We start from the raw sequence: 44,978 nt of genomic DNA, 5'->3' as shown, positions 1-44,978 counted from the left end.
CGTCATCGACGGTGGGCTGGCCGGCGATCACGGCCGAGAAGAGCTGGCCGACGGTCGTGCCGATCGACTGGAACTCCGGGATCGCCACGAACTGGCCACCGGTATAGGGCACCGGATCGACCGTTGGCTTGGTGATGTCGGCGGCGTTCATCGCGGCGAGCGTCGGCCCGGCAAAGGGCGCGGCTGCCTGATAGTCCGCGTTCTCGTAGAGCGAGGTGCGGGTGCCCGGAGGCGCGGCGGCCCAGCCTTGCTTCGAGGCGACAAGCTCGGAATAGTCCTTGGAGGTCGCCCATTCGATGAAGGTCTTGGCGGCTTCGGCGTTCTTGGACGAGGCCGGGATCGCGAGGTTCCAGGACCAGAGCCAGTTGCCGTGGTTGTCCACGCCTTCCTTGTTCGGGAACAGCGCGAAGCCGACCTTGTCGGCCACGGTCGAGGTCTTCGGGTCGGTCACCATGGAGGCGGCGACGGTGGCGTCCATCCACATGCCGCACTTGCCCTGCTGGAACAGCGTCAGGTTCTCGTTGAAGCCGTTCGACGAGGCGCCCGCGGGGCCGGCTTCCTTCATCAGGTCTGCGTAGAAGGTCAGGCTTTCCTTCCAGGTCGGCTGGTCGAACTGCGGCTTCCACGCCTCGTCGAACCACTTGCCGCCGAACGAGTTGTTGAGCGCCGTCAGGAACGCCATGTTCTCGCCCCAGCCCGCCTTGCCGCGCAGACAGATGCCGGCGATGCCCGCGTCCTTGTCGGTCATCTTGCGTGCGGCGTCGGCGATGAAGGTCCAGTCCGGGCTCTCCGGCATGGTCAGGCCGGCCTTCTCCATCAGATCGGTGCGATACATGATCATCGCGCTCTCGCCATAGAACGGCGCGGCATAGAGCTTGTCATCGACGCTGAGGCCGCCGCGGATCGCCGGCAGCAGGTCGTCGACATCGTAGCCGGCGTCGAACTGCAGCGCGTTCAGCCAGCCCTGCTTGGCCCAGATCGGCACTTCGTAGTTGCCGATGGTCATCACGTCGTACTGGCCGCCGCCGGTTGCGATGTCGGTGGTGACCCGCTCGCGCAACACGTTCTCCTCGAGCGTGACCCAGTTCACCGTTATGTCGGGATGCGCCTTGTTGAACTCGTCGGTGAGCCCCTGCATGCGGATCATGTCGGCGTTGTTCACGGTGGCGATGGTGACGGACTGGGCCTCGGCGACGGCGGCGATTGCAAAAGTCGACGCCGCTCCCAGAAGAAGCGTGAAGTGTCGCATGTTTTCTCCCCTTGGATACCCGGAGTGGGCGAGTCTTCTTGTTGTGGCGAGGATTGCACCGCGAGTGGCATCTGTCAACTGAAATGAGCAATCGCCCGCGTGTCGGGCAAATGTTCTATCATGCGTCGGCGAGGAGGGCCTCGGCGGTTGCCTCGTCGGTGATGAGGCCGTTGATCAGGCGGCCGCGGATGGCGGCGGCGATCGGGCGGAGCTTGCGCGGACCCTTGGCGAGGGCGATCACCGTGGCGCGGTGCCGGTCGGGGATCGGCGCGCTCGCCGTGCGGGCGTTCGAGCCGCCGGCGACCAGCGCGCCCGCGTCGTCGTAGACCCAGCCGCAGATCTCGCCGATCGCACCGGCGGCGCACATCTCGTTCAGCTGCCGCTGGTTGAGGAAGCCATCAAGGAACAGCGGTGCCTGGTCGTTGTCCATCTCGCCGATGCCGACGAAGGCGACATTGGCCGCGGCGGCCAATTCCAGCGTGCTGCGGATCAGGCCCTGTCCGTGCATCAGCTCGCGCTCGGCCGGTGAGGCGACGAAGACTGGCAGCGGCATGGGGAAATGCCGGGCATCGACCGCCTCGGCCATCGAGAAGATCACATTATAGTAGGCCGCCGACCCGTCCGGCCCGATATTGCCGGTCAGCGAGACGATCCGGTGCCGGGGGCAGGTGATCGGCGGCAGATGGTCGATCGCCGCCTTCAGCGTCCGGCCGGTCCCGACCGCCATCACGATCGGCATTTCCGACTTCAGCCAGCGCGTGATCTCGGCGGCGCCCGCCTCGGCGAGGCCGACGGTGCCGCCCTCGGCGCCGGGATCGGTCGGCACCACCTCGGCGTGGATCAGTCCGAACCGCTCGCGCAGGCGTGTCGCGAGATCGAGGCAATGCGCGATCGGATGCTCCATCCAGACACGGATCAGCCGCTCGCTCACCGCGAGCGAAACCAGCCGCTGCGCCGCCTGCCGCGAAATGCCCATATGCGCGGCGATCTCGTCCTGGGTCTTGCCGGCGATATAGTAGAGCCAGCCGGCACGGGCCGCGTCGTCGAGGCGGCTGCTGGATACCCGGGTTCGCGACATCTCTCCCCCGAGGCTCCTCTCAGGCACGCTGCACGCGAATATTCTATGCAATCGCCCCCGCCCGGCGCAAGTCGCGCGGCGAAGGGTGGTCCGCGTCGAGATCGCATTCGGCGCGGCGCCCATCCAGCGGCCGCGTCTTGCCGACCTGCCGGGGGATTGCTCCGACGCGCCGAACCGTGGCGGGTGTGCCCGGCTTGACCGTCGAAGGCTGACGTGCCCCGGCGGGACACGCCAGTCACGATCTCGCCGCCGGCTCCCCTCCGGCGCCGTCCGGCCGCCGCCTTGCAAACCCCGGGGGCCGGGGATAGTGTCCGCGCGAAATTCGAGCCGGGGTCCAAGGGGTGACGCGGGGCCGCCGCGCCGACAGGAAGGAATTTGCCCATGTTTGCAACGCCAGCCTTCGCGCAGGCCGCCGCCGCCGGAAGTACCGCGAGCACCCTGATCGGATTCGCGCCGATCGTGCTCGTCTTCGCCATCATGTACCTGCTCATGATCCGGCCCCAGCAGAAGAAGGTGAAGGAGCACCGCTCCATGATCGAGGCGCTGCGCCGCGGCGATCAGGTGGTGACCTCGGGCGGTCTCATCGGCAAGGTGGTGAAGGTCGGCGACACCGAGCTCGAGGTCGAACTGGCACCGAACGTCAAGGTTCGCGTCGTGCGCTCGACGGTCACCCAGGTGCTCAGCAAGACTGTTCCGGCCGAGGCCTGACGGTCGCGGGCGCCCGCTGGTCCGGCGCGCCCAGACGAGAGAAATCTCCAATGTCGCATTTTCCGCTCTGGAAGAAGCTGCTCGTCATCGCGATCTGCGCGATCGGCGTGCTGATCGCCTTGCCGAACATGTTCTACGACCGGGTCGAGCGGTCGAACGACGCGGTCACCGCGCTGGAGCGCGACGCCGCCGAGACGCCGGAGCTGGCCGCCGAGCGGGCGCTCTGGCCGCGCTGGCTGCCGAGCGATCTGGTCAATCTCGGCCTCGATCTGCGCGGCGGCGCGCATCTGCTGGTCGAGGTGCGTACCGAGGATGTGCATGCCGAGCGGCTGGAGGGGCTTTGGCCGCTGCTGCGCGACAAGCTTCGCGACCAGCGCGGTCAGGTGGGCAGCGTCCGCCGGCTCGACGGCACCAAGGACGAGTTGCGCATCCGGATCGGCGAGGCCGCCGGCATGGAGGCCGCGCTCCAGGCCGTGCACGACGCCTCGCAGCCGGTCTTCTCGCTGACCGCCGCCGGCGCCCGCGACTTTCAGGCGACGGCGGACGGCGACGTGCTGGTCGTCACCCTGACCGACGCGGAAAAGGCCGCGGTGGACGAGCGCACGATGCAACAGTCGCTCGAGATCATCCGCCGCCGCGTCGACGAGACCGGCACCCGCGAGCCCTCGATCCAGCGCCAGGGCGCCGACCGCGTGCTGATCCAGGTGCCGGGCATCGGTTCGGCCGAGGAACTGCTCGCGATCATCGGCAAGACCGCGCGCCTCTCCTTCCATCCGGTGGTCAGCCGCGCCAGCGATCCCAAGGCCGCGCCCGGCCTCGACAACATCATCTATCCGTCGATGAACGAGAAGGGTGTCTATTACATCCTCGAAAAGCGCGCCGTCGTCACCGGCGACCAGCTCGTCGACAGCCAGCCCGCCTTCGATCAGAACGGCCGGCCGGCGGTGAATTTCCGCTTCGACCCGGCCGGCGGCGCGGCCTTCGGCGCCTATACCGCCGCCAACATCGGCAAGCCCTTCGCCATCGTGCTCGACGGTCAGGTGATCTCCGCCCCGGTGATCCAGTCCCATATCGCCGGTGGCTCCGGCATCATCACCGGCAATTTCAGCGTCGAGGAATCGACCCAGCTCGCCATCCTCCTGCGCGCAGGCGCCCTGCCGGCCGAGATCACCGTGCTCGAACAGCGCACCGTCGGGCCGGAGCTCGGCCAGGATTCCGTCGATGCCGGCTTGCTCTCGGGCCTCGTCGCGCTCGGCGCGGTCGGTGTCTTCATGGTGCTGGTCTACGGCCTCTTCGGCCTTTTCGCCAATGTGGCCCTGCTGCTGAATATCGTGCTCATCTTCGCGCTCATGGACATGATCGGCGCGACGCTGACCATGCCCGGCATCGCCGGAATCGTCCTGACCATCGGTATGGCGGTCGATGCCAACGTTCTGGTATTCGAGCGCATCCGCGAGGAGCTGAAGACCGCGCGCGGCCCTTCGCGCGCCATCGGCCTTGGCTTCGAGCGGGCCTTCGCCACCATCATCGACGCCAATCTCACCACGCTGATCGTCGCGCTCGTGCTCTATCTCATGGGATCGGGTCCGGTACGCGGCTTCGCGGTGACGCTCGGGCTCGGCATCGCTTGCTCGGTCTTCACGGCGGTCTATGTCACGCAGCTGATCATCGGCGCCTGGTTTGACTGGCGCCGACCGAAGTCGATCACGGTCTGAGGAGGACGTCATGCGCCTGCGGCTGGTCCCGGACGTCACCAATATCAATTTCTTCCACTACACGAAATTCTGGCTCGGCGTCTCGATCCTCGGGATCCTGATCAGCTTCGGATCGCTGGCGGTCCGCGGCCTCAACTACGGCGTCGATTTCCGCGGCGGCACGCTGATCATGGCTTCGACGGCCGAGCCGCGCGACGTGGCCGAGTTCCGCCAGCTGCTCGACGGGCTCGAAATCGGCGAGGTCAATGTCACCTCGGCCTCCGATACGGAGGACCGGGCCGGCAACGTGGTGATGATGCGCATCGGCGTTACCGGGGACAGCCCCGACAGCCAGCGCGCGGTGATCGACAAGGTTCAGACGGCGCTCAACGCCGCCTTCCCCGGCATAAGCTATCTGCAGGTCGACAGCGTCGGCGCCAAGGTGTCGAGCGAGCTCGTCACCGACGGGATCCTCGCCGTGCTGCTCTCGGTGCTTGGCATCATGATCTACATCTGGCTGCGTTTCGAATGGCAGTTCGGCCTTGGCGCCGCCGCCTCGCTGCTGCACGACGCGATCGTCGTCGTCGGAATGTTCAGCCTGTTCCAGCTCGAATTCAACCTGACCATCGTCGCCGCCGTGCTGACGGTGATCGGCTATTCGATCAACGACACCGTGGTGGTCTTCGACCGCGTGCGCGAGGTGCTGCGCAAATACAAGAAGATGCCGCTTGTCGATGTCCTGAACCTCGCCTTCAACGAGACGCTGAGCCGCACGGTGATGACCGTCGCCACCACCATGATCGCGCTCCTCGCCATCTTCTTCTTCGGCGGGCCGACAGTCTCCGGCTTCGCCTTCGCGGTGATCTTCGGCATCGTGATCGGCTCCTATTCCTCGATCTATGTCGCCTCCGCCGTCGTGCTCTGGTTCGGCGTCAAGCGCGACTGGGGCGCCAAGCCGGCGGCCGGCGCCGGCACGACGTTCGGCACCGAGAAAAAGGCCTGACCCGGTGCGGGTGACCGAGGTCTACTATCCGGGCAGCCCGCCGGTGGAAGGCTATGGTCCCGGCTTCTTCCGCGTCGGCGGCGCGGTCCACACCGGCGCCGTCGCGCTTCTGCCCAAAGGTCCGGTCGGCTGGGCCGGTCTCGTCGATCCGGCGCCGATTCTGGAACAGGCGGCGGCGATCGACGTTCTCCTGATCGGAATGGGCGCCGAGATCCGGGCGCTGGACCGCGATCTGCGCGCGCTGCTCGAAGCGGCGGGGATCGGGGTCGAGATCATGGCGACGCCGCCGGCCTGCCGCACCTACAACGTGCTTCTCGGCGAGGGGCGCCGGGTCGCGGCGGCGCTGCTGCCCGTCTGACGGGGCGCGGCACCGTTCGGCGGACCGCCCTTTCCGGCGGAACGCATTCCGACTAGAACCGGGGCGGATGATCCGTCATCGAAAAAGCGAGGTGGACAAGATGGCTTTCGAACTTCCCGATCTTCCCTATCCGCACGACGCGCTCGCCGCGTCCGGCATGTCGAAGGAAACGCTCGAGTTTCATCACGACATCCATCACAAGGCCTATGTCGACAATGGCAACAAGCTGATCGCCGGGACCGAGTGGGAGGGCAAGCCGCTCGAGGAGATCGTCGCGGGCACCTACAAGTCCGGCGCGGTCGCCCAATCCGGCATCTTCAACAACGCGAGCCAGCACTGGAATCATGTCCAGTTCTGGACCTGGCTGTCGCCGACGGTCCAGAAGATTCCCGGCGCGCTGGAAACCGCGCTGACCGAATCCTTCGGCTCGGTCGACAAGTTCAAGGAAGAGTTCTCGGCCGCCGGCGCCGGCCAGTTCGGTTCGGGATGGGCCTGGCTCGTCAAGGACGCGGACGGTTCGCTCAAGGTGACCAAGACCGAGAACGGGGTGAATCCGCTCTGCTTCGGCCAGACCGCGCTGCTCGGCGTCGATGTGTGGGAGCATTCCTACTATATCGACTTCCGCAACAAGCGCCCGGCCTATCTCACCAACTTCCTCGACAAGCTTGCCAACTGGGAAGCCGCCGCCGCCAAGCTCTGACGGCCAGCACCAGGTCACCGCTCCGGCCGTTCGCGCCGGGGCGGTGACCTGACGGAATCCGGCCCCGAGGTTCGGGGTCGGGATTTCGAAAGCCTCTCCCCCCGCATTCGATCTTGTGACAGACGCGGCGGCCGCGATCTGCTAGAATGCTCGCGCTAGGGGTGTCTTTCGGCTCCGCTTGGCCGAGACGTGGACCCCGAGAAGCGGCGGGAGGCACGCGATGACCCAGACCATTGGCAACCCCCTCTCCTGGGGCGTCGACGCTGCGAGGGCGGCCGGTCACCACCTCGGCGCGGTGACCGACCGGATGACCAGCGAGGACGCATCCGTCGATCATATGCCCGAGGTTCGGCGCATCGGCGTCGCCGACCTGCGCGAGGCGCTGCGCCTGGGGCTCGACGATTTCGCCGCCTGCCGCTCGGACGTGGTGTTTCTCTGCCTGCTCTATCCGGTGATCGGCCTGGCACTGGCCTGGCTGGCGCTCGACCGCGACCTGCTGCCGCTGCTTTTCCCGGCGATCTCCGGCTTCGCGTTGCTCGGCCCCGTGGCCGGCGTCGGCCTCTACGAGATGAGCCGCCGCCGCGAGCAAGGCCTCGATCCGAGCTGGGCGGACGCCTTCGCCGTGCTCGCATCACCGTCCTTCGGCGCGATCCTGGCGCTCGGCCTCCTGCTCTTCACCATCTTTCTCGCCTGGCTGATCACCGCCGCCGGCCTCCACAACGTCATCCTCGGGCCGGAGCCGCCGGCCTCCGCCGCCGCCTTCCTGCGCGAGGTGCTGACCACCGGGCCGGGCTGGGCGCTGATCGTCGTCGGCTGCGCCGTCGGATTTTTCTTCGCGGCGCTGGTGCTGATGATCAGCGTCGTCTCCTTCCCGCTGCTGCTCGACCGCGACGTCGGCATCCCGGTCGCGATCGCCACCTCGATGCGGGTCGCCGCCGCCAATCCCGGTCCGATCGCCGTCTGGGGTCTGATCGTCGCCGCCGGCCTCGCTCTCGGATCGCTGCCGCTGTTTCTGGGGTTGATCGTCGTGCTGCCGATCCTGGGGCACGCGACGTGGCATCTCTACCGCGTGGCGGTGGTTCCGGGCTGAAGCCGCTGGCGCAGCGCGTCCATCAGCTCCGGCACCCCGTCGTGGACGGTGAGGAAGTCGAGAAACGACGGCTCGGCGAAGCCGCTCGCAACGATATGGTGGAGGAGATCGACGAGCGGCGTCCAGTAGCCCTTGGTATTGAGCAGCATCACCGGCTTGGCATGCAGGCCCAGCTGCCGCCAGGTCAGCACCTCGAAAAGCTCGTCGAGGCTGCCGGGACCACCCGGCAAGGTCACGATCGCGTCCGCGTTCATGAACATGACCTTCTTGCGCTCGTGCATCGTCTCGGTCACCACGAAGGTGGTCAGCGACCGCAGACCGACCTCGCGCCGCATCAGATGCTCGGGGATGACCCCGAAGGTCGCGCCGCCGGCCGACTGGGCCGCGCGCGCGACGATCCCCATCAGGCCGATGTCGCCCGCCCCGTAGACCAGCCGCGTTCCCGCGCCGGCGAGCGCGGTGCCGAGTTTCTCGGCGGCGGCGGCGAAGGCCGGATCGGTCCCGGAGCGCGAGCCGCAAAAGACGCAGACCGATTTCGCGCCATCGTCTTGCATGGACAGGCTCCCGACTTGTCTTTAGCTTGCGCGACAATGGCTTTGTCGCGGAACCTCCTGCTATCAGTTCGTCCTTGGCCGGGCCAGACCCCCCGCGTGGCCGAGAGGAGGCGCGCGGCATGACACCGGGCTCGACTCGCTCACTGCTGCAGGTCGGCATCGGCCTCGCCGCCTTCGCGGTTCTGGTCTTCGCGCTCGACCGCGCCCGCCCTCGCCCGGAGCCGGTGGCAGACGCCGGCCTTGTCCCCGCCGCCGCCGTTCCCGCGGCGCCCGGGATCACGGCCGCCGTCCCCGAGCCCGCGCCCGCCGCGATCCCGCCCAGCGTCGACGTGGTCCGCGTCGCCCCGGATGGCGCGGCGCTGGTCGCAGGGCGCGCGCAGCCGGGAGCGAACGTCACGCTCTATGCCGGTGACACCGAGATGGCCGAGGCGAAGGCCGACGCCGACGGCAATTTCGTCGCCATCTTCAAGGCCGAACCTTCGGCCGAACCGCGCACCCTGACCCTCGGCTCGGAAACCGCGGACGGCGCGCGCGCCGTTTCGGATCAGGTCGTCGTCCTGCTGCCCGAGGTCCCCGGCGTCTCGCACCATCTCGACCAGGCCGGGCCGGCCGCGGCGCCCGAACCCGTGGCGCCGGAACCCACGACCGAAGCCTCGGCGGCCGCTGCTCCCGCCGTCGCCGCCACCGCGATCCTTTCACCGGATTCCGTGGAACTCACCCCCCTCGCCCGGCCGACCGGCGCGGCGGCGGACCGGGTGTCGCTCGCCAGCATCTCCTACGCGGAAGCCGGCGAAATCTCCCTCGCCGGCTTCGGCCGCGCCGGCTCGAAGCTGCGCGCCTATGTCGACGACGCTTTCGCCCGTGAGGGCGAGGTGGCGGCGGACGGTCGCTGGAACCTCGCCCTCGGCGACGTCTCCGCCGGCGTCTACCGGCTGCGCATCGACCAGATCGGCGCCGACGGCGTGGTCCAGAGCCGGGTCGTCACCCCGTTCCAGCGCGACTATCCGCAGCCGCAGCCGCGACCGACGGCCGACGGCGCGGCGGCCCCGGTCTCGATCATCGTCCAGCCAGGCAACAACCTCTGGACCCTCGCCCGCCTGCACTATGGCTCGGGCGTGCTCTATACCCAGATCTTCACGGCCAACAGCGATCTGATCGGCGACCCGGACCTGATCTATCCGGGACAGATCTTCCGGCTGCCGGAGCAGGCAGCGAACCGGTAGCGGGCGTTCGGGCTTGGCACCCGTCCGACCGGGCGATATACCGCGCTCCTCAGCGCGCGGAGGACCGGCTTGGGCCAGACTGATTCCTTCATCGATGAAGTGAGCGAGGAGGTCCGCCGGGACCGGTTCTTTCGCTTTCTGCGGCGCTATGGCTGGCTGCTCGGCCTCGGTATCCTGTTGATCGTCGGCGCCGCCGCCGCGCTCGAATGGCGCAAGGCGAGCGGCCGGGCTTCGTCCCAGGCCACCGGCGACGCGCTGCGCGCGGCCTATCTTGAAACCGATCCGACCAAACGCGCCGCCGCCTTCGAAGCGGTGGCGGTTTCGGCGCCCGACGCGGCGGTCATGGCCCGGCTGGCGGAGGCCGGCGGCCTCGGCGAGGCCGGGGAGAACGACAAGGCGGCGACGCTCCTCGCCGAGGTCGCGGACGATCCGACGACGCCCGCGCTCTATCGCTCGCTCGCGGCGTTGCAGCGGGTCATGCTGCTCGGCGGCGCGATGGATCCGAACGAGCGGCGCGCGACGATCGAGAGCCTCGCCGCCGAGGGCGCGCCGTTCCAGCCTCTGGCGCTGGAACAACGGGCGCTGCTGATGCTGGAGACTGGCGACAAGGCCGCCGCGCTCGCCGATCTGGAAAGCATCCTCGCGCTGCCGAACGCGCCGGAACAGCTCGTTTCACGCGCGCGCCAGCTGATCGTCGCGGCCGGCGGCGCGCTGCCCGGCGCGGTTCCGGCGACCTCCGGCGTGGTTTCGGGCGGCTAGCCAGTCAATGAAGGATCGGACCAGGATGGCGCGTTTTCCGCTCGGCCGCCGCGCGGCGCTTCTCGTCGCGCTGGCGCTCGCCGCCTGCTCGAACGCCGACGCGCCGCTGCCTGGACAGCGCATCCCGGTGCGCCCCGAAGAGGCGCCGCTCGCCCAGACCGACGCCGCCGCGGTGCGCCCGGTCGGCATTCCGGCGCCGGCGCTCAACGCCGACTGGACCCATCGCAATGGCGCAGCCGGCGGGCGCCTCGTCAATCCCGCCTTCTCCGCCGCGCCACAGCTGCGCTGGTCGGTCAATATCGGCGAGGGCGACGCCAAGCGCCGCCGGATCCTGACCGGCCCGATCGTCGCCGGCGGCCTCGTCTATACCATCGACGCGGCGGGGCAGCTTTCGGCCGTGACGCGTTCCGGCCAGATCGCCTGGACCCAGTCGCTCGTGCCGCCGGAACAGGCCGGCGATTCCGGCCCCGGCGGCGGCTTTTCCTACGCGGGCGGCGTGCTCTATGTGACGACCGGCTTTGGCGAGGTGCGCGCCCTCGATCCCGCGACCGGCCGGATCCTCTGGTCCAAGGCGTTCGAAGGCCCGATCCGCGCCGCGCCGACGGTGGCGGACGGGCGCGTCTTCGTCGTCACCCGCAACGACGTCGCTTTCGCACTCGACGCCCGCTCCGGGCAAATCCTCTGGCAGGCGCAGGGCGTCGGCGGCGTCGGCCTGCTCGGCGGGGCGAGCCCGGCGGTCGACGGGCAACTCGCCGTGATCCCCTTCGCCTCGGGCGAGGTGCTGGGCCTCGTCGCGCGCAGCGGCCTGCAGGTCTGGGGCACCGCGATCACCGGCGGCCGTCGCGGCCTGGTGCGCAGCGGCATCAGCGACATCAGCGGCGATCCGGTGATCGATGGCGACACGGTCTATGCCTCGAACCAGGGCGGCCGCACCGTCTCGCTCGACCGTGCCACCGGCGAGCGGCGCTGGACGATGGGCGAGGGCGCCTATGGGCCGGCCTGGCCGGTCGGCGGGTCGCTGTTTCTCATGTCCGACGAGGGTGCGCTGGTGCGGGCCGACGCCGCGACCGGCCGACTGATCTGGACGACGCAACTGCCCTCGGACGGTCCTCCCAGCGGCATCTTCCGCCGTGGTCCGCCCGTCGCGGTGATTGCCCATTATGGTCCGGTGCTCGCCGGCGGACGGCTGTGGGTGGCGGGCGGCGACGGGCTGCTCCGCGCCTTCGACCCCTCGACCGGGGCGCCGCTCGGATCGGTGGCGCTGCCCGGCGGCGCGGGCGCGCCCCCGGCGGTGGCCGGCGGCGTGATGTATGTCGTGAACCGCGACGGCCAGCTTCTGGCTTTCCAATAGCGGCGTGAGCGGCTAAGGATCGCGCCGCGCCGCCTGAAGGCCGCGCGGAGCACCGATCGCCCATGTCCTTCACGCTTGCCATCGTCGGCCGCCCCAATGTCGGGAAATCGACGCTGTTCAACCGTCTGGTCGGTCGGCGCCTGGCGCTGGTCGACGACCAGCCCGGCGTGACCCGCGACCTGCGCGAGGGCGCGGGCCGGCTCGGGCCGCTGCGCTTTACCGTGATCGACACCGCCGGGCTCGAGGAGGCGACCGACGACAGCCTCGCCGGCCGCATGCGCGCCCTGACCGAGCGCGCGGTCGGCATGGCCGATGTCTGCCTCTTCATGATCGACGCGCGGGTCGGCGTCACCCCGATGGACCGCATCCTGGCCGAACTTCTGCGCAAGCGCGCGACGCGGGTCATCCTCTGCGCCAACAAGAGCGAGGGTCGCGCGGCGGAGCAGGGCTTCTACGACGCCTTCGAGCTCGGCCTCGGCGAGCCGGTCGCGCTGTCCGCGGAGCATGGGATCGGTCTCGACGACCTCCTGCGCGCGCTCGAGCCGGTGGCCGAGGCATTCGAGGACGCGGTGGCAATCGTCGATGTCGATGTGGATGACGTGGACGACGACGTCGATGAGGAGGGCGAGGGCGCGATCCTGCCGCCCGGCCGCGCGATCCAGATCGCCGTCGTCGGCCGCCCGAACGCCGGCAAATCGACGTTGGTCAATGCGATCCTCGGCGAGGATCGGCTGCTGACCGGGCCCGAGGCGGGGATCACCCGCGACGCGATCGCGGTGACGCTGGACTGGCAGGGGGTGCCGTTCCGCGTCTTCGACACGGCGGGCATGCGCAAGAAGGCGAAGGTCCAGGAGAAGCTCGAAAAACTCTCGGTCTCGGACGGCTTGCGCGCCGTCAAGTTCGCCGAGGTGGTCGTCGTGCTGCTCGACGTGCAGGTGCCGTTCGAGAGCCAGGACCTGCGCATCGCCGATCTTGCCGAGCGCGAGGGGCGGGCGGTCGTCGTCGCGGTGAACAAGTGGGATCTCGAGGACGAGAAGTCGCACAAGCTCAACGAGTTGCGCGAGGCGTTCGGCCGACTTCTGCCGCAGCTGCGCGGCGCGCCGATGGTGATGATCTCGGCGCTGACCGGCAAGGGGCTCGATCGCCTGCGCGAGGCGATCATCAAGGCGCACGCGGTCTGGAACACGCGGGTCTCGACCGCGCGATTGAACCGCTGGCTCGCGATCCAGATCGCCGACCATCCGCCGCCCGCGCCCGGCGGCCGGCGCATCCGATTGCGCTACATGACCCAGGTGAAGACCCGGCCACCGACGTTCGTGCTCTTCTGCTCGCATCCCGACGCGGTGCCGGAGGACTACAAGCGCTTCCTAGTCAATGGCCTGCGGCGGGATTTCGACATGCCGGGCACGCCGATACGCCTCTATCTGCGCGCCGGGGAGAACCCCTACAAGGACCGCAAGAAGCACAACGTCACCGCGCTCGACAAGCACAAGCCGCGGCGCCTGCAGGGCTGACGGTTCGGTCGGGCCGCGGGGTCACGCCGGCGGATCGCGCTCCTCCATTGCCACGCGGTAGGCGGCGCGGACGTCGTCCGCCTGGTGTTCGGCCTTGGCCAGGCTTTCCAGCGCCGAGGCGAGCTCGACCTCCAGATCGGACAGGCGTGCCTTGAAATCCGCCTCGACCTTGGAGAGGCGCTGCTCGGCGCGGCGGCGCGCCTCCTCGGCCGCTTCGAGGCGCTGCGCGAGGTCGGCGCTCGCCGCGAGGCCGCCCGCGCCAGGGCCCCCGATCCGCCCGAAAATCCAGCGCAGGATCCAGCCGAGCAGTACCGCGCCGATCAGCACGACCGCGATCACGGCGGTAAGCTCGCCCCGGTTCACCGCGGCCCCGAGCTCGCGTTGACGACCGCCGCTTCGGCGGGCGCGGGCGGCGCGATGAGGGTGAATTCGATCCGGCGGTTGCGCTTACGGCCTTCCTCGGTGCCATTGTCGGCGATCGGGCGCTCCGACCCATAACCCCGGGCGCTGAGTTCGATCAGCGGAGGCGCGGCCTTGCGCAGCGTTTCGGCCACCGCCGTCGCCCGCGCTTCGCTCAGCTTCTGGTTCGTCTCGGCCCCGCCTTGCGCGTCGGTATGACCGCCGATCTCGAACGCCGCGCGGGGGCAGCCGCGCAGCGCATCGGCGATTGCGAGGATCACGCCCTGGCTCGCCGGCTCGATCTCGGCCGAGCCGGGGGCGAACTGGATCGAGCCGGCGGCGAGAATCGCCGCGATCTCCTCGGCGCAGATCTCTGGCGCCGCGCGCGCGGCGAGGACGGCGGCCTTGGCGGCGACCGCGTCGTACTTCACATCGACCGTGGCCGCGCCACCGACCTTGGCGGCGAGCAGCGCCTCGACCCGCGCATTCGCCTCCGCGTCATTGCCTTCTCCGGTCAGCGACACCTCGTCCGGCGTCACTTCCAGCGCGCCTTGCCTCAGCTCGGCCAGCGCCGCGACCCCGACCAGAACCCGGCCGGGCCAACCCTCCGGCAGGTCGGGATCGATCACCGTGTCGTTGGTCACCCGATCGAGGCCGAAGAGCGCCGCGGCGTAGCTCTGCACCGCCTCGCGCGAGGTGGCGTTCTGCAGCGCGCCGGCCATCCGGACCTTGCCGTCGTCCGACAGTTCCGCGTTGAACCGCGGCGCATAGACCTGTTCGCCGCCGGCCTCGGTCGTCATCCGGCCCGGCGCGATCGTGCTCAGCGCGAACACGTCGGGCAGTTCGGCGTCGAGCCGGGCGCCGACGCGGCTCAGCGCCTCGGGCGACACTCCGGGGGGACCGGTCAGCACCGCCTCGACATCGCGCAGCGCGAAGCGACCGCCGCCGAGTTCGCGCAGCGCATCGAGCCCATGCGCGACCGCCGCCGCCCAGTCCGGCGAGGGCGCGCCGAGACCGACGCGGCAATCGGGCTCGCCCCGCAGCCCGACCTTCCGCGCCGCGACGCCGATCTCGACCACGTCCGCGACGCTTTCCGCCGCGCAGGTCGCGAATCGGCCGACGCCGTTCTCGAAAACATAGACGACGGCGAAGGGTGAGATCACCGGCCGGGGCGCGGAGATATTGAGCGCGAGCTGCACCGCCTCCGGCCGCTCGCCGCGCAGCCGCTTCTCGATCGTCGCCCGGTCCGCCTCGCTGTCGGCCACCGAGATCACGCCGATCTTGCCCGGCGCGACGCTGATCTTGGCCCGCGGCAGCTCGGCGAGGATCACGAGCCCGAATTCGAGGCTCTCGGTCCAGCCGGCCGGCACCGGATGCGCGGCGGTCTCCAGCATGTCGGTCACGCCCTGTGACAGCCCGGCGCGCGCCAGGCCGGCGCTGATCGTCCCGCGACCGTCGTCCTCGGGCACAAGGCCGATCAGCGAGATCTCGTCGTCGTTGCGGAGAAGTTCGAGGGCGAAGGCCGGGTCGGGGACGGGATTGGCCGTGCGCACGGACGTGAGATCCCGCACCCGCCGCTCATCGACCAGCTGCTTCACGACGGCGAGGGCGCGCAGCCGCGCCGTCTCGTCCGGCGCCTCGCCGGACAGCTCGACGATCAGCCCGTCCGTCCCGAGCCTTACCCAACTCGCCGAGGCGGCGCGCAGCGCCGCGTCGATCCGGGCGCCGGTATCCTGCTCGACGCGGCGCGCGGCCGCGTCGGCGAGGCCGAGCGCGGAGGCTCCGGCCGCGCCGAGCGCGATCACGGCGAACAGGATGGCGCGCAGCCGCATGCGGTCTCCGGAGAAATCGGTCCCGTCCGCTCTTAGGCCCTCGCCCGCCGCCGATCAAGAACGGCGGGTTTCACAGCCCTGTCATCGGCCCCCGTCAGAGGATCGCGGCGAGCGCCAGCCCCGCGCAGAGGATCAGGCCGGCGTCGCGATTGGTGCGAAAGAGCGCGAGGCAGCCGGCCGGGTCGTCGATGTCGAGCCGGCGCAGCTGCCAGACGAGATGCGCCCCGAACCCAGCGACGCCGGCGAGCGACGCGGCGAGGGCGGCGCCGGAGAGGCCGGCGGCGGCGACCGCGAGGGCGAGGCAGGCGACGGCGGCGACGAGAAAGCGGCGCAGCCAGCGGGCGGTGTCGGAGCCGAACAGCCGCGCCGTCGATTTGACGCCGATCAGGGCGTCGTCCTCGCGATCCTGATGCGCGTAGATCGTGTCATAGAACAGCGTCCAGGCGATGCCGCCGAGATAGAGCAGCAGGGGCGACCAGCCGAGCCCCGCGCCCTGCGCCGCCCAGCCGAGCAGGGCGCCCCAGTTGAAGGCGAGGCCGAGAAACACCTGCGGCCACCAGGTAAAGCGCTTGGCGAAGGGATAGACGCAGACGAGCGCCAGGGAGGCGACACCGAGCAGGATCGCGGGCGCCGGGAAGCTGAGCAGGATGAGCAAGGCGACCAGCGCCTGCGCCGTCATCCAGATCGCCGCCCGCCGCGGCGTCACCTGCCCCGAGGGCAGCGGCCGCGAGCGGGTCCGCGCGACGGCGGCGTCGAACTCGCGGTCGGCCAGGTCGTTCCAGGTACAGCCCGCGCCCCGCATCAGGACGGCGCCAAGGCCGCAGCCGACGAGGATCCAGAGATCGAACCGCGTCGGCCCCGCCGGCGAGGCCGCGACCGCGAGGCCGAGGCTCCACCAGCAGGGGATGAGCAAGAGCCAGGTTCCGATCGGACGGTCGGCGCGCGACAGTCGCAGATAGGGCCGCGACCAGGGTGGTGCGAGCCGGTCCACCCAGTTGCCGAGGGTGGCATCGGCCACCCTTCCCTCGGGGTGGGCGCTGGACGTAGATTGCTCGGTCATGGGGGGGAGTCTATGGCAGAAGTCGGCGGCAAGATCAGGCTTTTTGTGAGCGCCGACCTCGCGCTCGGCACCGAGGTCGCGCTCGATCGCGATCAGGCGCACTATCTCTTCAATGTCATGCGGCTCGCGGCCGGGGCGCCGGTCCTGATCTTCAACGGGCGCGACGGCGAATGGCGCGCCGAGGTGACGCGCGTCGGCCGGCAGGGAACGCTGACCGTGCGCGCCGCCGGCCAGCCGCAGCGGCGACCGCCTGACCTGACCCTCGCCTTCGCCCCGATCAAGAAGACGCGCACCGATTTCATCGTCGAGAAGGCGACCGAGCTCGGCTGCGCGCGGATCCAGCCAATGACGACGCGCCACACCAATTCCGAGCGGCTTCGGCTCGACCGGCTGCGCGCCCACGCCGTCGAGGCGGCCGAGCAATGCGGCGAGACCCATGTTCCCGCGGTGCTGGAGCCGGTGAAGCTCGCCGCGCTCCTCGACGGATGGGATCCGGCGCGGCGGCTGATGTTCTGCGACGAGGCCCGGGATGCCCGCCCCGCGACCGAGGTGCTCGGCGCCTTCGCCTCCGACGCGGGGCCGGGGCCCTGGGCGATCCTGATCGGCCCCGAAGGTGGCTTCGCGGCGGAAGAGGTGGAGCGGCTGCGCGGGCTGCCCTTCGTCGCGCGGGTGACACTCGGGCCGCGGGTGCTGCGCGCCGACACCGCCGCCGTCGCCGCGATCACGCTCTGGCAGGCGGCGCTGGGGGATTGGCGATGAGCTTCGTCCGGCCCGAACTCGCCGCCTGGCTGCACGTCTGGCGCGAGCCGCTGGTCTGGGGCGGCCTGGCAATCGCCGGGCTCTGGCTGATCTGGCGCGGCTACGCGGGGCTCGAGCCGCTGAGCTTCATCCTCGGCCTCGGCTGCTTCGGCGCCGGGCTCGGGCTGCTGCGCGACGCGGTGCGGAGAACGCGGCTCAGCCAGACCTCGCCGGCCGAGGGCGTCGTGCTGATCGACGAGGCGCGCATCGGCTATTTCGGGCCGCGCGATGGCGGCTTCATCGATCTGCCGGCGATCACGGCGGTCGAGATCGTCGCACGGCCGCACCTGCCGCCCGATTCGTCCCATGCCTGGGTGCTGACCGCCGACGACGGCGCGCGGCTGGTGATTCCGCTCGGCGCCGCCGGGGCGGAGCGGCTGTTCGACGCGCTGAGCCCACTGCCCGGCATCGATTTCGACGCGGGCGTCGCGGCGGTGCTCGGCCCCGGCGCACGGCGGGCGATCGTCTGGCGCAGGGCGGGCTGACGGCTCAAAAGCATCGGCGCCGGCGACCGGACAGGACTTTCCGGCCGCTTGCCATGGTTGGGGCCGTTCTCTAAGCCTGTCGCGGAACAAGAGGCGAGGGCCCCCAATGTCGATCCCCCAATCCGGTGGCGGCCTCATCGAGAGCCGGGCGCAGCTCGCCGAATATCTCGCCTCCGGCTGCAAGCCGGCCGAGGACTGGCGTATCGGCACCGAGCACGAGAAATTCGGCTATACCCTCGGCGATCATCTGCCGCTGCCCTACGAGGGCCGGGCCTCGATCTTCGCCATGCTGACCGGATTGCGCGACCGCTACGGCTGGAACCCGGTCGAGGAGGCCGGCAAGCTGATCGGGCTGGAGAAGGGCGGCGCCAATGTCAGCCTCGAGCCCGGCGGCCAGCTGGAGTTGAGCGGCGCCACGCTCCGCACGATCCACGAGACCTGCGACGAGGTGAACGCGCATCTTCGCGAGGTGAAGTCGATCGCCGACGAGATCGGCGCGGGCTTCATCGGCCTCGGCGCCGCGCCGGAATGGTCGGAAGCCCAGATGCCGGTAATGCCGAAGGGGCGCTATGCCCTGATGACCCGCTACATGGGTCAGGTCGGGACGACCGGCACCATGATGATGTACCGGACCTGCACCGTGCAGGTGAATCTCGATTTCGCCTCCGAGGCGGACATGGTCCGCAAGTTTCGCGTCGGCCTCGCCCTGCAGCCGGTCGCGACCGCGCTGTTTGCGAATTCCCCTTTCTTCGACGGCAGGGTCAATGGCTGGCAATCCTGGCGGGCGCGAATCTGGCGCGATCTCGATCCGGCGCGCACCGGCATGTTGCCCTTTGTCTTCGAGGAGGGCATGGGCTTCGAGCGCTATGCCGACTACGCGCTCGATGTGCCGATGTATTTCGTCTATCGCGACGGGAACTATGTCGATGCCCTGGGTCAGTCGTTCCGCGATTTTCTCGACGGGCGGCTGCCCGCCCTGCCGGGCGAAAAGCCGACGCTGAGCGACTGGGCCGATCATCTGACCACCATCTTCCCCGAGGTTCGGATCAAGAAATTCATGGAGATGCGCGGCGCCGATGGCGGGCCCTGGCGGCGGCTCTGCGCGCTGCCGGCCTTCTGGGTCGGGTTGCTCTATGATTCCGTCGCGCTCGACGCGGCCTGGGATCTGGTGAAGGGCTGGAGCGCCGAGGATCGCGACCACCTGCGGCACGACGCCGCCAAGGACGGGCTGCGCGCGGCGGCGCCGGGCGGCCGCGAGATGCGCGACCTTGCGCGAGACGTGCTGGCGATCGCGCAGGCGGGCCTTGCCCGGCGGGCGCGACCCGGCGCCGGCGGGCTGGTGCCGGACGAGACGCATTTTCTCAACGCGCTCCATGAGAGCATCGCCACCGGCCAGACGCCGGCTGACGAGCTGCTGGCGAAATATCGCGGCCCGTGGAAGGGTGATCTGAGCCGGATCTATGCCGAATACGGGTACTGAACGTCCGTTCGAAAACCCGGAGGGTCCGGTCCGGCGGGTCTTCCGGAGCACGATCCAACCAGACGGAATCGTCTGGTGGTCAAGATATTGCGCTGGATCAGGAATTCCTCGCCGGCCCTCCGCCGCCGGATTTCCAAACAGCCTCTGAGCTTCGTGGAAGCTCTCTGTCCGGGCTCGCCGGGCTCGTGCTGCGATCAAGGGCCGCGCGACGACGTTTTCTTGCGCGAGGCGTGGCTTTGGCAGTCCGATTCATCATCGCGTAACGATCGGCTCACGCGGCGCTCACGGGCGAGGGGCGAGCATGAGACATCCAACGAGGGAGTGTTGTCATGTCTCAGCCCAAAGCCGGCCGATCCAAAGCGATCCCGTCCAAACCGTCCCGCGTCAAAACCGCGACGGCTACCGCCAAGCGCGCCTCGAAGGATGAGGATGAGCTGGAATACGAGGAGGATTTGATGTCCGACGAGGAATATTTCGTCGCCGAGCTGCGCGGCGCGGTCGCGCGCGCGATGTCCTCGACGGTCGGGGGGCGTGATCTGCATGACGGACCCTGGGGTGGGGGATTCGACCGGCTGCAGATCGACCTCGCAGACTGAAACGCGAAACGGATCGGGCGCGGCGCGTCCGATCCCGGTCTCAAGGCCGCCGCGGGACCACGAGATTGGTCACCATCACCTGGGCCACCTCGTCGTTCTGGTTCAGCGTCTCGCAACGCATGGTGACCATGCCTCGCTCGGGACGCGAGCGCGAGGGTGCGACCTTTGCCACCACGCAATCGACGCGCAGCGTGTCGCCCGGACGGGTCGGGCGCGGCCAGCGCAAATCGAGCCCGCCGCCGATCAAGCCGCCGGCGACCGGTAGCCCGTCCCCCATCGCCCCGCCTCCCACCAGGAGGCGCATGGTCAGCGCCGCGGTGTGCCAGCCGCTGGCGGCGAGGCCCTGAAAGAAGGACGATTCCGCCGCCGCTTCGTCGAGATGGAAGGGCTGCGGATCGAATTCGGCCGCGAAGCCCTTGATCGCCGCGGCGTCGAGCGTCGCGCTCCCGGTCGAGAAGCGCTGACCCTCGTGAAAATCCTCGAGATAGAGCAACCGGCCCGGTCCGGTCGCCATCGGCGTCAGGCGACCGCGCGCGCCAGGGCGCACTGACGCCACAGCGCGCCGAGCGCGTCCACCAGCCGGTCGATATCGGCGTCGCTGTGCAGCGGCGAGGGCGTGATCCGCAGCCGTTCCGTCCCGCGGGCGACCGTCGGATAGTTGATCGGCTGCACATAGATGCCATGGTCACGCAGCAGGATGTCCGACAGCATCCGGCACTTCACCGGATCCTTGACCATCACGGGAACGATATGGCTCGGGTTGTGAAGATGCGGGATACCCGCCGCGTCGAGCCGGGCGCGCAGCCGGGCGACATTGGCCGCCTGCCGTTTGCGCTCGAACGGGCTCGCCTTCAGGTGCCGCGTGCTCGCCAGCGCGCCGGCGGCCACGGCGGGCGGCAGCGAGGTGGTGAAGATGAAGCCGCTGGCGAAGCTGCGGATGAAGTCGCAGAGCGCGGCCGATCCGGCGATATAGCCGCCAACGACGCCGAACGCCTTGCCGAGGGTGCCCTCGATCAGCGTGATCCGGTCCATCAGCCCTTCGCGCTCGGCGACGCCGCCGCCGCGCGGGCCGTACATGCCGACCGCGTGCACCTCGTCGATATAGGTCATGGCGCCGTGCCTTTCGGCGACCTCGACGATCTCGGCGATCGGCGCGATGTCGCCATCCATCGAATAGACGCTTTCGAAGGCGACGATCTTGGCCGCGTCCGGCGCGCATTGCGACAGCTGGCGGTCGAGATCGGCGGGATCGTTGTGCTTCCAGATGCGCTTGGCGCAGCGGGCATGGCGGATGCCCTCGATCATCGAGGCGTGGTTCAGCGCGTCCGACAGGATGACGGCGTTCGGCAGCCGCGCGCCGAGCGTCGAGAGCGCCGCCCAGTTCGAGACATAGCCCGAGGTGAAGAGCAGCGCGCTTTCCTTGCCGTGCAGGTCGGCGAGCTCTTCCTCGAGCAGCACGTGATAGTGGTTGGTGCCCGAGATGTTGCGCGTACCGCCGGCGCCCGCGCCACAGCGATCGATCGCCTCGTGCATGGCGGCGATCACCGCGGGATGCTGGCCCATGCCGAGATAGTCGTTCGAGCACCAGACGGTTACGTCGGTCGACTTGCCCTCGTCGTGCCACGTCGCGCGCGGAAAGTCCCCGCGATTCCGCTCCAGGTCGGCGAACACTCGATAGTTGCCTTCGGCGCGCAGCGCGTCGAGCTGCTGGGTGAAGAGGGCTTCATAGTCCATCGAACGATCCTTTGGCCGTGGCTGCTCGCGGGCCGCGAAACGGGAAATGCCGGATTCGGTGCCAATATGGAACCTTTTCCTGCTGGCTGCGACAGGATGCGGCGGCCCGGTCGCCCCGTCGAGTGGTCAGGCCGCGCTGGTTCCTGACAGATGCGTGAAATCCGATAACAATCCGTTCCCCCTTCGGCCCCTCATCCGGCCGTTATTCTTGCGTGCGCGAGTGTCGCAGGTCGGCGAGTCCCGATCCGGAGAGGCCAAGCCCGAGCACCCTTGTCGCATCGTTCCCACCCCTCATGCTTTGACCTAGCGCAACCCGCGTGACCTGATCGTTACCGAATCGCAAATCGCCGACGGACGGGGATCGGCGCCTTCAGCGCGGTTGCCGTTCGATTGTCCGGGCGCCGGGCGGCCCTGTCAAAACGCATGTCAAAGGGCGGTGCCCCGGAAGTAGTCCGGTCCCGCGCGACCGAGAAGTTCGGCCGCGAGCGCCGCGCCGATCGCTTCCGCCTCGGTGACGGGGCCGCTTTGCTCATGGGCGAGGCATTCCGAACCATCGGGCCGCAGGATCTCGCCCCGCAGCCGCAGGCCGCCTTCGACCAGTTCGGCGAGGCCGGCGATCGGCGTCTGGCAGGATCCATCGAGTCCGGCGAGGAACGCCCGCTCGGCCCGCAGCCGATGCCCGGTATCGGCGTCGTGAATCGCCGCCAGCAGCCGGGTCACCCGCGCGTCGTCCAGCCGCTGCTCGATGCCGATCGCGCCTTGCGCGACGGCGGGCAGCATTTCTTCCGGCGCGATCGGCGCCTTCGCCACTTCGGCGAGGCCAAGTCGGCGCAGGCCGGCCATGGCAAGGAACGTCGCCTCGGCCGCGCCCTCGCCGAGCTTCCTGAGTCGCGTCTGCACATTGCCGCGGAACTCGACCACCTTCAGGTCCGGCCGCCGGTAGAGAATCTGCGCTCGTCGACGGAGCGACGAGGTGCCAACGACCGCGCCCCCCGGCAACGCGGCGGCCGAGGTCGCGCCGAGGGAAACGAACGCGTCACGCGGGTCTTCCCGCGGCGGATAGCAGGTGATGCCCAGCCCCTCGGGCTGCAGCGTCGGCATGTCCTTCATGGAATGCACGGCGATGTCGATCTCGCCGGCCAGCAGCGCGTCCTCGATCTCGCGGGTGAAGAGGCCCTTGCCGCCGATCTCGCTCAGCGGGCGGTCCTGCACGCGGTCGCCGGTGGTCTTGATCGGCACGATCTCGAACGCACCTTCCGGCAGGCCGTGCGCGGCCATCAGCCGGACCTTGGTCTCATGCGCCTGGGCGAGCGCAAGCGGGCTGCCCCGAGTGCCGATGCGCAGGGGTTGTTCCGCGGAGGGCGCGTCGTCGGACATGGATGCCTTGGGTGTCTTTCCTTCCGGACCTTTATCTGTAAGGTCACGCCGAGACAATTACAAAGCGGGGGCAAGGGGATGGCCGTCGAAGGAAAGCGAATCCTGCGCGCCCTCCGCGGCGAGGCGCTGGCGACGCCGCCGGTCTGGCTGATGCGGCAGGCCGGGCGCTACCTGCCGGAATACCGGGCGATCCGCGCCAAAGCCGGCGGTTTCCTCGATCTTTGCTATACGCCCGACCTCGCCGTCGAGGTCAGCCTGCAGCCGATCCGGCGCTATGGCTTCGACGCGGCGATCCTGTTCGCCGACATCCTGCTGGTGCCGCAGGCGCTCGGGCTCGAGCTGCGTTTCGCGGAAGGCGAGGGGCCGCGGCTCTCGACGGTGACGAGCGCCGCCGATCTGGCGCGGCTGCGACCGGTCGAGGCGATCCACGAGACGCTGGCACCGGTCTACGAGACGGTGGCGCGGCTCCGCGCCGAACTGCCGGCCGAGACGGCGTTGATCGGCTTCGCCGGCGCGCCCTGGACGGTGGCGACCTACATGATCGCCGGGCGTGGCACGCCCGATCAGGCGCCGGCGCGGGCGCTGATGTATGGCGACCCGGCCACCTTCGCCGCGCTGATCGACCGGGTGACCGAGGCGACCATCGCCTATCTCGCGCGCCAGATCGCGGCGGGCGCCGAGGTGGTGAAGCTCTTCGACAGCTGGGCCGGCGCGCTGCCCGGGCCGCGGTTCGAGGAATTCTGCGTCGCCCCGGCCCGGCGCATCGTCGCGGCGCTGGGCGCGCTCGCGCCCGAGGTGCCGGTGATCGGCTTTCCGCGCGGCGCCGGCGGTGGCTACGCCGGCTTCATCGCCGGGACCGGGGTCGCGGGTTGCGCGCTCGACGCGTCCGTCGATCCGGCCTGGGCCGCGCGGACCCTGCCGGCGGGCGTGTGCCTGCAGGGCAATCTCGATCCGCTCTTGCTTGTCACCGGCGGCGCCGCGCTCGATCAGGCGACGCGCGCCTGTGTCGAGGCCTTCGCCGGCCGGCCGCATATCTTCAATCTCGGCCACGGCATCACGCCGGACGCCGATCCGGCCAATGTCGAGCGGATGCTGCGGGTGATCCGCGGCTGATCCGGTCAGTGCGCGCCGCGCTGCTGGCGGGCGACCCGGGCGGCGACGGCCTCCCAGAAGGTGCGCTCGGCCTCGGCCAGTCCCGGCTCGCGCCCGGCCCTCAGCGCCTCCGCCTCGGCCAGAAGGCCATGCGCCTCGATCAGGCAGACGGCCCGGTCGCGAATGGTCCGGCCGTAGTCGATGCGTTCCGCGAGCAATGGAGTCACGTTCAAAATCCCCGCTTGTCCCTGGGGGAAAGAAGTGAACTTTCGGCGAAGAAGAGGCAAGTTGAAGAATACCAATCGGTTAATCGAGGATGCCGCCGGGTTCAGTGGGTCAGCGTGCTCGAGAAGATATTGACGATCACCACGCCCGCGACGATCAGGGCGAGGCCGATCGCGGCGGGCAGGTCGAGGCGTTGACCGAAGCCGACCCAACCGACCGCCGCGATCAGCACGATCCCCGCGCCGGACCAGATCGCATAGACGATGCCCATCGGAATTTGCCGGAAGGTGATGGAAATTCCGAACAGCGCGGCGAAATAGAACACGAAGACCAGCGTCGTCGGAACGACCCGGGTGAAGTGATTGCTCGCGTGGAGCGCCGATGTGCCGGCGACCTCGCAGACAATCGCAATGCCCAGAATCAGATATGTCACGGTCAGAGACATCGGACTCTCGCTCGAATCGACGGAAATAATGTTCGTCGTATTCAAATCGAACGAAGCCTAGCACGTGTCGCGATTGCCTTCGAGCGAAGATTTCGCGCGCCCAAAAACCTACATTGCAAGGCGTGCGAGTTCGCCGGCGGGCATGAAGGGAAAGAAGACGCCGCTGGACCAGACTCCGAAATCGCCCGCGTGTTCGGTGCCGATCTCGACCAGGCGATAGAAGCTCTTGCGGTCGATCAGCGCCTCGAGACCGCGGCGAACGTGCACGTAGGGCGCGGGTTCGCCGGTTTCGGAGGCGAGGACGAGGCGGATCCGGTGGTCGGGGCCGGCGGTCACGCGATCCTCGACCTGGGTCTCGAAGGTCAGGCTCTGGTCGGGGCCGGTGCCTTCAGCGGTGAAATCCACCGCGACGAAGGGCGCGTCCTCGACAGTGATTCCGACCTTTTCCACCGGCGTCACCAGATAGTAGCGGTCGCCCTCGCGCTTCAGGATCGAGGAGAAGAGCCTGACGAGCGGTTTCCGTCCGATCGGCGTGCCGAGGTAGAACCAGGTCCCGTCCCGCGCGATCCGCATGTCGAGATCACCACAGAACGGCGGATTCCACAGATGTACCGGCGGCGGACCCTTGCGCGCGCCCTCGCGGGCCGCCTCGATGAGCCGGTCCGGCATTGGCCGGCTGTCCGGTTTGTGATCATGAATGGGCATTGTCGCGCGAGACCGCCACGTTATTCTGCGCCTAAGGTAGGAGTGGAGCGACGGGCAGGCAACAGCGCGAGCGCGGAAAGGCGGCTAGATGGACGATCCTCAGGACATGATGCGCGAGATCGAGGAAGCGGGGGCGCGGCTTGCGCGGGCCCGCGAAATGATCGGAAGGCGCATCATCGGCCAGGAGGAGGCGGTCGAGCAGGTGCTGATCGCGATTCTCTGCGGCGGCCACGGCCTGCTGGTCGGCGTTCCCGGCCTCGCCAAGACCCGGCTGGTCGAGACGCTCGGCACGGTGCTTGGACTCAACGCGCATCGCATCCAGTTCACCCCGGACCTGATGCCGGCCGACATTCTCGGCGCCGAGGTGCTGGAGACCGGCGCGGACGGCACACGGGCGTTCCGCTTCATCGACGGGCCGATCTTCTGCCAGCTCCTGATGGGCGACGAGATCAACCGCGCCAGTCCCCGCACCCAATCGGCGCTGTTGCAGGCGATGCAGGAGCAGGAGGTTTCGGTGGCGGGCCAGCGGCGGCGTCTGCCGCGGCCGTTCCATGTCCTCGCCACCCAGAACCCGATCGAGCAGGAGGGCACCTATCCGCTGCCGGAGGCGCAGCTCGACCGGTTCCTGCTGCAGATCGACCTCGACTATCCCGGGCGGGCGGAGGAGCGGGCGATCATCCTCGCCACCACCGGCACCGACGATGCCAGGGCCGAGCCGGTGTTCAACGCGGCGAGCCTCGTCGCAACGCAGAAGCTGATCCGGCGGCTGCCGGTCGGCGACATGGTGGTGGACCGCATCCTCGATCTGGTGCGGGCCGCGCGGCCCGGCACGGCCGACGCGCATCCGGCCGTCACCCAGGCGGTCAGCTGGGGTCCGGGGCCGCGCGCGGCGCAGGCCCTGATGCTGGCGATTCGGGCCCGCGCGCTGATCCGGGGTCGGCTGGTACCGGATCTCGACGACGTGGCGGCGCTGGCGCGGCCGGTGTTGATCCACCGCATGGCGCTCGGCTTCGCCGCGCGGGCCGAGGGACAGACGCTCGACGGCCTGATCTCGCGGCTGGTCGGCGACGTGATGGGCGTGGAGGCGGCGGCGTGAACCAACCCGTCCTCCGGGGACGGAACAAGCCGCAGGGACCGGTCGGGCTGCGCCGCGACGCCGAGAAGATCTCGGGCGCGCTGCCGCCGCTGCTCGCCGAGGCGGAAATTCTGGCGGCGACGGTGGCGATGGGCGTCCACGGGCGCAAGCGGTCCGGTCACGGTGAAAACTTCTGGCAATATCGGCAGGCCGTGCCCGGCGATGCGCGCTCGACGGTCGACTGGCGGCGCTCGGGGCGGTCGGATCACCAGTTCATCCGCGAAATGGAATGGGAGGCCGCGCAAACCGTCAGCCTCTGGGTCGATGACGCGCAATCGATGGACTATCGCTCGGAGGGGACCGAGCGCACCAAGGGCGAGCGGGCCTCGCTGCTGGCGCTGGCGCTGGCGCTGCTGCTGGTGCGAGGCGGCGAACGGGTCGCGCTGATGGGAACCGCCGCGGCCTTGGCGCGGGGCGGACGCACGCAGCTCAACCGCATGGCGATGGAGCTCGGTGGACCGCCGCGCGAGGATCGGCCCGACTATGGCGCGCCGCCGGCCGACTACATGGCCCGCGGCGGGCGCGCGGTCTTCTTCTCGGATTTCCTCGGCGATCCCGATGTGATGATCCCGGTCCTGTCGCACGCCGCCGAACGCGGGGTGCGCGGCTGTTTCGTCCAGGTGCTGGACGAGACCGAGGAGGTCTTTCCCTTCGACGGCCGCGTGGTGTTCCAGAGCATGGGCGGCGGCACCGAATTCGAGACCCACCGCGCCCGCGCCCTGCGCGACTCCTATGGCAAACGGCTGGCCGAGCGGCGGGCGCGGCTGGAGGAACTGGCGCGCGGGCTTGGCTGGCGGGTGCTGACGCACCGAACCTCGCAGGTTCCGCGCGGCGCGCTGTTGTGGCTCTACATGGCCGTGGGTGAACGCATTTGATCGGTTCGATCGCCTTCCTCTCACCCTGGCTTCTGGCCGCGCTGGCCCTGCTGCCCGTGCTCTGGTGGCTGCTCAGGGCGGTGCCGCCGGCGCCGGGGCGACGGGAATTTCCCGGCGTCCGCTTGCTGCTCGGGCTCGAGGATCCCGAAAAGATCCCGGAGCGTACGCCCTGGTGGCTGCTGCTTTTGCGCGTGACGGCGCTGGCCGCGGTGATCGTCGCCTTCGCGGGGCCGGTGCTCAATCCCCGGCCGCAGGCGGGCACGGGTCCGCTCGTCGTGCTGCTCGACGGCGGCTGGGGCGACGCGCCGGACTGGCCGGCGCGCATGGGCCGCGTCGCCGGGGCGCTGGAGGAGGCCGCGCGCGGCGGCCGACCGGTCGCGGTCCTGTCGCTGACCTCGCCCCCGCCGCCGGACGGCGCTCCGCCTTTGCGCGCGGCCGGCGACTGGTCGGAACGGCTGGTCGGCCTCGCGCCGAAGGGCTGGGCCCCGGCGCGCAAGGACTGGGCGGACTGGTTCGCCCGTCAGGACGGCGGTTTCGAGACCTTGTGGTTGAGCGATGCGATCGGCGACGGCGCGGAGGTGGAACTCGGCCGGGCGCTGGCGGCGCGCGGGCCGGTGACGCTCGTCCCCGCCGCGCGGCCGGCCCTGGCGTTGACCCCGCCCCGGCTCGAGGGCGGGGCGCTGGTCGCCGGGGCGCTGCGCGTCGCGTCCGACGCCGCCCAGCCGGTCGGCGTGATCGCGCTCGGTCCCGATCCGAACGGCGTGGATCGCGTGCTCGGCACCGGCGCCGCGACGTTCGAGCCGGAGGCGCGGGGCGTGGATCTCGCGCTCGACCTGCCGGTCGAGTTGCGAAATCGGGTGTCGCGCATCGCGCTGACCGAGGGACAGTCGGCGGCCGGCGTGGTTCTGGCCGACGATTCGGTCCGGCGGCGCAAGGTCGGGCTGATGGCCGGCGGCGCGGTCAGCGAGGCGCAGGATCTGGTCGATCCCTTGCACTACCTGCGCCGCGCGCTGGCGCCGTTCGCCGAGGTGATCGAGGCGCCGTTGAGCGAGATGCTGAACGCGGCGCCGGACGTGCTGATCCTCGCCGATGTCGGCGGCCTCAACGACGCCGAACGCACGGCGCTGACGGAATGGGTCGAGCGCGGCGGCCTGCTGGTGCGGTTCGCCGGTCCGCGGCTGGCGCAGTCCGGCGCCGGGCAGATCGAGGAGGATCCGCTGCTGCCGGTCCGGCTGCGCGCCGGCGGGCGCTCCGTCGGCGGCGCGATGTCCTGGGGCGCCCCGCGCCGGCTGCGGCCGTTCGCGGACGGCGGCGCCTTCGCCGGCCTGCCGGTGCCCGCCGAGGTCCAGATCTCGTCGCAGGTGATGGCCCAGCCCGATCCCGACCTGCCGAACCGGGTGATGGCGACGCTGGAGGATGGGACGCCGCTGGTCACCGGGCACGCGCTCGGCGACGGCCGGGTGGTGCTGTTCCATGTGACCGCCAACGCGGACTGGTCGAATCTGCCGCTCTCGGGACTCTTCGTGCAGATGCTGGAGCGCCTGACCCAGAGCGCCGGGGGCCTCTCCGAGGCTCCCGAGGCGCTGGCCGGCACCAGCTGGACGCCGCTGCAGGTGCTGAACGGCTTCGGCGATCTCGAGACGCCGACCCTCGTCGCCGGCGTCCCGGGCGACCGGCTGGTCGAGGATCGCCCCTCGGCCGAAATGCCGCCGGGTATCTACGCCAACGGCGACCGGCGGATCGCCGTCAATGTCATGCGCGCCGACGATACCCTGCGCCCGCTCGCGGCGATGCCGGCGGGTGTCACGGTCGAGGCGATGGAGCGGGCGGAGGAGACGCGGCTCGGCCCCTGGCTGATCGCGCTGGCGCTGCTTCTTCTCTCGGTCGATGTGATGGCGACGCTGCGGCTCTCGGGTCGTCTCGGCGGCGGGCGCGCGCATGGCGCGGTGGTCACGGCCGCCGCGTTGATCCTCGTCGCCGCGGTGGCCCTCGATCCGGGCCTGGCGCGGGCGCAGACGGCCCCGCGCCAGTCCCTCGCCGGACCGGGGACGGGACCGGACGCCGCGGCGATCTACGCGGCGAACGAGACGGTGCTCGCCTATGTGCGGACCGGCAACGACCGGGTCGACGAGATCAGCCGCGCGGGCCTGCGCGGTCTCGGCCACGCGCTGACCGAACGCACGGCGATCGAGCCGGCCGAGCCGGTGGCGGTCGATCTCGAACAGGATGAACTCGCGCTCTATCCCTTCCTCTACTGGCCGATCACCGAGGGGCAGGCGCAGCCCTCGGACGCGGCCTATGCGCGGCTCAACGACTATCTCCGCTTCGGCGGCATGATACTCTTCGATACGCGCGACGCCGATCTCGGCGCCACCATGGGCGGCACGACGCCGAACGGGCGCGTGCTGCGCCGCGTCGCAATGAAGCTCGACGTGCCGCCGCTTGAGCCGATCCCGCGGGACCACGTGCTGACCCGCACCTTCTATCTGCTGCGGGACTTCCCCGGCCGCTGGACCGGGCATGACCTCTGGGTCGAGGCCTCGCCGGAGGCGGAGCAGATCGAAGGCATGCCGTTCCGCAACCTCAACGACGGGGTGACGCCGGTGGTGATCGGCGGCAACGACTGGGCCTCGGCCTGGGCGCTGGGCGACAATGGGCAGGCGATGTTCCCGATCGGCCGCGGCATTTCGGGCGAGCGGCAGCGCGAGCTCGCCCTGCGCTTCGGGGTCAATCTCGTGATGTATGTGATGACCGGCAACTACAAATCCGACCAGGTGCATGTCCCGGCCCTGCTCGACCGGCTGGGCCAGTAGATGTTCCGGAGCGTCGCCTTCGATCCGCAACTGCCGCTCGCCGTCATCGGCGCGCTGGCGGCGATCGCGGTCCTCGTGCTCGGCCTGGCGCTCTGGCGCGGGCTCGCCGGCTGGTGGCTGCGCGCGCTCGCCGCGTTGGTGCTGCTCGCCGCGCTCGCCGGGCCGTCACTGCGCCAGGAGGATCGCGCCCGGGTGCCGAACATCGCGCTCGTCGTGGTCGATGACAGCGCCAGCAACCGGCTCGCCGCGCGCCCCGAACAGATCACCCAGGCGATCGAGGGGATCGAGGCCCGGCTCGACCGGCTCGGGCAATCCGCGCCGCTCGAAGTGCGCACGATCCATGTCGCGGACGCGGGCGCGGAGGGCACGCTGCTGCTCGGCGCGCTCGGCGAGGCGGTGGCGGAGCTGCCGGCCGACCGGATCGCCGGGGCGATCCTCGTCACCGACGGACAGATCCATGACCCCGAGGCGCTGAAGAGTTTCCCCGCGCCGGTCCAGGTTCTGCTGACCGGCCGCGCCGCCGACTGGGACCGGCGGGTGGTGATCGAGACCGCGCCCGCCTTCGCCATCGTCGACGAACCGGTAAGCCTGTCGCTGCGGATCGAGGATCTTGGCGCCGCGCCGGCCGCCGGTGGGACCGCGGCGCTCTTCATCGCGCTCGACGGGGCCGAGCCCCTGCGGTTCGACGTGCCGCTGAACCAGAGCGTGACGCTGCCGGTAACGCTGAAGCGCGGCGGTATGAACGTCTTGCAGATCTCGACGCCGGAGGTGCCGGGCGAACTGACCGACCGCAACAATTCGCAGATCGTCTCGGTCAATGGCGTGCGCGATCGCCTGCGGGTGCTGCTGGTCTCGGGCGAGCCCTATCCGGGCGAACGAACCTGGCGCAACCTGCTGAAGTCCGACAGCGCGGTCGATCTCGTGCATTTCACCATCCTGCGGCCGCCCGACAAGCAGGACTTCGTGCCGGTCTTCGAGCTGAGCCTGATCGCCTTCCCGACCCAGGAACTGTTCATGGAGAAGGTCGACGAGTTCGACCTGATCATCTTCGACCGCTACAAGCGCCGGGGCATCCTTCCGAACGCCTATTTCGAGAATATCGCCCGCTATGTCCGCGATGGCGGCGCGCTGCTCATCGCGTCGGGCGCCGATTTCGCCGGGGCCGAGAGCCTCTATCGCTCGCCGCTGCGGGAAGTCCTGCCGGTGGAGCCGACCGGGCGGGTGATCGAGGAGGGCTTCACGCCGAGGGTCTCGGCGCTCGGGGAGCGTCATCCGGTGACCGCGGGACTGGAGGAGCACGCGCCGCGGCCCGCGGCGCCGGACGGCACGCCGGGCTGGGGCCGCTGGTTCCGCGCGGTCGAGGTGACGGTGCCCAACGGCGAAACGGTGATGTCCGGTCCCGACGATACCCCGCTGCTCGTGCTGGAGCGCGAGGGCGAGGGACGGATCGCGGTGATGAATTCCGACGAGGCCTGGCTCTGGAGCCGCGGCTTCGAGGGCGGCGGGCCGCAGCTCGAACTGCTGCGCCGGCTGGCGCACTGGCTGATGAAGGAGCCGGAGCTGGAGGAGGAGGTGCTGCTCGGCTCCGGCGACGAGGGCGCGGTGGTGGTCAGCCGCCGCACGCTGGCCGACACCATCCCGCCCGTGGTGGCGACCAGCCCGTCCGGCGCGCGGTCGGAGGTCGCGATGACCGAGATCGCGCCGGGGCGCTGGGAAGGCCGGATCCCCGATGCCGAGAACGGCGCCTGGCGGCTGGAGAATGGCGACAAGCTGGCGGTCGCCGTGGTCGGCCCGCCGGCGCCGGCCGAGTTCCGTGATCCGGTCTCGACCGGCGCGGTGCTGGCGCCGCTGGCCGAGAGCACGCGCGGCGGGGTGAAGCGGCTGGAGGACGGCGTGCCGGACATCAGGCTGGTGCGCGAGGACCGGGTGGCGAACGGCCGCGGCTGGATCGGCCTTGCCGACCGCGAAGCCTATCAGCTGCGCGACATCCGGCAGGTGGAGCTGGCGCCGGGCTGGCTGATGCTGATCCTGTCCGCCGGCCTCGTCTTCGGCGCCTGGCGCATCGAGGGCCGGTAGCGCGCGGCGCTCCACGACCTTCGCCGCTCCGCCTCGCGCTTCAAACCGCTTGGAAACCCGGCATCGGGAGCCTACCCTCGCGGGCAAGGGCGGACGCGATCCGCCGGGGGAAAATGTCATGCGGATGCCCGAACCCGATCCGTCCATCCTGGCGCGGAAAGCGCGGATCGTGGCACGCCTCGCCACCGCGCTGCCGAAGGACGCGGTGATCTCCGACCCGGCCGAGCTGCGCGCCTATGAATGCGACGCGCTGACCGCCTATCGCTGCCCGCCGCTCGCGGTCACGCTGCCCGGCTCGACCGAGGAGGTGGCGGCGGTGGCACGGATCTGTTTCGAGGAGGGCGTGCCGGTGGTGCCGCGCGGTTCGGGCACCAGCCTCGCCGGCGGCGCGCTGCCGACCGCCGATTGCGTGGTGATCGGCGTCGCCCGGCTGAACCGCGTGCTGGAGATCGATTACGAGGACCGAATCATCCGGGTGCAGACCGGACGGACGAACCTGAGTGTTTCCGCCGCCGTGGAGGAGGAGGGCTTCTTCTACGCGCCGGACCCGTCGAGCCAGCTCGCCTGCGCCATCGCCGGCAATATCGGCATGAATTCCGGCGGCGCGCATTGCCTGAAATACGGGGTGACGACCAACAACCTGCTCGGAGTGACGCTGGTGCTGATGGATGGCACGGTGGTCGAGCTTGGCGGCGCGCATCTCGACGCGGCGGGCTACGACCTGCTCGGCGTCGTCTGCGGTTCCGAAGGTCAGCTCGGCATCGCCACCGAGGCCACGCTGCGCATCCTGCGAAAACCGGAAGGCGCGCGCCCGGTGCTGATGGGTTTCGGCTCCAACGAGGTGGCGGGCGCCTGCGTCAGCGACATCATCCGCGCCGGTGTCCTGCCGGTGGCGATCGAATTCATGGACCGGCCCTGCATCCGCGCCTGCGAGGATTTCGCCCAGGCGGGCTATCCCGATGTCGAGGCGTTGCTCATCGTCGAGGTCGAGGGATCCGAGGCCGAGATCGCGGAACAATTGAGCAAGATCATCGAGATCGCGCGGCGGCACGCGCCCGAGGTGATCCGCGAGAGTGGCTCGGCCGAGGAATCGGCGCTGATCTGGAAGGGACGCAAGTCGGCTTTCGGCGCGATGGGCCAGATCGCGGACTATATCTGTCTCGATGGCACGATCCCGGTCAGCGAACTGCCTTTCGTGCTGCGGCGGATCGGCGAGTTGACGGCGGACTATGGCCTCGGCGTGGCGAACGTGTTTCACGCAGGCGACGGCAATATGCATCCCCTGATCCTTTATGACGCCAACAAGCCCGGCGACCTCGACAAGGCCGAGCATCTCGGCGCTGATATCCTGCGTCTCTGTGTCGAGGTCGGCGGCTGCCTGACCGGCGAACATGGCGTCGGCGTCGAAAAGCGCGACCTGATGACGGTGCAGTTCGGGCCGGCGGATCTGGAGGCCCAGCTTTGGGTCAAGGACGTGTTCGATCCGCGCTGGCTGCTCAATCCGGCCAAGGTATTCCCGCTGGCGACGAGCGAGAGCCGCCGCGCGGCCTGAGCCGCTCGGGAGGAGGAGGGGAATGGTCAGGCGGCGGCTGGGAATATCGCGGAAAGTCAAGGGTGCCGCGCCTTTCGGGGGAATAGGCCCGACATGAATGCGCGTCCGACCAGCGAGGCGGAGCTCGCCGAGATCGTGCGCGCGGCCGCGGCGGCGGGCCGGCCGCTCGAGATCCGCGGCGGCGGTACGCGCGGGATCGGCCACGCGGTCGATGGAACGCCGCTCGAGACCGGGGGCCTGACCGGGATCACCCTCTATGAGCCGGGGTCGCTGACGCTGGTGGCACGGGCCGGAACACCGCTCGCCGAGGTCGAGGCGGCGCTGGCGGCGGAGGGCCAGCGCCTGCCGTTCGAGCCCTGGGACGCGCGGGCCCTGACCGGCGCCACTGGCGCGCCGACGATCGGCGGCATGGTCGCGACCAATTCCTCCGGGCCGCGCCGCGTTCAGGCCGGCGCCTGCCGCGACAGCCTGATCGGCGTGCGATTCGTCGATGGCTCCGGCGCGGTGGTGAAGAACGGCGGTCGGGTGATGAAGAACGTGACCGGTCTCGACCTCGCCAAGCTGCTGGCGGGCAGCCATGGCACGCTTGGCGTGCTGACCGAGGTCTCCTTCAAGGTGCTGCCGGCGCCGGAGACGGTGGCGACGCTGGTGCTGGACGGGCTCGATGCCGAGACGGCGGGCCGGGCGATGCGTGCCGCGCTGGCGACGCCGTTCGAGGTATCGGGCGCGGCGCATGTCTCGGCGGCCTTCGGCGACGTGTCGGCGACGCTGCTGCGGCTCGAAGGCTTTGCCGGGTCGGTGGCGCACCGTGCCCGGGAACTCGGCCGGGCGCTCGCCGAATTCGGCGCCGCGCGGCTGGTGGAAGGGCCGGGCGACTGGGCGTCCGTGCGCGACGCGGCGGTTTTCGCCGGACGGCCTGGCGCCGTATGGCGCATCTCGGTCCGGCCGAGCGACGGCCCCCGGCTCGGCGCCGCGCTGGCGCCGGCGGAGGTGTTCCATGACTGGGCCGGGGGGCTTCTCTGGGTGTGCGCGCCGGAGGCGTTCGACCTCCGTGCCGCGATGGGCGGTCTGCCCGGCCATGCGACGCTGATCCGGGCCAGCGCCGAGGCAAAGGCGCGCTGGGGCGCATTCCATCCCGAGACCGCCGCCGTCGCCGCGCTTTCCGCCGGGCTGCGGGCGAAGTTCGACCCCATGGGAATCCTGAACCCCGGCCGGATGGCCGCGCGGGCGAAAGTGGCCGTCTGAGATGCAAACGAATTTCACGCCCGAGCAACTGACCGATCCCGAGACCGCGCGCTCGAATGCGATTCTGCGGTCCTGCGTGCATTGCGGTTTCTGCACCGCGACCTGCCCGACCTATCAGTTGCTGGGCGACGAACTCGACAGCCCGCGCGGGCGGATCTATCTCATCAAGGACATGCTGGAGAGTGGGCGCGCCGCCGATGCGCAGACGGTAAAGCATATCGACCGCTGCCTCTCCTGCCTCTCCTGCATGACGACCTGCCCCTCCGGCGTGCACTACATGCATCTTGTCGATCATGCCCGCGCGCATATCGAGCGGACCTACAAACGGCCGGCGGCGGAGCGGACGCTGCGCTGGCTGCTGGCGAAGGTGCTGCCCTATCCGGGGCGGTTCCGGCTGGCGCTGCTGGGCGCGATGCTCGGCCGGCCGCTGGCGCCGCTGATGCCGCGCCAGCTGCGCGCGATGATCGCGCTCGCGCCGCGCCGTCCGCCAAGCCCGAGCCGGATGGACGATCCGCAGATCTTCGCGGCGGAAGGACCGCGGCGCAAGCGCGTGGCGCTGCTGACCGGCTGTGCTCAGCGGGTGCTGAATACCGATATCAACGCCGCGACGATCCGGCTGCTCACCCGGCACGGTTGCGAGGTGGTCATCGCCGAGGGCATGGGCTGCTGCGGCGCGCTGACCCATCACATGGGCAAGGTCGCGGACAGCCACGCCTCGGCGGCGACGAATATCCGCGCCTGGACGCGCGAATTGCGCGGCGCCGGGCTCGATGCGATCGTGGTGAATACCTCGGGCTGCGGCACGACGGTGAAGGACTATGGGACGATGTTCGCCGGCGATGCGCTGGAGGCGGATGCGAAGGCGGTCGCCGGCCTCGCGCGGGACGTGTCCGAGCTGATGGCTGAGCTCGGGCTCGGGCCCGTCGTGGCGCCAGGCACCCGCGTCGCCTATCACGCCGCCTGCTCGCTGCAGCATGGCCAGCGCGTGACGACGCATCCGAAGGCCCTGCTCAAGGCGGCGGGGTTCGAGGTGGTGGAGCCGCGCGACGCCCATCTCTGCTGCGGCTCGGCCGGCACCTACAACCTGCTGCAACCGGAGATCTCGGCCACCTTGCGCGCGCGCAAGGTGGCGACGCTGGAGGAAAGGGCGCCGGAGGTGATCGCGGCGGGCAATATCGGCTGCATGATGCAGATCGGCGCGGGCACGCGGACGCCGGTCGTGCATACCGTGGAGCTGCTTGACTGGGCGACCGGGGGGCCGAAGCCGGTGGCGCTGGCGTGATCGGGCGGCTCGCCCTCCTGATCGGCGCCCTGATGGCAGGCGTCGCCGTCGCCGCGGCCGCCGCCGAGCGACGGATGCTGGCGGATGACGAGGCGCTCGCCTATCGCGCGGTCGGGCGGCTGAATATCGACGGCGCGCGTTTTTGCAGCGCGACGCTGATCTCGGACCGGCTGGTGCTGACCGCGGCGCATTGCCTCTATCGTCCCCTCGACCGCGAGGTGGTGAGGCCGGACGCGCTGATCTTCGTCGCGGGCCAGCGGCGCGACGATTACGCCGCGGTGCGCGAGGTGGCACGGCTCGCGGTGATGCCGGGCTTTCATTTTGACCCGGACGCGGATCTCGGCAACGTCGCCGAGGACATCGCCCTGCTCGAACTCGCCGCGCCGGTCGAGGAAGGCAGCGCGGCGCCGTTCCCGGTGGGGCGGCTGCGCGACGGCGCGCCGCTGCGCATCGTCTCCTATTCCAAGGATCGGGCCTACGTGCCTTCGATCGCGGGGCCCTGTCCGTCCTATGTCAGCGGCGATCTCGTGGTGCTCGGCTGCGGCGTCAACTGGGGCGCCTCGGGCGCGCCGGTCTTCGCGGAGATCGGCGGCCGCACCCGTCTCGTCGCCGTCGTGTCGGCGATGACCCGCCGCCCGGGCCGGGAGGGGGTGGCGCTGGTGCTGCCCGCCGCGCCGAAGATGGCCGCCCTGCGCGCCGCGCTGGAAGCCGCGACGCCCTGATCCGCGCGAACCGGAATACCGCGGGGGTGGCGCTCCGGCGGCGGAGGCGGACTGGAAGCGGGTCGCGAGGCAGGCCGAACGGCTGGTCGCGATGCCACCGCCGGCCGCGCTCGAATCCGCGGCCCGAGGGCGGGCTTGAACGGCGCGATTCCGCTTCCTAGATCTCCAACATCCGGCGCCGATCTCGGGCCGGAGCCACCACGAGGGTCCGTCCGTGACGGAGGATCCGAAAACACGTGTCGCTTCTGATGGAGGATGCAACCCATGCGTCACTTTGATCTCGCTCCGCTTTATCGTTCGACCGTCGGCTTCGACCGGCTCGCGAACATCCTGGAGCAAGTGGCCTCGGCCGATGTGAGCCAGACCACCTATCCGCCCTACAACATCGAGAAGACCGGTGAGAGTGCCTATCGCATCACGATCGCGGTCGCCGGCTTCGCCGAGACCGAGCTCGGGATCGAGGCGCGCGACGGGCAGCTGGTCGTGACCGGGCGCAAGGCCGAGACGGAGGCCAAGGCGAACTTCCTGCACCGCGGGATCGCCACCCGGGCGTTCGAGCGCCGCTTCCAGCTGGCCGACCATGTGCGCGCCAAGGACGCGGTGACCGAGAACGGTCTCCTGCATATCGACCTGGTGCGCGAGGTGCCCGAGGCGCTGAAGCCGCGCAAGATCGAGATCGCCGGCAAGGCCGCGATCGAGGGCAAGGCCGAAGCCGCCGTCGCGTAACCTCCCGACCTCGTTCGATCGAAGGCGGCCCGCCGACGCGGGCCGCCTTTTGTTCGCGTCGTTGTCACAAATCAAGCGGCGGCGGGCGGATCGCGTGTAGGGTCGCGGCGTCAACAGCCGGAGGCAGTCGCGTGTACATCCATATCCTGATCCCGACGGACGGATCGCAACTGGCGACGCAGGCGGTGGACAGGACGCTGCAACTGGCCACGACGCTCGGGGCGCGAGTGACGTTCCTGATGGTGATGGAGCCGTTCCACGCGCTCGGACTCGATGTCGACCAGCGGGCCGAGGCTGGACGCTCCGATGTCGAGGCGCGGGCGGTTGTGGAGACGCGCAAGGTGCTGGCCGAGGCGTCGGCCAAGGCGAAGGTGCTGGGGGTCGAGTTCGACACCCTGTTCGAGACGAGCGACCTGCCCTACGAAGCGATCATCTCGACGGCGCAGGCGCGGGGGTGCGATCTCATCGCGATGGCCTCGCATGGGCGCAGCGGCTTCGCGGCCGTCCTGCTCGGCAGCACGACGACGAAAGTGCTGACCCACTCGAAACTGCCGGTTCTGGTTTATCGCTGAGTGGGGAGGCCCCGGCAGGCGGCCGGGGTCCTTCGGTTCAAGGTCCGGTCATCCGCCGTCACGTCGATGATCTCGGGCGAGGTCGGGGTCAGCGGCTCGGCGCCTTCGGGCAGGTTCTCCGGCACGGTGAAGGACAAAACGCGGTTGAAACGCATCTCCGCCCGGGCGGGCAGGGCGGCCGCGAGCGCGGAAATCGAGGAGAAGCCGGCGAGGGCGAATTTCACGGCGCGCTCAAATTGCAATGACCGGCCCTGTTTCATCCGCGTCGGCGACGGAAACGGGACCATCCGATGGCGCCTTCGTGACACCTCCGCGCGCGCCGCCTGACCGCGACGTGACCGGCGCGGCAGGTGACAGGCTGGCCGGGGTCGCTTATGACTTCATGGCTTCCGTTGACCGGCCGGCGGGATCTCGGTTCCTTTTCGGCGCTTCGAGAAAGAGTTCCGCATGATCCTTCTGAGCGCTCTCATCGCCGCTCTGACCGTCGGCATGGGATGGACCCACCTTTCCAACCCCGGGGCGGTCCCGCTCTATGTCATCGCCGCCGGCGCCTTGATGGTCGGCGTCACCTTCTTCGCCGCGCGGATCTTCGTCTTCCTCCGGATGTTCATCGCGGGCTATGCGATCACCTTCGCCGCTTTCGCCGCGGGTTTCATCGTCTTCGGCGGCGGCGGCCTGCCCGACTGGGCGCCGGGCTGGACCCAGACGCTGCAGCCGCGGCCCTTCCTGGCGCTCGCCTTCGTTATCCTCGCGACCGTGGTCCTGCTGATCGCGCGCCTGCCGGTGATCGGCGAGACCATCGGCCTTTCGGAGAGCTATTTCACCAGCCGCGACCCCAGCCGGCTGGCGCGTCTGCCGTTTCGCCTGACCGAGGGCGGCATCGGGCGCGGCTTCCTGCTCGGCATCATCCTCGTCAACTTCGTGCAGACCTATCTGCTCATCCTGTTCAACGAATGGCAGGGCGCGCTGTTCGACAGCTTCCAGAACATGGACGAGGCGGCGTTCTGGCTGCTTGTCACCACCTTCCTGTTCCTGGCGACGAACTGGGTGGTGTTCGCCGTGACCGAATATCTCTTCGGGCAGTACATGCTCATCCGCTGGCGGCGGCACATGTCGCGGCAATATGTCTCCGACTGGCTGCGCGACGACCGGCACTACCGGATCCAGTTCCTGGGCGAGCGGGCCGACAACCCGGACCAGCGTATCTCGGAGGATATCCGGACCTATGTCACCAGCACCTATTCCATCGCCTCGAACCTGTTCTCGACTTTCCTGACGCTCGCCGCCTTCATCCAGCTGCTCTGGGGTCTGTCGACTTTGTTCGCGGTCGAGGCGGGGCAGGGGCACGGCTTCATCGTCTGGCTGACCTCGGTGCCGGGGTTCCTCGTCTGGGTTTGTCTCGTCTACGCGGTGTTCGCCACCGTGGTCGGGCATCTCATCGGCCGGCCGTTGATCCGCAAGAACTACCAGAAGGAGCGGACCGAGGCCGATTTCCGCTTCGGCATGGCACGGCTGCGCGAATACAGCGAACAGGTGGCACTGCTCGACGGCAAGGGCGCCGAGCGGGCGGCGTTGTTTCGCAAGTACGACCATCAGGTCGATGCGACGCTGAGCCTCGTACAGACCACGCGCGACTTCCGCATCTTCAACTTCAGCATCGGCCAGATGACCGACGTGCTGCCCTATGTGCTGGTGGCGCCGGCCTATTTCGCCGGTGTCGGCAGCCTCGGTGGACTGCAGCAGACGGCCGGGGCCTTCAGCCGGGTGCAGGGCGGCTTCACCGTGTTTCTCGATCTCTACGAGACGCTGGCCGCCTACAAGGCGGCGGTCAATCGCGTCAACGGCTTCCGCGCGGCGATGGAGGAAGCGAGCGATCTCGCCGGTGCGTCGCGCCCGATCGCCCATGCGCTGGTCGCCGACAGCGATGTTGAGGTGAAGGGGCTGTCCCTCGCCTTGCCGGATGGCAGGGAGATCTCGCGGATCGAGGCGTTGCGCTTCGTGCCCGGCGAGACCACGCTCGTCACCGGCGCGTCGGGCTCGGGCAAGTCCACGTTGTTCCGCGCCATCGCCGGTATCTGGCCCTTCGGCAAGGGACGGGTCGAGGTGCCGGAGGGCAAGGAACTCATGCTTCTGCCGCAGCGGCCCTATATACCTCTCGGCACCTTGCGCGCGGCGCTCACCTATCCCGGCGAGGCGGACGCCTTCGGCGACGCCGAGATCGCCGAGGCGATGAAATCGATGGGCCTCGGGCATCTCCTGTCCCGCCTCGACGAGTCCGCCTACTGGGGGCAGGCGCTGTCGGGGGGCGAGCAGCAGCGGGTGGCGATCGTGCGCGCGCTTCTGAAGAAGCCGGACTGGTTGTTTCTGGACGAGGCGACCGCCGCGCTCGACGAGCCGATGGAGGAGAAGGTCTATCAGGTGCTGCGCGATCGTCTGCCGGCCGCGACGATCGTCTCGATCGGCCACCGCCAGACCCTTCGCGGCTTTCACGACCGTTTCGTCGAGATGCGCGCCAACGCCGACGGCACCTTCACACCGGCGGATGCCGTCTGACCCAGGGAGAAGGCTCATGGCGCACAGAAGCGGGCGGGGTGGTTTCCGCAATCGAGCTGGACACCCGCAAGAACCCTCCCGTTTGGAGAGGTCTCGTTATTCACTGGCTCCGGCAAGATTTGGAGGGGTGAGATGGAGCAGCGTTCCCTGTTCGGCTTGTCGGAGCACCTCGGGAAGCTGAGCGCGCACGGTGACCCGCTGGAGGTGCTCGCCGCGACGGTGGGTTTCGAGTGGTTCCGCGGCTGGCTGGCCGAGGGTCTCGGCCATGGCGATGGCAGCAAGGGCGGCCGGCCCGCATTCGATCCGGTGTCGATGTCCAAGGCGCTGATCCCGCGGGCGCGGCACAATCTCGGCGACGCGCGGATGGAATTCATGATCCGCGATCGGCTGTCCTGGATGCGGTTCCCGGGCTTCGATCCCGGTGGACCGACCCCGGACGAGAACACCATCCGGCACTTCCGGAACCGGCTGACGGAAACCGGCACGCTCCGCCAGGTGATGAAAGCCTTCGGCTGGCAGCTGAGGAAGAAGGGCTGCATCCCGATGCCCGGGCAGATCGTCGACGCGAGCCTGGTCCCGGCGCCGAAGCAGCGCGATACCGACGGCGAGCGGGAGGCGATCAAGGCGGGCAAGTCGGGCAAGTCGGCGAAGGACATCTGGGCCGACAGCGCCTGTCGGTCGCGAAAGAACGAGAAGTGGCTGGCGTAGAAGATGCTGACCAGCCGCGTTCCCCATCGCAAGCCGGCCGGAAAACCGATGCCGGTGGCGACAGCCTGGGCGAACGCGCGGAAATCTTCCATCCGCGCCCGGATCGGGCATGTCTTCGCGCATCGGAAGAACCGCTTCGGCCTCTTCATCCGCACGATCGGTCTGGCGCGCGCCGAGACGAAACCGACGCTCGCCAATCCGGCCTGCGACTTCGATCGCCTGATCTTCCACGAGCGCCGCGCCGCCAAGGGATGACTCCGCCCGAAAGGCGGAAAATCGACGCCGGATCCCCCGGATCCGGCCAGACCACCGATATCCATGCGCGCGAGAGGCAGATCAGCGATGAATCCCGCCACAAGCCGCGGCGTTCTCGCGGGTGTCCGGCTGTGACGGGCTGGCCTTCAACTTGTGGCGAATCCACGACTGGCGGAAGTGGTAGGCGCGACCGGGCGTGTCGCCGTCTTCGGTCACCACCGCGCCGCCGCCCATCGAGGGGCGAGGCGTGGCATGCGCGATCGCCACGAAGGTATCGTCGTGGTTCTCGACGAAGGGGGAAGGGCCCTCAACATCGCCGATGCCGTGGATAAGCCAGTCGCGATTGACCTTGAGCGCACGGGCGACATCCGCCTGTCAATCGGCGCGACGCCGGGGGCTGACTCAATTTCCGTGCAGGATCCGTGCGCCGCGGCGGTGACGCGGGCTTTGAGCAGGTCGGGGTTTGCGCGGCCGTACATCTGGCGCTTGATGAGCTTGAGGCGGTTCACCTTCCCTTCGACCTGGCCGCTCGACCAGGGCTCGGTGATTGCCGCGGCGATGGCGGCCTTGTCGGCTTCGACCCCGGCGGCGAAGCTCGCGAGGGTGCTTTTCTTGGCGACTGCGATCCATGGGTCGAGACGGGCCGCGTCGTTGCACCGCATCATCGCGTGGAAGCGGTCCATCAGGTCGCGCGCAACGATCAACTCGGGGACGGCGGTCTCGATGGCGGCATTGACCAGCGCGATCCTGGCCGGCCCGGCTTCGCGTTCAATGGTAAGGCCGCGGGCGATGGTCCGGGCGCTCAGCGGTGATCCGGCGGGTTGGCCGAGGCGGTCGTCCCGACGGCGACGGGTAGCCCATTCGCTTACGACGCGCAGCGAAGCCGCAAACCCCGGTGCCCTCAACCTGCGCCAGAGTTCGGCGCCGACGCGGCAGCCGCCGGTCCACTCGGCTTCGAGCCGAACGATCCCGGGGGTCCAGCGAACTCTGGCGAGTACGGAAGATGGCGTGGCGCTGGCCGCGCACGATCTTGCGGATGGTCTGGCGCGATAGGCCGGTCGTGCGGGCCATCGCCTTGAGGGGAACGCCTTGCGACGCCAACGCCAGAACCTGTCCGTTGACCGCCTCGCGGGTCATCGCGGCCTTCCACTGAAGCCGCTTCGCCTTGCTCGAAGCCTTTGGATCCACGGGTCGTTCGGGCGACAGCGCCTTGCGCAGCCGGGGCAACTCGGACCGGACCGCGGCAAGGAAGGCGGCGGAGGCGTTCCCGAACAGATGCCAGCGATCCGCCACCTGCCGGGCCTGGGGCGCCGCCTCCGCGGCCGCGGGCCCAAGCCGGGGCCTCGATCACGACAGATGATCCGAACCTGCGGGTTCTCCTTCAGCCAGGCCATGACTGTATCACTCTGCCGATCCGGCAGGATGTCGATGACCGTCCGCCGCTCCAGGTCGATGACGATGCTGCCGTAACCGTGGCCGCGCCTCCAGGCGAAGTCGTCTATGCCGATCACCGTCGCCGAGCTGGCGGGGGCAGGCCACGGCCGCCTTGTGACGGACCGCGCGCGGCAGGGTGTCCTTCGACCAGGGCGCTGCCAGCCGAGCCATCATCCGGGAGCCGGGCCGCCCGCCGAGGGCCAGCCCGACGGCGTGCGCCAGTTCATCACAGCGGGCGACGCGCCGACCGTGACGTCGCCCGAGGCTCGCCGGCAGCCCTTCGGTGCAGGTTATCCGATGGCAGGCGCGCTGCTTGCATCGGAACCGGCGGACGCTCAGGCGCAGCTCGACCATCGCGCCGCTGATCGGCAGGTCCGACAGGGTCCGCACATAGCGGCTGTGGCAGGACGAGGACGACGTTCCGCAGTCGGGGCAGCGGCCGGCCGCCCCCGCGACACGACCCGAAACCTCCACCACGCTATCGACGATCACCCGGTGCTCCACAATCAACCCCGGCGGGTTCAACCCGCCGTTCCATGCGCTCCTGCCCACCAACCGCCCACCGTCTCGCGACCAAAGCGCCTGAATCGCATGGCTGGAGAGCGGTCTCCCGTCAAATCCGCACGGAAATTCAGTCAGACCCCCTTTTGGAAGCCGATCAGGGGTCCCGATCCCGCGCCGATTGACATTCATCCGGGGTTCGAGCGGCGGCCCTCGAGCGCCCGTTCTCGCTTCGGCCGTTCGCCCCGCCGGGTCCGCCGGCGATCGGTGAGGCACGGGCGGTCGGAGCCTGGGGCTCATCCGCGGCCGGAGCGCGCGAGGCTCCGGCCGCCGCTGGTCACTCCGATCCCGCCACCCGCGACAGGTCGATCGATTCCCCCATCTTGCGATGGCCTGCGTCGTTGGGATGCAGACGATCGCCGAAATCGTACTCGGGAAGGATGTGATCGGGATTGGCCGGATCGCGCACCACCGCGTCGAAGTCGATCACCCCGTCGAAGACGCCCCCCGTCCGGATCCAGTCGTTGACCGCCTTGCGCGCCACCTCGCCTTCGTCGGAGAAATACCCCGGAAAGATCGTGCCGGCAAAAGGCGTCAGCGTCGCGGCCTCGGGGGAGGCCTTCATTGCAGTGCTTGTCCGCCACGCCACGCGGTGTGGATAGCGTTCCCGCGGTGCCGGGTTTCGGTACGAGCACGGGTCGGCGTCAGCAAGTGGGGGGCTGGGAGCATGGTCACTTTGCCGGAATCAACGGCGGCGACCGCATTTTCGGAACGCCGATGGATAGAGACCTCGATGACCAGAGCGACCTGATCAAGGGGCTGGACGGCAAGGATTTTCTCAATGGCCTGTTGGGTGACAACCTGATCTTCGGCGGCGACGGCAACGACACCGTTAGAGCAATATCCAACCAGACGGAATCGTCTGGTTGCTAAGATATTGCTCTAAATCAAGACTCTAGAGCGGACGAGCCGACTCTGCCGGATCGGACTCCGCTCTAACAGCGGCACGGGGCGCGACAC

General features: G+C 69.6%; 44 protein-coding genes and 1 pseudogene. 28 read left to right on the top strand and 17 right to left on the bottom strand.

The annotated features are described in order from the left end of the window. Positions 1-1,249 (bottom strand): sugar ABC transporter substrate-binding protein (locus tag Q0480_RS00370; protein WP_299129582.1); only part of this gene is annotated, 1,249 nt, incomplete at its 3' end. Positions 1,250-1,367: 118 nt separating this feature from the next. Further along, positions 1,368-2,327 (bottom strand): sugar-binding transcriptional regulator, encoded by a 960-nt coding sequence (locus Q0480_RS00365; RefSeq protein WP_299129579.1) that lies wholly within the window; start codon positions 2,325-2,327, stop codon positions 1,368-1,370. A gap of 381 nt (positions 2,328-2,708) precedes the next feature. Here Q0480_RS00365 and yajC point away from each other — a divergent pair, with 381 nt between their 5' ends. The 6 genes from yajC to Q0480_RS00335 all read left to right on the top strand — a co-directional run bounded on the left by yajC (position 2,709) and on the right by Q0480_RS00335 (position 7,880). Continuing rightward, entirely contained in the window at positions 2,709-3,035 is a 327-nt protein-coding gene (gene yajC / locus Q0480_RS00360) for a preprotein translocase subunit YajC (protein ID WP_299129576.1), read from the top strand. Between the two features lie 50 nt (positions 3,036-3,085). Then, positions 3,086-4,750 (top strand): protein translocase subunit SecD, encoded by a 1,665-nt coding sequence (gene secD, locus Q0480_RS00355; protein WP_299129574.1) that lies wholly within the window; start codon positions 3,086-3,088, stop codon positions 4,748-4,750. A 10-nt stretch (positions 4,751-4,760) separates the two neighbouring features. Beyond that, entirely contained in the window at positions 4,761-5,732 is a 972-nt protein-coding gene (secF, locus tag Q0480_RS00350) for a protein translocase subunit SecF (protein ID WP_299129572.1), read from the top strand. Between the two features lie 4 nt (positions 5,733-5,736). Next, positions 5,737-6,090: an Mth938-like domain-containing protein gene (locus tag Q0480_RS00345; protein ID WP_299129570.1), complete on the top strand. Its 354-nt coding sequence runs from the start codon at positions 5,737-5,739 to the stop codon at positions 6,088-6,090. A 100-nt stretch (positions 6,091-6,190) separates the two neighbouring features. Continuing rightward, positions 6,191-6,790, top strand: a complete 600-nt coding sequence (locus tag Q0480_RS00340) for a superoxide dismutase (protein ID WP_299129567.1) — start codon at positions 6,191-6,193, stop codon at positions 6,788-6,790. Between the two features lie 220 nt (positions 6,791-7,010). Continuing rightward, complete coding sequence (locus Q0480_RS00335; protein WP_299129564.1) at positions 7,011-7,880, top strand: DUF2189 domain-containing protein; 870 nt, start codon at positions 7,011-7,013, stop codon at positions 7,878-7,880. Here Q0480_RS00335 and Q0480_RS00330 read toward each other — a convergent pair. Further along, a complete protein-coding gene (locus tag Q0480_RS00330; RefSeq protein ID WP_299129561.1) occupies positions 7,853-8,434 on the bottom strand; it encodes a TIGR00730 family Rossman fold protein in 582 nt (193 codons plus the stop codon). The genes Q0480_RS00335 and Q0480_RS00330 overlap by 28 nt on opposite strands. A 119-nt stretch (positions 8,435-8,553) precedes the next feature. On the opposite strand from Q0480_RS00330, the gene Q0480_RS00325 reads away from it, so the two are divergent. From Q0480_RS00325 to der, 4 genes are all read left to right on the top strand, one after another. Continuing rightward, positions 8,554-9,657 (top strand): LysM peptidoglycan-binding domain-containing protein, encoded by a 1,104-nt coding sequence (locus Q0480_RS00325; protein ID WP_299129559.1) that lies wholly within the window; start codon positions 8,554-8,556, stop codon positions 9,655-9,657. 69 nt (positions 9,658-9,726) lie between these two features. After that, complete coding sequence (locus tag Q0480_RS00320) at positions 9,727-10,416, top strand: hypothetical protein (RefSeq protein ID WP_299129556.1); 690 nt, start codon at positions 9,727-9,729, stop codon at positions 10,414-10,416. Between the two features lie 25 nt (positions 10,417-10,441). After that, positions 10,442-11,767 (top strand): PQQ-binding-like beta-propeller repeat protein, encoded by a 1,326-nt coding sequence (locus Q0480_RS00315; protein ID WP_299129553.1) that lies wholly within the window; start codon positions 10,442-10,444, stop codon positions 11,765-11,767. A 62-nt stretch (positions 11,768-11,829) separates the two neighbouring features. Then, positions 11,830-13,281, top strand: coding sequence for a ribosome biogenesis GTPase Der (gene der, locus Q0480_RS00310; protein WP_299129551.1), 1,452 nt, complete (start codon positions 11,830-11,832; stop codon positions 13,279-13,281). A gap of 21 nt (positions 13,282-13,302) precedes the next feature. Here der and Q0480_RS00305 read toward each other — a convergent pair whose 3' ends face one another. The 3 genes from Q0480_RS00305 to ubiA all read right to left on the bottom strand — a co-directional run bounded on the left by Q0480_RS00305 (position 13,303) and on the right by ubiA (position 16,572). After that, positions 13,303-13,644: a hypothetical protein gene (locus tag Q0480_RS00305; protein WP_299129549.1), complete on the bottom strand. Its 342-nt coding sequence runs from the start codon at positions 13,642-13,644 to the stop codon at positions 13,303-13,305. Next, complete coding sequence (locus Q0480_RS00300; RefSeq protein ID WP_299129547.1) at positions 13,641-15,512, bottom strand: OmpA family protein; 1,872 nt, start codon at positions 15,510-15,512, stop codon at positions 13,641-13,643. The genes Q0480_RS00305 and Q0480_RS00300 overlap by 4 nt, the downstream gene beginning before the upstream one ends. 94 nt (positions 15,513-15,606) lie before the next feature. Next, on the bottom strand, positions 15,607-16,572 hold the full coding sequence (gene ubiA, locus Q0480_RS00295) for a 4-hydroxybenzoate octaprenyltransferase (RefSeq protein WP_299129544.1): 966 nt from the start codon (positions 16,570-16,572) through the stop codon (positions 15,607-15,609). Between the two features lie 12 nt (positions 16,573-16,584). On the opposite strand from ubiA, the gene Q0480_RS00290 reads away from it, so the two are divergent. From Q0480_RS00290 to Q0480_RS00275, 4 genes are all read left to right on the top strand, one after another. Beyond that, positions 16,585-17,331: a 16S rRNA (uracil(1498)-N(3))-methyltransferase gene (locus Q0480_RS00290; RefSeq protein ID WP_299129541.1), complete on the top strand. Its 747-nt coding sequence runs from the start codon at positions 16,585-16,587 to the stop codon at positions 17,329-17,331. After that, on the top strand, positions 17,328-17,855 hold the full coding sequence (locus Q0480_RS00285; protein WP_299129538.1) for a hypothetical protein: 528 nt from the start codon (positions 17,328-17,330) through the stop codon (positions 17,853-17,855). The genes Q0480_RS00290 and Q0480_RS00285 overlap by 4 nt, the downstream gene beginning before the upstream one ends. 106 nt (positions 17,856-17,961) lie before the next feature. After that, positions 17,962-19,335 carry a glutamate--cysteine ligase gene (locus Q0480_RS00280; protein WP_299129536.1) on the top strand — a complete coding sequence of 458 codons (1,374 nt, stop codon included), beginning with the start codon at positions 17,962-17,964 and terminating at the stop codon, positions 19,333-19,335. 455 nt (positions 19,336-19,790) lie between these two features. Beyond that, positions 19,791-19,931: a hypothetical protein gene (locus Q0480_RS00275; RefSeq protein ID WP_299129534.1), complete on the top strand. Its 141-nt coding sequence runs from the start codon at positions 19,791-19,793 to the stop codon at positions 19,929-19,931. A 40-nt stretch (positions 19,932-19,971) separates the two neighbouring features. Here Q0480_RS00275 and Q0480_RS00270 read toward each other — a convergent pair whose 3' ends face one another. The 3 genes from Q0480_RS00270 to hemC all read right to left on the bottom strand — a co-directional run bounded on the left by Q0480_RS00270 (position 19,972) and on the right by hemC (position 23,042). Next, on the bottom strand, positions 19,972-20,445 hold the full coding sequence (locus Q0480_RS00270; protein WP_299129532.1) for a MaoC family dehydratase: 474 nt from the start codon (positions 20,443-20,445) through the stop codon (positions 19,972-19,974). Between the two features lie 5 nt (positions 20,446-20,450). Continuing rightward, positions 20,451-21,665, bottom strand: a complete 1,215-nt coding sequence (gene hemA / locus Q0480_RS00265; RefSeq protein ID WP_299129530.1) for a 5-aminolevulinate synthase — start codon at positions 21,663-21,665, stop codon at positions 20,451-20,453. A 426-nt stretch (positions 21,666-22,091) separates the two neighbouring features. After that, positions 22,092-23,042: a hydroxymethylbilane synthase gene (gene hemC / locus Q0480_RS00260; protein ID WP_299129528.1), complete on the bottom strand. Its 951-nt coding sequence runs from the start codon at positions 23,040-23,042 to the stop codon at positions 22,092-22,094. 78 nt (positions 23,043-23,120) lie between these two features. Between hemC and hemE the strand changes: the two genes are divergently transcribed. Further along, positions 23,121-24,155 carry a uroporphyrinogen decarboxylase gene (gene hemE / locus Q0480_RS00255; protein ID WP_299129526.1) on the top strand — a complete coding sequence of 345 codons (1,035 nt, stop codon included), beginning with the start codon at positions 23,121-23,123 and terminating at the stop codon, positions 24,153-24,155. A 5-nt stretch (positions 24,156-24,160) separates the two neighbouring features. On the opposite strand, the gene Q0480_RS00250 is transcribed toward hemE, so the two are convergent. The 3 genes from Q0480_RS00250 to Q0480_RS00240 form a co-directional block, all read right to left on the bottom strand. After that, on the bottom strand, positions 24,161-24,361 hold the full coding sequence (locus Q0480_RS00250; protein ID WP_299129524.1) for a hypothetical protein: 201 nt from the start codon (positions 24,359-24,361) through the stop codon (positions 24,161-24,163). Positions 24,362-24,462: 101 nt separating this feature from the next. Further along, complete coding sequence (locus Q0480_RS00245; RefSeq protein ID WP_299129522.1) at positions 24,463-24,804, bottom strand: SMR family transporter; 342 nt, start codon at positions 24,802-24,804, stop codon at positions 24,463-24,465. Positions 24,805-24,912: 108 nt separating this feature from the next. Beyond that, positions 24,913-25,473 (bottom strand): DUF1285 domain-containing protein, encoded by a 561-nt coding sequence (locus Q0480_RS00240; protein ID WP_299129520.1) that lies wholly within the window; start codon positions 25,471-25,473, stop codon positions 24,913-24,915. Between the two features lie 124 nt (positions 25,474-25,597). Between Q0480_RS00240 and Q0480_RS00235 the strand changes: the two genes are divergently transcribed. The 10 genes from Q0480_RS00235 (at position 25,598) to Q0480_RS00190 (ending at position 38,507) form a co-directional block, all read left to right on the top strand. After that, the gene (locus Q0480_RS00235; protein WP_299129518.1) at positions 25,598-26,605 is read left to right on the top strand and encodes a MoxR family ATPase; all 1,008 of its coding nucleotides are present in this window, start codon (positions 25,598-25,600) and stop codon (positions 26,603-26,605) included. Further along, positions 26,602-27,519: a DUF58 domain-containing protein gene (locus Q0480_RS00230; protein ID WP_299129516.1), complete on the top strand. Its 918-nt coding sequence runs from the start codon at positions 26,602-26,604 to the stop codon at positions 27,517-27,519. The genes Q0480_RS00235 and Q0480_RS00230 overlap by 4 nt, the downstream gene beginning before the upstream one ends. Next, a complete protein-coding gene (locus Q0480_RS00225; protein ID WP_299129514.1) occupies positions 27,516-30,332 on the top strand; it encodes a DUF4159 domain-containing protein in 2,817 nt (938 codons plus the stop codon). The genes Q0480_RS00230 and Q0480_RS00225 overlap by 4 nt, the downstream gene beginning before the upstream one ends. Beyond that, positions 30,333-32,408 (top strand): hypothetical protein, encoded by a 2,076-nt coding sequence (locus Q0480_RS00220; protein WP_299129512.1) that lies wholly within the window; start codon positions 30,333-30,335, stop codon positions 32,406-32,408. It begins immediately after the preceding gene. 118 nt (positions 32,409-32,526) lie between these two features. Further along, positions 32,527-33,960 carry an FAD-linked oxidase C-terminal domain-containing protein gene (locus tag Q0480_RS00215; protein WP_299129509.1) on the top strand — a complete coding sequence of 478 codons (1,434 nt, stop codon included), beginning with the start codon at positions 32,527-32,529 and terminating at the stop codon, positions 33,958-33,960. Positions 33,961-34,053: 93 nt separating this feature from the next. After that, a complete protein-coding gene (locus Q0480_RS00210; RefSeq protein WP_299129507.1) occupies positions 34,054-35,205 on the top strand; it encodes an FAD-binding protein in 1,152 nt (383 codons plus the stop codon). 1 nt (position 35,206) lies between these two features. Next, a complete protein-coding gene (gene glcF, locus Q0480_RS00205) occupies positions 35,207-36,487 on the top strand; it encodes a glycolate oxidase subunit GlcF (protein ID WP_299129505.1) in 1,281 nt (426 codons plus the stop codon). Next, positions 36,484-37,209 carry a trypsin-like serine protease gene (locus tag Q0480_RS00200; protein ID WP_299129503.1) on the top strand — a complete coding sequence of 242 codons (726 nt, stop codon included), beginning with the start codon at positions 36,484-36,486 and terminating at the stop codon, positions 37,207-37,209. The genes glcF and Q0480_RS00200 overlap by 4 nt, the downstream gene beginning before the upstream one ends. Positions 37,210-37,473: 264 nt before the next feature. Then, entirely contained in the window at positions 37,474-37,935 is a 462-nt protein-coding gene (locus tag Q0480_RS00195; protein WP_299129501.1) for an Hsp20 family protein, read from the top strand. A gap of 131 nt (positions 37,936-38,066) precedes the next feature. Beyond that, on the top strand, positions 38,067-38,507 hold the full coding sequence (locus tag Q0480_RS00190) for a universal stress protein (protein WP_299129499.1): 441 nt from the start codon (positions 38,067-38,069) through the stop codon (positions 38,505-38,507). On the opposite strand, the gene Q0480_RS00185 is transcribed toward Q0480_RS00190, so the two are convergent. Further along, positions 38,498-38,731 (bottom strand): hypothetical protein, encoded by a 234-nt coding sequence (locus Q0480_RS00185; RefSeq protein ID WP_299129497.1) that lies wholly within the window; start codon positions 38,729-38,731, stop codon positions 38,498-38,500. The two genes, Q0480_RS00190 and Q0480_RS00185, sit on opposite strands and share 10 nt — an antisense overlap. A gap of 223 nt (positions 38,732-38,954) precedes the next feature. Between Q0480_RS00185 and Q0480_RS00180 the strand changes: the two genes are divergently transcribed. Next, a complete protein-coding gene (locus Q0480_RS00180) occupies positions 38,955-41,060 on the top strand; it encodes an ABC transporter ATP-binding protein/permease (RefSeq protein ID WP_299129495.1) in 2,106 nt (701 codons plus the stop codon). Positions 41,061-41,192: 132 nt separating this feature from the next. Then, positions 41,193-42,023 (top strand): annotated as a pseudogene (locus Q0480_RS00175) (transposase). A gap of 212 nt (positions 42,024-42,235) precedes the next feature. Here the strand turns inward: Q0480_RS00175 and Q0480_RS00170 are convergent. From Q0480_RS00170 to Q0480_RS00160, 4 genes are all read right to left on the bottom strand, one after another. Continuing rightward, the gene (locus tag Q0480_RS00170) at positions 42,236-42,928 is read right to left on the bottom strand and encodes a transposase (RefSeq protein WP_299129493.1); all 693 of its coding nucleotides are present in this window, start codon (positions 42,926-42,928) and stop codon (positions 42,236-42,238) included. A 228-nt stretch (positions 42,929-43,156) separates the two neighbouring features. Beyond that, positions 43,157-43,534 carry a transposase gene (locus Q0480_RS17915; RefSeq protein ID WP_366940802.1) on the bottom strand — a complete coding sequence of 126 codons (378 nt, stop codon included), beginning with the start codon at positions 43,532-43,534 and terminating at the stop codon, positions 43,157-43,159. Continuing rightward, positions 43,425-43,949: a transposase family protein gene (locus tag Q0480_RS00165; RefSeq protein ID WP_299129491.1), complete on the bottom strand. Its 525-nt coding sequence runs from the start codon at positions 43,947-43,949 to the stop codon at positions 43,425-43,427. The genes Q0480_RS17915 and Q0480_RS00165 overlap by 110 nt, the downstream gene beginning before the upstream one ends. 346 nt (positions 43,950-44,295) lie before the next feature. Then, positions 44,296-44,583: a GDSL-type esterase/lipase family protein gene (locus Q0480_RS00160; protein ID WP_299129488.1), complete on the bottom strand. Its 288-nt coding sequence runs from the start codon at positions 44,581-44,583 to the stop codon at positions 44,296-44,298. On the opposite strand from Q0480_RS00160, the gene Q0480_RS00155 reads away from it, so the two are divergent. Further along, a complete protein-coding gene (locus tag Q0480_RS00155) occupies positions 44,583-44,891 on the top strand; it encodes a hypothetical protein (RefSeq protein WP_299129486.1) in 309 nt (102 codons plus the stop codon). The two genes, Q0480_RS00160 and Q0480_RS00155, sit on opposite strands and share 1 nt — an antisense overlap. The last annotated feature ends 87 nt before the right edge of the window (positions 44,892-44,978 follow it).

The sequence above is a fragment of the uncultured Amaricoccus sp. genome, assembly GCF_937891315.1.
In the GTDB taxonomy this organism is placed as follows: Bacteria; Pseudomonadota; Alphaproteobacteria; order Rhodobacterales; family Rhodobacteraceae; genus Amaricoccus.
The sequence above is the reverse complement of the archived record's forward strand: the minus strand, read 5'-3'. Positions and strand labels throughout refer to the sequence as shown.

What these genes read in the sequence shown, in the direction of transcription:
- hemC (WP_299129528.1), bottom strand. Translation starts at nt 23,042, where the DNA reads ATGTCCGACGACGCGCCCTCCGCGGAACAACCCCTGCGCATCGGCACT.
- Q0480_RS00290 (WP_299129541.1), top strand. Translation starts at nt 16,585, where the DNA reads ATGGCAGAAGTCGGCGGCAAGATCAGGCTTTTTGTGAGCGCCGACCTC.
- Q0480_RS00245 (WP_299129522.1), bottom strand. Translation starts at nt 24,804, where the DNA reads ATGTCTCTGACCGTGACATATCTGATTCTGGGCATTGCGATTGTCTGC.
- secD (WP_299129574.1), top strand. Translation starts at nt 3,086, where the DNA reads ATGTCGCATTTTCCGCTCTGGAAGAAGCTGCTCGTCATCGCGATCTGC.
- Q0480_RS00280 (WP_299129536.1), top strand. Translation starts at nt 17,962, where the DNA reads ATGTCGATCCCCCAATCCGGTGGCGGCCTCATCGAGAGCCGGGCGCAG.
- Q0480_RS00215 (WP_299129509.1), top strand. Translation starts at nt 32,527, where the DNA reads ATGCGGATGCCCGAACCCGATCCGTCCATCCTGGCGCGGAAAGCGCGG.
- Q0480_RS00235 (WP_299129518.1), top strand. Translation starts at nt 25,598, where the DNA reads ATGGACGATCCTCAGGACATGATGCGCGAGATCGAGGAAGCGGGGGCG.
- Q0480_RS00330 (WP_299129561.1), bottom strand. Translation starts at nt 8,434, where the DNA reads ATGCAAGACGATGGCGCGAAATCGGTCTGCGTCTTTTGCGGCTCGCGC.
- der (WP_299129551.1), top strand. Translation starts at nt 11,830, where the DNA reads ATGTCCTTCACGCTTGCCATCGTCGGCCGCCCCAATGTCGGGAAATCG.
- Q0480_RS00160 (WP_299129488.1), bottom strand. Translation starts at nt 44,583, where the DNA reads ATGAAGGCCTCCCCCGAGGCCGCGACGCTGACGCCTTTTGCCGGCACG.
- Q0480_RS00210 (WP_299129507.1), top strand. Translation starts at nt 34,054, where the DNA reads ATGAATGCGCGTCCGACCAGCGAGGCGGAGCTCGCCGAGATCGTGCGC.
- Q0480_RS00315 (WP_299129553.1), top strand. Translation starts at nt 10,442, where the DNA reads ATGGCGCGTTTTCCGCTCGGCCGCCGCGCGGCGCTTCTCGTCGCGCTG.
- Q0480_RS00285 (WP_299129538.1), top strand. Translation starts at nt 17,328, where the DNA reads ATGAGCTTCGTCCGGCCCGAACTCGCCGCCTGGCTGCACGTCTGGCGC.
- yajC (WP_299129576.1), top strand. Translation starts at nt 2,709, where the DNA reads ATGTTTGCAACGCCAGCCTTCGCGCAGGCCGCCGCCGCCGGAAGTACC.
- Q0480_RS00240 (WP_299129520.1), bottom strand. Translation starts at nt 25,473, where the DNA reads ATGCCGGACCGGCTCATCGAGGCGGCCCGCGAGGGCGCGCGCAAGGGT.
- Q0480_RS00195 (WP_299129501.1), top strand. Translation starts at nt 37,474, where the DNA reads ATGCGTCACTTTGATCTCGCTCCGCTTTATCGTTCGACCGTCGGCTTC.
- secF (WP_299129572.1), top strand. Translation starts at nt 4,761, where the DNA reads ATGCGCCTGCGGCTGGTCCCGGACGTCACCAATATCAATTTCTTCCAC.
- ubiA (WP_299129544.1), bottom strand. Translation starts at nt 16,572, where the DNA reads ATGACCGAGCAATCTACGTCCAGCGCCCACCCCGAGGGAAGGGTGGCC.
- Q0480_RS00275 (WP_299129534.1), top strand. Translation starts at nt 19,791, where the DNA reads ATGTCCGACGAGGAATATTTCGTCGCCGAGCTGCGCGGCGCGGTCGCG.
- hemE (WP_299129526.1), top strand. Translation starts at nt 23,121, where the DNA reads ATGGCCGTCGAAGGAAAGCGAATCCTGCGCGCCCTCCGCGGCGAGGCG.
- Q0480_RS00335 (WP_299129564.1), top strand. Translation starts at nt 7,011, where the DNA reads ATGACCCAGACCATTGGCAACCCCCTCTCCTGGGGCGTCGACGCTGCG.
- Q0480_RS00340 (WP_299129567.1), top strand. Translation starts at nt 6,191, where the DNA reads ATGGCTTTCGAACTTCCCGATCTTCCCTATCCGCACGACGCGCTCGCC.
- Q0480_RS00365 (WP_299129579.1), bottom strand. Translation starts at nt 2,327, where the DNA reads ATGTCGCGAACCCGGGTATCCAGCAGCCGCCTCGACGACGCGGCCCGT.
- Q0480_RS00180 (WP_299129495.1), top strand. Translation starts at nt 38,955, where the DNA reads ATGATCCTTCTGAGCGCTCTCATCGCCGCTCTGACCGTCGGCATGGGA.
- Q0480_RS00325 (WP_299129559.1), top strand. Translation starts at nt 8,554, where the DNA reads ATGACACCGGGCTCGACTCGCTCACTGCTGCAGGTCGGCATCGGCCTC.
- Q0480_RS00300 (WP_299129547.1), bottom strand. Translation starts at nt 15,512, where the DNA reads ATGCGGCTGCGCGCCATCCTGTTCGCCGTGATCGCGCTCGGCGCGGCC.
- Q0480_RS00270 (WP_299129532.1), bottom strand. Translation starts at nt 20,445, where the DNA reads ATGGCGACCGGACCGGGCCGGTTGCTCTATCTCGAGGATTTTCACGAG.
- hemA (WP_299129530.1), bottom strand. Translation starts at nt 21,665, where the DNA reads ATGGACTATGAAGCCCTCTTCACCCAGCAGCTCGACGCGCTGCGCGCC.
- Q0480_RS00220 (WP_299129512.1), top strand. Translation starts at nt 30,333, where the DNA reads ATGTTCCGGAGCGTCGCCTTCGATCCGCAACTGCCGCTCGCCGTCATC.
- glcF (WP_299129505.1), top strand. Translation starts at nt 35,207, where the DNA reads ATGCAAACGAATTTCACGCCCGAGCAACTGACCGATCCCGAGACCGCG.